This window comes from Mycoplasma sp. OR1901 (assembly GCF_013348745.1).
In the GTDB taxonomy this organism is placed as follows: Bacteria; Bacillota_I; Bacilli_A; order Mycoplasmatales; family Metamycoplasmataceae; genus Mycoplasmopsis.
In genome coordinates, this window is sequence record NZ_CP054666.1 from 173,014 (window position 1) to 230,684 (window position 57,671).

Here is a 57,671-nt window from a genome sequence, read left to right on the forward strand (position 1 = left end):
CAAAGAAAGAAGAACTACAACAGCGTTTAAATGTGGCTAAACAAAACCCGAACACAACCGCAGGCGTATTAATCGATATTTTTAATGATGCGAGAGCACAAGATAATTTCGAAGAATACAAAAAAGAAGCTATTGAAAAAGCTAAAAAGCTTGAAGATGAAGAGAAATCTAAAAAATTCATTAGTGACTTAGAAAATGCTAAAACATTGGATGAAGTTATTAAATTAAAAGAACAAGTAGATACTGCATATCAATTCCAATTAGACAAAAAGAAAGCTGAAACAGCTATCGAAAGAGTTAAACATGTAGTTAAAAAAGCTCAATTAACTGAGGAATTAAATGAAGCTACAACTTCAGAAGAATTAATAAAATTAACTTTTGAAGCTAATAAATATGCTGACTTTGAAATTGAAAATAATATTAAATATTTACAATTAAAAGATTTTGTTGAAAACAATATCACTAAGCAAGATAAAAAAGATGAGTTTAATGAGTTATTAGATAATGATTTAAAAGACCAACAAGGTCAAAATAATATTGATCAAGAGCAAATTAGATTAAATTTAGATGAAACAAGCAAGCAATTAGATCAATATATTACAAATAAAAAACAATTATTAAAAGCTATTAAAGATAGAATTTTAGGTAAATTAGCACTCATAAAAGATGAAGAAAAAAGCAATTCATTTGAAGATGAAAGAGTTTTACTTCAAGAAATTGAAGATGCTAAAGCATTAGAAGAAAGAGTAGATACATATATCGAATTTGAAAGAAATAAAGAAAATATTCTTGAAAAAATCGGTAATTTATTAGATAAAAAAGATTATATAGATCAACTTAATAATGCTCAAAATTTAGACGATTTAAAAAGAATTGAAGCTTTAGTAGATTCAGATTTAGCTCGTGAAGCTGAGGAATTAAGAATAGCTAAAGAAAATGCTATTGAAAAATTAACACATATTTTAGATTCTAATGAAAATAAAAATCCGTGAGCTAATAAGGTATCAGAGGCAAGAGATCCTAAAGTAGTTAATGAAGTTATTAAAGCGATAGAAGATTATTTAGATTCACTAAGAGAAAAAGCAAACGAAGCTATTAAAAAGGTTGTTGGCGACCAACAAAATCACTCTGAGTTGGTAGAACAATTATCACAAGCAAATTCAGAAAAATCTATTAGAGATATAACTTTAAGAGCTGAAGAGTTATTTTCTAACAAGTTTAATGACACTAATTCAACACTAGAAAACTTATCTAAAGATCATCCAATGTGAGAGAACCTTAACTCTGAAGTAAAAGCAGCGAAAAATATTGAAGAACTAAATTTAGTAAAAGCAAAAATAGAACATGCTATAACAGTTGATGAACATAAAAAACAAGCTAAAAAATTACTTGAACAAGTTCAAGATAAAGAAGTTTCGCCCGTTCTTTTAGAAAGAATAGAAAATTCTAATGACGTTAATGAATTAGTTCAAATAAAAGAAGATATTAAGCAACAAATTCAAAATGAAGCCGATGAAATAAAAGCTAATGTTGATAAATTAAAAGAACAAGTTGCAAAATTATTTACTCAAGAAAATATTGATAAATTTAATGAAATTATTGCTAATACAGAAATATCTTTAGAAGATTCTAGAAAAGCTGTTGAAGCAATTAATGAAGCATATATCATTGAACAAAATCAACTTAAAGACGCTAAAAAAGAAGCTTTTGAAGAACTTAAAAAATTATTAGATTCACCAGAAAAAACAGCTATAAGAGATCAAATTGAGAGTGCACAAAATATCCTTATTGACATGGCTGCAGCTAAACAAGCTATAAAAGATAGAATTGCAGTATTAAAAACTGAAGCAATCAACGCTACAAATAAGTTAAATAATAGAGATAACCGTATCAATCAAATTAATGATGCAATAACACAAGAAGAAATAGACGGATTTAAAAACGCATCTGTAAATGAATTTAATGCTATTAGAGATGAAATTATTAAATTAGCAAATAATACTTTAAATATTGATGAAAGCCTTGAAGATAAGACTAGAATATTACAAAAAATTAATGATGCAACGACTGAAAACTTATTATTAGCTCAAAGAGATGAAATTAATAACTTATTAGAACAATATAAAACAAAAGCTAAAACACAAGTTGAGCGTTTAATTGATGAAACAGTTAATAATGACTCTATTTTATCTGGTGATATTGATTCTTTAAATAATCAATCAGAAATTAAAAAACACATCGAGCAAGTAAATAACATAATTAATTCTAGATTAGCAACTGCTGAAGAAGTTTTAGCTAAATTAGTTGGAAACGATATTGAGCATACAGCAAAACAAAATAAATTAGATGATTTAAAAACTAGAAAAGATGTTGTAACAGAACAAGAAATTAATGAATTAATTAAATTAATAAATAAAATTTTCGATAATAAAAAAATAGAAACAAATACTAGATTACAACAAGTTACAAATGAACAAGAAAAACAAAAATTACTAGAAGAATTCAATAACGCAAATTCAATTGAAAAATTAAACGAATTAGATAGTAAAATTGCTGTTCAATTGAAAAAAGAAGAAATTTTACAAACATTACCTAAAAAAATTAAATTCATAGAACAACGTGAAGGTTTTGAAACTAGAATTAATGACTCTAATACTAATTCGCTTGAACAATTAGAACAAATTGAACAAGAAATTAACCAAAAAAGTGAATATAATAAAGCGCTTAAACAAAAAACAGATGATATTAAAGCTGAGCTTGAAAAGATTGACGTTGATACAACACTAAAAAACTCTTTAACAGAAGAACTGAATAACGCAAGAACAATCGAATCCGCTGAAGCTGTACAAGCTAAAATTAATGAAAGAATTAATAATCTACGTGATCAAGCATTAGAAGCAATTAAAGGTCTTGAAGGTAGCGATGAAAAACAACTAAAAGAATCTGAATTAGCAAATGCAAACTCGGAATCTTTAATAACAAAAATTATTAATGATTCTAACAAATTTTTAGAAGATAAAAGAAAAGCGCTTATAGAATTAAATAATTCAACTAATACAGAACTAAAAGACGATTTCCTTACAAAAATTAATGAAGCTAAAAATATATCTGATTTAAATGAATTGGAAAAACAAATTAATAATCAAAACTTAAGAGAAGAAACTCAAAAATGAATTGATAAGTTAAATCAAACTCCTGAAAAAGAAGGTTTCCAAACTGAGTTAAATGCTATACAAAATAATAGTGATGACGCTAATGAAAAATTAAGTGACTTATTAAATAGAGTTAAAGTTAAAGCTTCAAGTGAAGGTCATGAATTTGATGTTGCACTAGAAGAAGCAAAACAAGCTGTTGCACTATTATCAAATAATAATCCTAAAAAACAAGATTTATTGAATAGAATAAGCACTTTAGAAAATGTTGATCAATCGGGTAAAGTTGCTAGTGAAGCAATCGAGATAAAAGAAGAAGCTACAAGATTAGTTCAACTAAAAAAATCAGAAATTAAAGAATTAATTAAAAAACTTTTAAACCCCGTTGAAACAGACAATGAAAAAGCTCCATTACAATCAGAAAAATACAATAGTTTAATTAATAAAGTTGATGGACTTAAAAATGAAACAGATATTCAAAATGTTTATGATATCGATGCTAAAGAATACTTTAATACAACAAAGTCACAATATAAAAATAATGTTGAAAGATTGTTACCTGAAGTAGATGAATTAAGAAAACAAGAACAATTAAATAGATTAGAAGCAACAGAAAATATAAATGAGTTGAACGATACACTTAAAGCAGTTAATTTACAATTTTCTAATTTGGTAAAAAATGAAATACTCGATGTTGAAACAGAAGAAAAGAAAACTGAGTTTACTTCTACGTTAGAAAAAATTAATTCTAATGATGTTACAAATGATAATGGCGAAACTACTACAGATAATACAAAATGACAAACAAGATTATCAGAGCTTAAGAAATTATATGATTTAGTTATTGACCAAAAACAACAAGAAGCTGATAGGTTAAGATTATATAAAGAAACTTTATCTAATGATATTAAAACTACATTAATAGGTGAGGAGCAAGATTCTAATACACCTGAAAATGATAAAAATAATGTTACTAAGTTACTTGAAAAATTAAATAAAGCAAATACACTTGAAAAAGCTAAAGCTATTAGAACTGAATTAGATGAAATATTTAAAGCTAAAAAAGACATTGTAAAAGCAGTTATTGAACTAGCTAATGGTCATGATAATTACAATAACTTATTATCTGGAATAGAAAATGCAACTACCGAAGAGAGAATTAATCAACTTCAATCTGAAGCTCAAGAATACATTAATGAGGCTAAAAATAGTGCAAAATCATATATTGATCAAGTAGAAAATGATACAACCGATCCTAATTTATTATCAAGATGAGAAAAAGTAGGCAACACCGTTGCGGACTTTAAAAAACTTGAAACAGAAGCTAAAATAATTAAGAAAAAAGCAGAATTAAAGAAAAAAGTTGATTTCTTATGAAATGATAATAAATCTAATTTTGTTGAAAGAATGGATCAATTAATTGATAATACACAACAAACATTAGATTCATTAGCTCAAATTGAAGAAGAAATTAACAATGCTATTACAGAACAAAACAGAAGGTTAGAAGAAGCTAAAACACAAGCTAACGAAGTAATTAATAGACTAAGAGATGGTCATGATAACCCTACAGATGATAAAACTTCGAAATTACAAGCCGTTAAAGACGCAACGACACTCGAAATTATTGAGCAAATTAAGTCGGATGCACAAACTATTTTAAATGATAGAAAAAATATTGCTGATATATCATTAGCCAAAATTAATGTTACAGATTTACCTAATCAATTAGATGAACAAAATCCATTGAGAAAAATTGTTGATTTATTCCATGAATTAGAGCAATTAAACACACAAGATGCAACGGAAGCTACATATGATAGTATAAAATCAAGAGCTGATAAAGCTTTTGAAGATTACAAAGCAGAAGTTAGAAGTCAAATTACAAATAATATTTCAACCAAAGGTGAAGAATTATTAAATAGAATTAGTGGAGCGCAAACAATTGATGAATTACATCAATTAGTTAATGCTAATGAAGTTTATTTAAAAGCTGATGAAATAACAGAAAAATTAAAAGAACATGCTGAAAATGATGTTAAAAACAGATTTAACGAAGAGTTAAGAATAATTAAAGAAGGAATTGAACCAAGTACAGATAAAGTTGCTGAAAATGAAACCTTAAGTAAAAAACAAAAAGATTTAAATAGCCTTAGTGATTTATTAAATAGAATTAATGAAGCTGTAGATGACCAAAATGAGCAATTGAGAATTGAAGGTGATAAAGCTAGAAAAGTAATTGAATTAATTAACGGAAATGATCAAGCTGCCACATCTAAAAAAGATGATTTAAATACAAGGCTTGAAGAAGCTTTAAGAACTAAAAATGTTGAAGCTATAAAAGTAATTACCGGTGAAGCTCAAGAATTCATTAGAAATAAAATGAATGAAGCTCAAGAATTATTAAATAAATTAACACTAGGAAAATCTCCTAGAACATCAATTAATGGTGTAGAAGGTTTACAAGATAAATTTAATAAAGCAACCACTCAAACTGATTTTGAAAATATCAAAACAAAAGTGGAAGAAGCGCTAAATGGTTTCAAAGAAGAAGCAACAGCTGCCGTTGCTAAATTAGGTGATGAATTAAATTCTGAACTTGATGCTGCTAAACTTTCTCACACACAATTAGATTATGATAATTTAATTGAAAAAGTTAACAGAAAATTAAATGAATATAAAGAACGTGCAAGAAGAAAATTAGCTGAAGCTAATTTGGAAAATTCTAAAACTTTTGAAAATGATATTAATTCAGCAGAAACAAAAGCAAAAATTGAAGAAATTGAAGCAGAAATTCAAAAACAAAAGGAATTAGAAGCTGCAATAAGAGAAGCAAAACTAGAAATTAATAAATTAAATAACCCTTTAAAAGATCAACTTTTAAATTCTTTAAACGAAGAAAATATTACAAAAGAAGAAGTTAATAGAAAAAAAGAAGAAGCTATAAGTGCTTTAAATTCTAAAAAAGAAGCAGCAAAAGCTGCTGCAAGAAAATTTGATAATACACCTGATGATCAAAATAATAAATACAATATTTTATTAAATTCAGCAGTAAATGAATCTGATTTTGATTCAATTATTCAAAAAGCTACAAACGAATTTAATACTATTGCAAATAATGTAAATAGTGATATAGCATTATTAAAAGATGGTGATAATCCGGCTAATAAACCAACCGGAGATGCTCTTACTAAAGAAAATGTATCTGAAATTAATAAATTACATAATCAAGCTTTAGATTACGCAAGAATTTATGTCAATAAAGCTATTAATGAAGCTCCGGCAAATAAACAGGAAGCTTTACGTAATAAATTAAGTTCTGCAACAAGCGTTCAAGTAATGAACGATATTATGGAAGAAGCAAATGCGGCAAGAGATTTAGCAGCTGCAAAAGAAGAAGCCAAAAGAAATGCGAGAGCAAAATTAGATGGTCATGAAGATCTTGAAAATATAATCAATCAAATTGATGCGGCGGAAACCCCTGAACAACTATCTAATGTTTCTTCAAGAGTTCAACCACTTGTTGAAGCTGAAGCGAATAAATTAACAGTGGCACTTAGAAAATTAAATGATGACAACCAAGTTAAAACTGAAAATAAAACTAAAAACGAAACTAATAGTTCAGTAAAACAATTAAGAGATGCCTTTAAAGCTATAAATGATGAATTAGATAAAATACAAGCTCAAACATTGTCTGATATTGAAAAAATTCATTTATTAAGTCCTGAAGTCACAAATGAATCATTCTCAAACGAATGAAATAGAGATTATCAAAACACCAATCCTAAAGGTGTTAAAAACAAATTTGACGAGATAGTTCAAAATAGAACTGAAAGAGCTTTAAAAGAATTATCTGCAGAAGTTGAAACTCTTTTAGCTAATAAAAAAGAATTTGTTAAAAATAAAATAGAAGCACTTGAAAATTCTGTATTGAAGGAAAGATTAAAAAGTGATGTTGAACTTGATTCAAATAAAACATACGATAATTTAGCTAAATTATATAAAGATGTTTTAACTGGTAAAACCGAAGAACAAAGACAAGCTAAATTGTCTGAAGTTAAAGTATTAATTGAAAAACTAAAAAATTATGTTGATAACAAACATAAAGATAACTATTTAAACGAAATAGAAGAAAAAAGCTATGATCAATTAGAACAATTAAAAACTCAAGTTGAATATACACTTCAAGAAGAACTTGAAATAGCAAGAAGAAGAACTATTGAAGAGGTTAAAAAATTACCTTCACAAACAGCAAGCTATAATAGATCAAACTTAATTAGCGAAATAGAAAGTTCTAGAAATATCAATGATATTCTTACAAAAGAAACTGCAACTCAGGCAACTAACCAAAGATTAATTGATGAATTAAATGCAGAAATTGAGAAAATGCCCGAAAATGCAAGAACTCCTTTAACAATAGAAAAAGATGCTATTATAAGCCCTTCTGCTCAACATACTGATGATAATACAATAGGTGATAAATTACTTGCCTTAAAACAAAAAGCAGAAACTGTTGTAGCTAAATCTAACGAATTAAAAGCGATTATTGATACTCATTTCCCTGCAAGTAATAACGGTACTGAAACTGATGGTGGAACACACAAATATAGAGAATGATTAAAAGATTATAACTATAATAGTGACAAAGCTGATACAGTTGAAGAAATTGAACAAATTATAAATATTGCTAATGAGTTAAAAACAGCTTATGATAGTGCTCTTCAACTTTTTGAAACCGGAATTAAAAATAATCCAGAATCATTAGATTCAACTAAAGATATTTTTACAAAAGCGTTATGGCATATAACAGGAAACTTATCAAATAAACCTTCAGTATCTTCACTTACATTAGAATCAATTAAAAGTGCACTAAACGATTTAAATGATCAAATGATTAGAAATAGAGATATTGTTAATTATGTTGGTCAAGCCAAAGAGTTGTCACGTTCATTAGAAGAAGGGCAAAGAATACCAGCATGAAGTGAAGGTACTTTAAATGCTCATAAGCAATGACCTAGAACATCAGAAATTGAAATTGTTAAGTCTAAAATAGAAGCTATGAACGTTTTAAAATCTAAATTAGACCAAGTTAAAGAAAAATTAGATGAGCCATCTAATTTTGAAGGCGCAGATGCATTAAAAGAAGCTTTATTGACTAAATGAAGAACAACAAATACAATTGGAAGTGAAAACGATGGTAACAATGTAAATTCAGCTAATGGTTTATATAATAATATTTCAAATAGTTCAGACGGATTAATTACTCAAATTGCTAATGTTAAAGCTAAAATAGAAGAAGTTACGAATCTAGAAGAAAAACAAGGATTTAAAGATCGTTTAAACAGAGTAGAAACTAGAGAACAAATATCACAATTATTAAGCGATATTGAAAGAGAAAAATTAATTCAAGAATCTAAACCGTATATTAATAGACTATTAGAAGGTCAAAATAAAACAGATTACCAAAGTAAAATTAATAAAACTCAAACAATTGAAATAGTAAGAGAAAATTTAGATTTATTAAAAACTTACTTAACAAATAAACAAAACGATGCTAAAAGTTCTATAGCACGTTTAATGAGTAATGGTAATAATGGTAATTATTCTGAAAATTTAAATAAAGCAAACAATAATAACTCAACAGAAGCTCAATATAATGAAGTTAAAAGTTATGTTCAAAGTAAAATTGATGTTGATTATAATGCTTTACAAGAAGTTATTGGTCATTTTGATGGTGGTACTAGAAATGCCTTTACGGTTGATCAAAACACTGTTTCGCAACAAGTTGTAAGAGAAAAATTAAATAGTGCTAGAGCATTAAATGCTAAATATAATGAATTGAATCGTTTAATAGAAAATAAATTTAGAGGTAATTCACTAAATGAATTGAAACAAAGATATAAAACTGAACTTGATGCACAAAATAAAACATTAGAAAAATTATTAGATATCGAAAGAAGAATTAATGAGGAAATTAGTTCTAGAAAATCAGCAATTCAAAGTACAGATTTTTGAGATTGAAGAATAAACGAGAATAAAAAACGAGAATTTATTGATAGATGAAATTCAATGGTCAATAATGATGATGTTACTATTGAAGAATTAGAATCATTAGCAAATGAAATTAAAAACTATAATGAATTAAGAATATCAGCTGCAAGAAGAGATAATGAAGCACGTTATAAAAAATTTATTTTAGGGTCAAATGACGGTTTAAGACAAGCTAAAATTGACATTACTTTCTTTAGATTAGGTGAAATGTATAATAACAAAACATTATACGCAGTTGCAAAAAATAGTAACGGTGATAGAGTAGTTTCTAGAGGAAGAAATAATATTATAACAAGTGATGATTCTAGATATACATATAATGGTATGGGCTTTATTTTTGAACAAAACAATGTTAGACATACTGGTCAATATACAATTGAAAAAGTTGTTTATGGAAATTCTGGTTTATCTGAACAAGACGTTTTAAACGAAACAACAAATGTTGTTTTACGTAGTAGTACAAACGATGCTTTATTTGAAGGATTTGAAGTCATCCAAAAACCAAATGTTTTCGCAAGAAATATGTCAATTAGCAATAATAGAAGAAATAGATTATACAACTTAACATATGGTTTTGATGTTAATGGATTATTCTTAGAAGGAATTGGAAATATAGATAATAATTCTATTGAAATAAATATGTTCAGTGAAAGAATTTCACATAGAGCAAACATTAGAAATAGTTATAGAAATTCTTCGATAATTACTACATCATTACAAAATGGTAGTTTAAAATTTATTGTTGATACTAATGCTATGTATAATGATCGTGAATATATGATTGAAACTATAACTTTTACCGCAAATGGTAAAAAATATATCTATAATTCAGATGGATCGGTTAATAGCGAAAGTGAAATTATCGACTATCATGAACATAATTTTGCAAATAATAACATGAGAGTTTAACAAGAAGTTAGCAATTTAATTGCTAACTTTTTCTATTGTTATTGACCGTTTGAGTGATTAATTTTTCATAATAAAATAGCGATTTTATAAAACTAATTTATTATGAAAAATAAAATATATAGCTTATTTTGTCCGTTATTAACGTTTTTAACTATTAAATTAATATTTACTTATTAAAATTACATTTTTATTTTCAATTTATTTTTTGATTATTTTTTGATATAATAAAATGTACTAATCAACCATTTATAAGTAAATTTATTATTAATTTATTTAGTTGAGACACTACAAAGGAGTTAATTATGGCAAAAAACAAAAAGAAAGCACCGTTGATACTATCTGGTATAGCAGCTACAGGTACAGTAGTAACAGCAGTTGCAATTTTATGAACTTGAAGCAACAAAAATAATGATTACGAATTAAAATACAATACTTTAAAGAAATTAATTTCAGATTTAAGTATTAATAATAAAAAATTCACTTCTGAATTTTCAAAACTTGATCCTGATTTCAAAAATCAAAAACAATTTATAGATTTAAACGATCTAAAAGATAGAATTTTAGATGAATTAAAATTATCTATTACATTAAAGGAAAAATCATTAACAGATAATGGTTTTACAATTGATAGAAAAGAAGAATACAAGGAAAAAGAAAACGGATTTGAATTAAATAACTATAATAAATCATTAACAAATGCTGAAGAAATAATTGAAGCAATTTCAAAAGTGCAAGACCAAAACAAGAAAGACGAATTTAAGAATAAATTAACAGATGATTTAAAATCTGATTTTAATACTTCTTTAATTAAGACAAACGAGACTAAAAAAAGCGTTTTAGCTTATTTAGATAAACAGCAGGAAGAAATTAATAAATGAAAAAAACTTGATAAAGATTTAATAGATTCATTACTAGCAGTTTTACGTGCTAGATTTAATGAAAAATTAGGCTTAGCAGGTGATAATATCGCTTCTCTTAAAGAATTAAATGACGAATTAAAAGAATATAAAAGAGTAGCAGATTTAGCAAGTCAAATTGATGATATTTATACAAAAGGTAACGTTTTACGTGATATCGATTCAAGTAATTTAGACGAATTACCAGCTATTGAAGAAGAAATTAAAAAAATATTAGAAGAACAATCTAAATCAGAATTTGATAAATTAAGAGAACAAGTTATCGAATTAAATTCTTTAGTTAAAGATGAAAATAAACACAATGAATTTGAACAAGAAATCAATACCGCTACAGATGCGAAATCTATTGAACAATTATTAGCAACTAAAAAGAAAATTGAAGATTATTTAAAAGAACACGCTGGAGCTAATAGATTTGTAGAATTTAAAAAAGAAGCTTTAAGAAAAAAAGTTAATGATTCTAATTTAACCGATGAAGCTAAAGCTAATTTCTTGGATAAAATTGAAAAAGCTACAGAAATTGCAGAATTAAATAAAATCGAAAAGAATGTTAATAAAGCTATAGAATTACGTACTTCAATCCAAGAAGCTGAAAAATTAATTAATTTATTAAATAACCCTAAAAAAGATGAATTATTAGATAAATTATATGATTCTAAAACTACAGAGGAAGTTAAAGTACAAGCTGATGAAGCTGTAAAAATACTATCAGACAAAAAACAAGTAGCTAAAGATATAATCAAAAGACTAGAAGGTGATTTTGATACCAAAAATGATTTTACTTCTAAATTAGTTGAAGCTGTTAAAGAATCTGAATTTGATGCTATTACTACACAAGTAAAACAATATTTTAAAGACTTAGTAAAACAAGTTCAAAATGAAATCAATAAAATAGATCAAAACGATACTAAGAAAAATGAATTACAACAACGTTTAGATTCTATTAAAAACGATGATAAAACAACCGCTGGTGCTTTACTTGAAATTTTAAAAGAAGCTAGAGCTCAAGATAATTTTGAAGAAATGAAAAAAGAGGCTATTAAAACAGCTGAAAAACTTGAAGACGATGCGAAATCTAAAGAATTTAAAGATAAGTTAGAAAAAGCTAACACATTAGATGAAGTTATTAAATTAAAAGACCAAGTTGATACTGCATATCAATTCCAATTAGATAAAAAGAATGCTGAAGCAGCTATCAAAAGAGTTAAACACGCAGATAAAAAAACTCAATTAACTGAAAAATTAAACCAAGCTACAACATCAGATCAATTAGTTAAATTAGCTTCTGAAGCTAATAAATATGCTGATTTTGAAATTGCAAATAATGTTAAATACTTACAGTTAAAAGAATTTGTTAAAAATAATGTTACTAAACAAGATAAAATAAACGAATTTAACGGATTATTAGACGCTGCATTAAAAGACGAACAAAGTAATAATAATATAGATCAAGAACAAGTTAATTTAAAATTAGATGAAATAAGTAAACAATTAGATCAATATATTACTAATAAAAAACAATTATTAAAAGCTATTAAAGATAGAATTTTAGGTAAATTAGCACTTGTAAAAGATGAAGCAAAAAGAAATCAATTAGAAGATGAAAGAATTTTACTTAAAGAGATTGAAAATGCTAAAGAATTAGAAGCTAGAGTTGATGAATTAATCAAATTTGAAAGAAATAAAGAAAATATTCTTGAAAAAGTTGAAAATTTATTAGACAAAAAGGATTACATCGATCAACTTGATAAAGCGACAAGTTTAGAAGATTTAGAAAGAATAGACGCTTTAGTTGACGCTGACTTAACACGTGAAGCTGAAGAGTTAAGAGCAGCTAAAGACAATGCCATTGAAAAATTAACTCATATTTTAGATTCAAACGAAAATAAAAATAAATGAGCAAATAAAATATCAGAAGCAAAAGATCCTAAAGTAGTTAACGGAATTATAAAAGCTATGGATGACTTCTTAGCTGAATTAAAAGATAAAGCTAATAAAGTTATTGGGAAAATTGTAGGTGATGATGCAAATCACGCTAAATTAATAGAAGATTTATCACAAGCTGATTCTGAAGGAACTATTGAAGCTGTTATTGCAAAAGCAGAAGAATTATTCTCAAACAAATTTGATGATGTTAACTCATCATTAGAAAACTTAACTAAAGATCACCCAATGTGAGAAAACTTTAATTCTGAAGTTAAAGCTGCTACAAATATTCAAGAATTAAAAGAAGCTCAAGAAAAAATAGAACATGCTATAACAGTTGAAGAACATAAAAAACAAGCTAAAAAATTACTTGAACAAGTTCAAGATAAAGAAGTTTCACCTGTTCTTTTAGAAAGAATAAATAATTCAAACGATGTTAATGAATTAATCCAAATAAAAGAAGATATTAAGCAACAAATTAAAAATGAAGCTGATGAAATTAAAGCCAATGTTGATAAATTAAAAGAACAAGTTGCAAAATTATTTACTCAAGAAAATATTGATAAATTCAACGAAATTATTGCTAACGATGAAATATCTTTAGAAGATTCAAGATTAGCTGTTGAAGCAATTAATGAAGCATATATTATTGAACAAAATCAACTTAAAGATGCTAAAAAAGAAGCTTTAGATGAACTTAAAAAATTATTAGATTCACCTGAAAAAACAGCTATAAGAGATCAAATTGAGAATGCAACAAACATTATCAATGATATAGCTGCTGCTAAACAAGCTATAAAAGATAGAATTACCGCTTTAAAGACTGAAGCAATCAACGCAACAAATAAATTAAATAATAAAGATGAACGTATCACACAAATTAATAATGCAACAACTCAAGAAGAAATTGATGGATTTAAAGATACTTCTATAGCTGAATTTAATGCTATAAAAGATGAAGTTACCCAATTAGCAAATGATACTTTAAATATTGATGAAAGTATTCAAGAAAAAGAAGCTATTTTAGAAAAAATACAACAAGCTGATACTGAAAATAAATTATTAGCTATAAAAGAAGAAATTGCAACTAAATTAAATGAATACAAAACAAAAGCAAATGCAGAAATTGCACGTTTAAATAACGATACAGTTACAAATGATCCTGTTTTATCAAACGGTATTGATTCTTTAAAAAGCCAATCAGAAGTTAAAAAACATATTGAACAAGTTAAGAATTTAATTAACTCTAAATTAGATAAAGCGGAAGAAGATTTAGCTAAATTAGTTGGTAATGAAACTGAACATACCGCAAAAGAAAATAAACTAAATGATTTAAAAGCTAGAAAAGATGTTTTAACCGAATCAGAAATTGATGAATTAATAAAATTAATTAATAATATTTTTGATAGTGAAAAATCAGAAACTAATATAGAACTTCAAAAAGTAACAAATGATGAGCAAAAACAAAAATTACTTGAAGAATTTAAAAATGCAAACTCAATTGAAAAATTAAATGAATTAAATAATAAAATTGCTGTTCAATTGAAAAAAGAAGAAATCTTAAAAACATTACCTTCAAAAATCCAATTTGATGAACAACGTCAAGGTTTTGAGTCTAGAATTAATGATGTTAATACTGACTCTTTAGAAAAATTAGCTGCAATTGAAGAAGAAATTAAAGAAAAAAGTGAATATAATAAAACACTTAAACAAAAAACAGATGAAATTAAAGCTGAACTTGAAAAAATTGATGTTGATGCAGCTTTAAAAAATTCTTTAACTGAAGAATTGAACAACGCTAGAACAACACAAGATGCTGATGCAGTGCAAGCTAAAATTAACGAAAGAATTGCTGCACTTCGTAATGAAGCTTTAGAAGCAATCAAAGGTCTTGAAGGAAGCGATGAACAAGCTATTAAAACTTCAGAATTAGGTAATGCAAATTCAGAATCTTCAATAACAAAAATTATTAATGATTCTAAAGCTTTACTAGAAGCTAAGAGAACTAAAGTTAACGAATTGAATGATTCAACTAACACATTATTAAAAGAACAATTTGCTACAAGAATAACAGAAGCTAAAAATATTTCTACTTTAAAGGAAATAGAAAATGAAATAAATAATCAATCATTAAGAGAAAATACTCAAAAATGAATTGATAAATTAAATCCTTCTACAGAAAAAATAGACCTTAAAGAACAATTAGATAATATTCAAAATAATGCTGCTGATGCTAACGAAAAATTAAATGAATTATTAACACAAGTTAAAGAAAAAGCAAGCGAAGAAGGTCGTGAATTTGAAGTCGCTATAGAAGAAGCTAAACAGGCTGTTGCTTTATTATCAGAAAATAATAAAAAACAGGAACTGCTTGCTAAAATAGAAGCTTTAGAAAATGGTGATCAATCAGGTAAAGTTGCGGAAGAAGCTGCAAAAATAAGAGATGAAGCTAAACAAATAATCACAGATAAAAAAGCTTCAATTAAAGAAGCGATTAGATCACTTATTGAACCAACAATAACAGATAGCGAAGATGCACCACTTCAAACTGCTAAACTTGATAGTTTAATTAAAAAAGTTGATGGATTAACAAGCGAAACTGATATTCAAAATGTACTTGATCAAGACGCTACAGATTACTTTAATTCAACAAAAGAAGAATATAAAAATAATGTTGAAAGATTATTCCCTCAAGTACAATTAAAACAAGATCTTTTATCAGCTATTCAAAGAGCTTCAAATATAACTCAACTTAATAATGCTCTTAAAGATGCTAATCAAAAATTAAGTGACTTAATTAATACTGAAAAAGAAACAGTTGAGTCCGCAAGTAAAAAAGAAGAGTTCAAAACACAATTAGATAAAATTAATTCAAATGAAGTTACTGATGATGCTGGTCAAACAACTACAAGTAAAGTTAAATGACAAACAAGATTACCAGAACTTAAAAAGTTATATGATTCAATCAAGGAACAAAAAGAAGATGAATCTAATGAATTAAGTTCATATAAAGAAACTTTAGAAAATGATATTACTACTTCATTATTAGGTGAAAAACAACCATCTAATACACCAGATGATCAAAAAAATGACGTTACTAAATTACTTGAAAAATTAGAATCTGCAAACACTCTTGAAAAAGCTCAGGAAGTTAGAGCCGAATTAGATAAATTAATTAATGCTAAGAAGGCTGTTGCAAAAGCTGCAATCGGATTGACCCAAGGTCATGACAATCATGATAACTTATTAAGAGAAATCGAAAGTGCAACAACAGAAGAAAGAATTAATCAACTTCAAAAAGAAGCACAAAATTACGTTCAAGAAGCTAAAGATAGTGCAAAAGCACAAATTGATAAAGTTAAAAACGATACAACTTCTCCTACTTTAGCGGAAAGATTAGCTAAAGATACTAATACAATTGCTGACTTTAAAGAATTAGAATTAGAAGCTAAAATTCTTAATAAAAAAGCAGAATTACAAGAAAAAATTAGTGCTTTATGAGATAAAAATAAATCTGATTACGAAAATAGAATCAACGCTTTAACAGAAAATAGTCAGCAAACACTAGATCAATTACTTGCTTTAGAACAAGAAATTAACAATGCTACTACACAACAAAATAGAGAGTTAGCAGAAGCTAAAGCTTCAGCTAACGAAGTAATTAATAGATTAACAGATGGTCATGATAATGAAGAAGAAAATAAAACTTCTAAACTAAAAGTAGTAGAAGATGCTACAACACTTGAAGCAGTTGAAAAAGCTAAAAATGACGCATACGCTATTTTAGATGCTGATAAAGCTCTTGCTGATGCTGCATTAACAAAAATTAATGTTACTGATTTACCTAACACAATTGATAATCAAAACCCATTAAAAGAAATTGCTGATTTATATGAATCATTAAAACAAACTAACACAGTTGATGCAACAGAAGCAACATACGAAAATATAAAAGCAAAAGCTAATGAAGCGTTTAATAACTATAAAGCTAAAGTTCAAGAACAACTTACAAATAGTACAACATCTAAGAAAGATGATTTATTAGCTAAGGTAGCAACTGCTGATACAATTGATAAATTACACCAATTACTTAACGCTAATGAAGTTTATGCAAAAGTGGATGAAATAACTAAGAAATTAGAAGGTCATGCACAAAATGATGCTAAAACTGCATTTGAACAAAAACTTAACGAAATTAAAAATAATATTGAACCAAGTACAGATAAAGTTGCTGAAAATGAAACTTTAAGCAAAAAAGAAAAAGACTTAAATAAACTTGCTGAATTATTAAGTGAAGTTAATGAGGCTGTAGATAATCAAAACGAACAAATTCAAGAAGAAGAAACTAAAGCTAAAAAAGCTCTTGAGTTAATTAACGGAACAGATGCTGCCGCTACTGGTAAAAAACAAGAATGAAACACTAAACTTCAAGAAGCTCTAGAAAATAAAGATGTTGAAGCGATAAAAGAAATCACAAAACAAGCTAAAGAATTTATTAAAACAAAGAGTGACGAAGCATCAGAAGCGTTAAGTAAACTAAGACAAGATAAAGCTCCTATGTTAACAGTTGATGGAGTTGAAGGATTACAAGATAAGTATAATGCTGCAAAAACTCAAGCAGAATTTGAGGCAATTAAAGCAGAAGTTGAAAAAACTTTAAATGACCTTCAAACTAAAGCTACCGAAGCTGCTCAAAAACTTGGTGGAGAATTAGATACTGATCTTCAAACCGCTAAAACTGAAGGTACTCAACAAGCTTATGATGACTTTATTGAAAAAGCTAACGAAAAATTTGAAGAATATAAAAACGCAGCAAGAACAAAATTAGCTGAAGCTAACTTAGAAAATAGTAATAAATTCGAAGAACAAATAGATTCCGCAACAACAAAAGAACAAATTAAACAAATTGAAGATAAAATTGAAGAACAAAAAGAATTAGAAACAGCAATTAAAGCCGCTAAAATCGAAATTAATAAATTAAACAACCTGGAAAAAGAAAGACTTTTAGGCGAACTTAATCAAGAAAACATTACTAAGGATGCAGCTGATAGATTAAAACAAGAGGCAATAGATAAACTAGAAGCTAAAAAACAAGAAGCTATAAAAGTTATTGCTAAATTTAATAATGGAGAAGGTGCAAATAATAAATATCAAGCTTTATTAGATTCTGCATTAAACGAATCTGATTATGATACTATTATTACTAACGCTACAAACGAATTTAATAATATAGCAGATGAAGTTAATAGAGATATCGCATTATTAAAAGATGGTCAAGATCAAGGTGCTAAACCTAACCCAATAGCTCATGAAAAAGCAACTATCTCTGAAATTAGAGAACTACATAAACAAGCTGTCGATTACGCAAAAGTTTATGCTAATAAAGCGATTGATAAAGCGCCAGCTGATAAACAAGATAAATTACGTGAAATGCTTGAAAACGCTACAAGTGTCGAAGTTATTAATGATATTGTAGTTCAAGCAAATGCCGAAAAAGATTTAGCAACAGCTAAAACAGCTGCTGTAGAGGATGCACGTAATAAATTAAATGGTCATGAAGATTTACAAAAGATAATTGATGAAATTAATGCTGCACAAAGCGCAGAAGATTTAAGAACAGCTACAGAAAAAATTCAACCTATCGTTGCAGGTGAAGCTGCTAAGTTAAAAGTCGCTCTTAGAAAATTAAACGATAACAATAATGTTAAAACAGCAAATTCAAATAAAGATGAAACAAATAGTACAGTACAAGAATTAAGAGATGCTGTTCAAGCTATTAATAATGAATTACAAAGACTTCATAATGAATCATCAAATAATGTTGAAAAAATTCATTTAACAGATCCAGAAGTTGTTAATCAACCATTCTTTGAAGAATGAAATAGAGATTATCAAAATTCAGATCCAAAAGGTCTTAAAAATAAATTAGATGATTTAAACTAACCAAAGAACCCAAACAGATTTTGTAAACTTGAATCAAGAAGTACAAAACAAATTAAAAAATAAAAAAGCTGAAGTTTTAGCAAAAGTTAACGAACTAACTAATGAAGACTTAAAAACTAGATTGACTGGTATTTTAAATGATACTTCAAAACAAAATTACAATGAATTTGCAAAAGTTTATAAACAAGTTCTTGAAGGCAAAAAAGAAGAACAAAGAAAAGCTAAATTATCTGAAGTAAATGCGTTAATTGAACAACTTAGAAACCTTGTCCCAGGTAAAAATAAATCTGATTTTAATAATGGAATAGAAACCAAGTCTCTTGAAGAATTAGAAACAATCGAAAACAATGTTAGAGAAGCACTTGCAGAAGAACTTAGAATAAGTAGAGAAGCTGCTTTAGAAGAAGTTAAAAAACTACCTAAAACAGATGCAACATACAACAGAGAAGCACTTATTAGAGAAATAAATGAAACTGAAGACATTGACAATTTAAATAGAATTAAACAAGATGCAAAAAATACAATAAGTGGAATTATTGATTCTATAAATGTTGAAATTAACAAAATGCAAGAAGGTGCTAAAGGTTACTTAAAAGCAGAACGTGATAAAATTATAGCTGCAACATATAACAATGATACTAGTGAAACATATGGTGATGCGTTGGTAAAATTCAAAGAAGAAGTTGTTATTAAGACTATTGAAAAATATAATGAATTTAAAAATCAAATTGGTATCATTTTCCCTGATGATGATCACCAAGCATACCATGGTGCTCCAGTTTACGGTACAAGAAGATATCACCGTCTAATTAAGAATATGCTTAACTCTACCAAAGCTGAAAGCATTGAAAAAATTGATAATTTATTAAGGGAAATGCGAGAAACAAAAGATGTATATCAAAAAGTATTAAATTACTTTAACAACAATATTAAAAATAACAATAATGTTTCTTGAAATCCTTGAGATTTTGTATTAAGTGAAGAACTTTGAAACATCAGAAATGTTTTAGATAACTCAAGCAGTCTTGAAACTTTCGATGATATAAAAAGAAAAATTGATTATCCTAACGGTTTAATTAGACAATTCGAAAAAGTAAAAGACTTATTCGACATGAAAGCTGAAGTTGATTCAAAAATAAATGAACTTAGTCAAAATTCTCAAAAACAAAGTTTAAGAAATGAATTTAATTCAATAAACGTAAAACTTGGTAATTTAGCACAATTTTTCACAACAGCAGAAGGTAAAACACAACAATTTGAACAAATTAAAAATAAAGCAATATCATTAAAAGAATCTTTAGATAATACAAAACAAAAAATTAATTCTATTGATGAAAAAGCTACAAAGATAAAACAAAAATTAAACGAAGCATGAAACTTAACACAAGATGTTTCTGCAACAAGTGAAAGAAATTCGACCGAATCAATGAATAATGCTATCGAAAATAGCGAAAATGGATTAAGAAAATTAGTTAATGATGCAGTGACAGAAATTAATAAATTACAAAACCCTAAACAAGGTGAATTATTTACTAAATTATCTCAAATAGACTGAGCTTGAGATCAAAACCAAGCAACAGTTGATGCACTAAAAGCGTTAATATTACAAGCTCAACGTGAAAAAGCTAGAGAAGGTGCTGAAAACCTTTTAGCTAGATTAAAAGAGAATAATAGTTCTAAAGAAGATTGAACAACTAGAATAAATAATGATGCTCTTACACCATCTCAAATTAGCGATGCAGTTAATGAGGTAAGAAATTATTTAACAGGTAAACAAACTGAAGCTCAAAACGCAATGAAACGTTTAGATGATAATAGTTCAGATGTAAATCACAATACTAATTTAGAAAAGTCAAACAATAATACATTAAATGAAAGTGAATACGAAGAAGTTAAAAAATATGCAACTGATATAATGAATGAAGAAATTCGTTTATTAAACGTATCTACTTCACAATTTGATACAAGTACTAGAGAACAATTTAAAGTAAATGAAAGTCTAGTTAGCCAAAGTAAAGTGCGTGATAATCGTAGATTATCTGATGAATTATTAACTAAATATAATAGTGTTGCAAATTTAAGAGAAGCTAAATTGGCTGGTGCTAGATTCGCTGAATTAAGAAATAATTATAAAACAAGACAAGAAGAACCGTTTAAAACAATGGATAGATTATTAGGATTAGAAAGAGAAATTAATAACGAAATTAATTCAAGAAAAACTATTGCTGAAAATAAACTTAGAGATTGAAATATAAACCCTAATAAAAAACAAGAGTTCCAAGATAGATATAATGCAATGAATAATAATAATATTACTATTGAGCCATTACAACAATTAATTGATGATATGAATAACTATAATGAAGTAAGGTCATCATCGAGGACTAGAAGCCTAGACAAATTTGTAATAGGTAGAAATGAAGGTGCAAATCAAATAACAATTGATACTTACCTTTTAAAATTAGATGGAATTTATAGTAATAAAAAAATGTATGCTATTGCTATTGATGAACAACAACATAGAATTGTTTCAGATGCTACAATTAGTGCTCAAACCGATGATGACATACAAAGATCAGGGCCTAATCACCTTGCATTTAATTTCAGAAAAGAAAAAGCAACAGAAGCAGGTAACTATTCATTAGAAAGAATAGTTTATAGTTCGGAAGAATTGACTGATGAACAAGTTTTAGAAAATACAAATAATGTTATTTTACGTTTAAATGAAAATAATAGTAATTATCAAGCTTTTGTCGTTGAAGATAAAAGAATTAAAGCGTCAGCGAGAACTATGTCTGCTACTTATAGTGGTTATAACGCTTCCAATGGTGATAATTTTAGCATTCGCGGATTAAATATAAAGAACATAGGAAGAGTAAATAATAATTCTATAGTAATTAAATTAAGAGGTACTAGTCAACGTCGTCCAGATCATAGTCCTGCACTTAGATACGTACCTAGAAACACAACATTTACTACATCACTAGATCAAGCAACTGGAAATCTAATAATAAACGTTAGTTCTAAAGAATTACGTGGTTATAATTCTAATTCTTATAATTATGCGATTCATGAAATAGAATTTACTGCTGATGGTAAGAATTTTAAATATAGTATTTCTCGTGATCAATATAGTGGTAGAGAATACATAGATTATAGTCAACATAATTCAAGAGATTTAAATTTCACAACACGTAGATAATATGAAAAAAGTTAACAAAAAAGTTGTTAACTTTTTTATACTAAATTTGATTATTTGATAGATAAATTTGAATTAAATTTAAATAACTTTTATAGTAAAAACTCACTTGTGGCACGGGGTTTTTCACAAATTGTTTTTATTAAATAAATATATATAATATATAATGTATAAATACAAAAATTAATTAGGAGATAAAAATGTCTAAAAATAATAAACTGAAGTCAATTATAGCTGGTCCAGCTATAGCTGCAGTAGTCTCGTCAATAACGGCAATTACTGTAACATGAAATTGATCTAAAGATAGAAAAAATTACAATTATAAATATAATTTATTAAAGGAATTAATTGATAAATTGAATATTAATAAAGATTTATTTATTACCAAATTTAATAAAATTAGCCCAAATTATAGGAGGAAAGAACAGTTTCACGAATTAGATTTATTAAAAAATAAAGTTCTAGATGCTTTACGTTTATCTATTTCAGCAAAAGAAGAATCGTTAGAAAATACAACAATTAACGGCGAAAAATTCACTAGAAAAGATGAGTATCAAAATCATGATAATGGTTTTGATTTATTAGCATATAACGTGGGTCTTGATATTATTTCTCAAATCGATAGTTTGATAAATAAAATACAAAATGACGAAGATAAAAAAGAATTTAATGAAAAAATGTTATCTGTTTTAAAAGATAAATTTAATAAAATTCCTTCTGAAAGTGAAAAATTATTAGAAGAAATTTCTAATTATGTTAATTCACAACAAACTCAAATAGATAATTTAAAATCAGATAATTCAAGATTAATAAATTCTTTACCAGAAGTTATTAGAGATAAATTTACCGCTTTAGTAGAAGAAGCTGGTGATAATTTAGAATTATTAAATAAATTAAATACAGAATTAAAAGAATATAAAAGAGTTTCAGATCTTGCTTTAAGCATTCATAATTTACATAAAAAAGCTAATATTTTAAGTAATATTAAAGCAAGTAATTTTGAAGATTTACCTGCTATTGAAAAAAATATTTTAGAAATTCTTGAATATGAAAAGAAATCATCTTTTGATAAGTTAAAACAAGAAGTTGAAGAATTAAACGATCTAATTGAAGATTCACAAATACATGATGCTTTTGAGAGGAAAATTGCTGATGCAAGTGAAACAAAATCTATTCCTCTTTTATTAGAAACTAAAGAACAAATTGAAGAATATCTTAAAGACCATGCTGGTATTGTTGGTTATATAAAATTCAAGAAAGAACAACTTATTGACAAAATAAGAAATTCCGATTTAGATAACAATACACAAGATGTTTTAGTTGATCAAGTAAACCAAAGCAATGAAATAAAAGAGTTAGATAGAATAGAAAAAAATATAAACGATTTAATTGCTTTATTAAAGGCTAAAAAAGAAGCTATAGAGCTTGTTTCACAGTTAGAGAACCCTAAAAAAGATGAATTATTAGATAAACTAACTTCAACAACTGATTTAAAAGAAATTGACAAAATTTCAAAAGAAGTTATTGATATCATAGCAAATGAAAAAGAAAAAGTTAAAGCTAAATTAGAACAATTAAATGGTGACTACACTACTAAAAATGAATTTATAACAAGATTAACAGAATCTATTAATCAAGCTGATATCAAGCAAATAGGTAAAGATGTTGACGCTTACATTTCTAACTTATTAAAAGAAACAGAAACATCAATAGAAAAAATTCAAGATCCAAATAAAAAAGCTAGTCTTAAAACAGAATTCGATAAAATCAAAGAAAATCCATCAACAAATGCTGGGAATATTTTAGACTTACTTAAAAAAGCTAAAACACAGCTAAATTTTGAAGAAGCTAAAAAAGATGGTAATACTATTGCGGACTTAATTGAAGATAAAGAAATAGCTAATAAATTAAAAGAAGATTTAAATAATGCTAAAAACTTAGATGAAACACTTAAAATTAAAGCTGAATTAGATGAAATTTACAAAATACAATTAAGTAAAAAAGAAGCAGAAGAAGCTATAAAAAGAATTCAAAATCAAGTTAAAAAAGATGAACTAACTAATAGATTAAAAGAAGCTAAAACATATGATGATTTAATTAAATTAATCACAGATGCTAATAACTATTCTAAAATTGAAGAATCAAATAAATTAAAACATGATCAATTAAAAGACTTTGTTAACAATAAAATTGAAGATAATGACAAAAAACAAGAATTTTTAGACAAATTAGAAAAAGCCCTAAAAGATTCGAATAATAATCCTAATGTAGATCAAAATGAAGTTCGTGCTAAACTTAATGACGCAAGAACCTTAATTTATAATTACATTAAACAAGTAAATAATGAAAAACAATTACACAATTCTATTATCGATAGAATTGATTCTAAAATACCTTTAATCGAAGATGAAACAATTAGAAATAAATTCAAAGAAGAAAAGATTAAAGCTGATACATCTCAAAAAGCAAAAGAACTTGAAGAAAAAATTGATAAACAATTTGAGTTCGAGACAACAAAAAATGCAATTTTAGATAAAATTGATAAATTAATTGATAAAAAAGATTATCTTTCAAAAGTTGATGAAAGTAATAGTATTGATCAATTAAATGAAATAGAAAAATTAATAAACCAAGATCTATCTAGAGAAGATCAAGAATTATTAGATGCTAAAAAGAAAGCAATTGAAAAACTAGTTTATATTTCAGATTCTAATAATTTAAAAGGTGAATGAGCTAAAGAAATTAGTTTGGCAAAAACTCCTAGTGAAGTTCAAGCAGTTACAGAAAAAATAACTAAATTTATTGATGACCTTCGTAAAGAAGCTGAAGCATCTTTAGCTAAATTAGTTGGTGATGATGAAAAACATACTCACTTTGAAAACCGTTTAATCGGAGCTAAAAACGAAACTACTTTAGAAGATGTTAAATTAGGTACTGAAAAAGTTTTTTCAGATAAATTTAATGAAGTTCATGAAGAATTAAGAAAACTTTCTCAAAAAGATGATAAATGAGATAGTTTACTTGAACGAATTGAAGCAGCTAAAAATATAAAAGAATTAAATGATATTTATAACGAAATCAAAGTTGAATCTAATATATATAACAATAAAAATGATGCATTAGAATTATTAGATTCAGTTCAAGAAAAATCTAAAGTAAATGATTTTGCTGAAAAATTAGAAAATGCAAATACTCTTGAAGAAATTTCTAAAGTTAAAGAGCAAATACAAGCTCAAATTGAAATGGAAAAAGACGAGATTGCGAAGAACAAAGAGCAAATTCAAAAAATAGTTGAGACACTATACGAACAAGATAATATTGATAATTTCAACGAAATCATTTCAAATGATAATCTATCACTTGAAGATTCTAGAAATGCACTTAAAGCCGCTAAAGAAACTAAAGTTATTGAAGCCAATAAGCTTTTACATTTACAAAACGAAGCAAGAGAAAAACTTAATAATTTAAAAGATTCTGACGAAAAGACATCAATTCAAAGACAAATTGATTCAGCACAAAATCTAGAGCAAGTTCATGATGCTATTAAAAGAATAGACGATAGAATTCGAAGAGCTAGAGAAGAAGCTGTTGTTCATGCATCTAAATTAAATAATAATAAAAATTTAATAACTAGTTTACTTAACGCTAAAAATGAAGAAAAGATCGAAGAAATTAAAACTGAGGCTATTTCAAGATTCCAAGAATTAAAAAATAATTTAACTTCATTTTTAAATAGAACATTAAACGTTGATTCAAGTGCTCCGATTAGAGAATCATTCGTTGAAGAAATTAATAATGCTAAAAACGAAAGCGTTTTAATTACAATAACAGAAAAAATCATTGATGAATTTAATGATTATTTAAACGACACAAAAAAACAACTTGAACGTATAACAGAAGATACAATTTTAAGCAATGCAACTTTAATGAAAGATATTACAAAAGTTGATAATGAATTAACTTTAAAAGGATATCGTGATGAAGTTACTAATGTAATTAATTCTAAACTTAATGAAGCACAAGAGTCATTATTAAAATTAAATGGTGATAGTGAAAAACAAAACAAATATAAAGAAATATTTGATAATTTAAACTCTAAAAAAGAAACTTTAGTTGAATCAAGTGTTAATGAATTAATCAAAAATATAAATACTGTTTTCGAAATCGAACAAAATATTACTTCTAAAAAAATAGATAAAGTAAAAGACGAAGATAAACAAGAAGAATTTAGAACAGAATTTGAAAATGCTAATAGCATCGAAAAATTACATGAATTAAATAATAAAATCGAATTACAACTTAAAAAAGAAGAATTATTAAGTCTTTTAGATGATTCAAATACAGTTATGTTGAAAGATCAAAAATCTGAATTCATTAACGAAATTAACTCTGAAAATACTGATTCGCTTGAAAAAGTTGAAGATTTAAAACGTAGAATCGAAGAAAAAAGTACTTTCAACAAAGGATTAAAAGAAAAAATAAGTTTAACTAGAGATGATTTAGGGAAAATAGATGTAACTAATGAGTTAAACACTAAATTAAGTACAGATTTAGATAACGCATCTACTGTTGAAGAAGTTAACGATGTTATTTCTCAAATTAATAATAAATTGGAAGAATGAAAACAAAAAGCAGTTAAAGCATTAGAAAAACTTAATGGTAGTGCAGAAAAACTACAAAAAGAACAAGATATTAAGAACGCTAATAAAGAATCTAAATATCAATCAATAATATTAGATATTGAAAAGATATTGGATGACGAAAAAGAAAGCGTTAAAATGTTGTTAGAACCTATTAATGATGATGTTAAAGGATCATTTAACGATAGAATAAATGCTGCAAATAGCGTTTCTGAATTAATTAATATAAAAACAGAAATTAATAATCAAAGTAAACGTCAAATAATTGAAAAAGTTATTGATATTTTAACTGACTCTGAAGATAAAACAAATATTAAAAATGAATTAGATTCAATTCCTAATGATGCGGTTGATTCAAAAATTCGTTTAGATGAAATTGAAAAAAGAGTTGAAGAGTTAGCGAAGGCAGAAAATAAACAATTTAGAGTTGAAATCGAAAAAGCAAAACATGCTGTAAGTTTACTTTCTGAAAGTAACTTAGAAAAATCTAAATTACAACAAGAGATTGATAGATTAGAAAAAGCCGAACAAAGCCAACAAATTCCATCAAAAGCTACAGAGATTAAAGATAAAGCTGTTAAAATGATGGAAGATATCAAAAAAGAAATTAGAGAAGAAATTGCTAAAAAACTTCAACCGACAAAACCGAATGCCGATCAAGCTTCAAAAGAATCTCCGCAACACCTTGAAAAATATAACGACTTAGCTAACTTAGTTAATAACTTGGAAGTTGATACTGAAGATGAAGTACGTGATGTTTTAAACGTAAAAGTTAAAGAGTATTTAGATAAAGTAAGAAACGAGTACAAAGATTTAATTAACGAGAATTTCCCCGGAACTAGCGAAGATAAAATTACAATACATAACTCTTTAGATCAAGCAAATGATATTAATGCTTTAGTTGAAGGCCTTAAAAATGCAAATACAAAACTTGGTGAATTTATTACAAGTTTAATTAATACTGTTGAAGATGAAAGTTTAAAAGAAGAATATAAAGAAAAACTTGCAAAAATTCAATCAAATACAGTTGTTTTAGAAAATGGTGAATCAAAAGAAGATCTAACAAAATGACAGAGATTATTACCTGAACTTAAAGAATTATGTAAAGAAGTCGAATTACAACTTAAAAAAGAAAAAGATACTTTAAGAGATTTTAAAAACAATCTTGAAATTGAAATTAATAATAGACTAGTTGATAATACAAATGATGATTCTGAAAATTCTAAAGTTAGATTACAAGAAGCGTTAAAAAACGCAAATACTTTAAAAGATGCTCAAAAAATTAAAGAAAATCTTGATAAGAAAATTGAAGATATCAAAAAAGTTGCCGACGCAACAATTGATTTAATAGCTGGTGATGAAAATCATGACCGTCTTAAACAAGAATTAAAAGATGCGACAACTGAATCAAAAATAAATGATATTTCTAAAGAAGTGCAAAGATACTTAGATGAAGAAAAACAAAAAGCAAAAGACAGTGTTGATAAACTTCCAGAAAATAATGCAACTAAGGCAAAATTAAATGAAAAGTTAAATAATACGGACTCTTCAATTACCAAAGATAAGAAATTCTATGAAAACATAGAAAAAGAAGCTAAAATTGAACTTAAGAAAGTTCAATTAAAAGAAAAAGTCGAAGAACTTTGACCAGATAGAAAAGGTACATTGAATGATCAAATTGACGCAATTTCTACAGATGATTACGAAAAAGCGATCGAACAGTTAAAAGGTATTGAGTCTTCAATTGATGATTCTAAGAAAGAACAAGATAAAGAGTTAAGTAATTCTAAAATCGAAACTTGACCTATTATAAATAGATTAAAAGACAAAGAAGCTATTAGTGAAGAATTAAAGAATGCTAAAACATTGGATGATGTTACAAAAATTAAAGATAAAGCTAATAAGCAATTAGATGACAAAAAAGCTGAAGTAGATAAAATTCTTGAAAAGATTAATATTGAAGATGTTAATGGAACAATTGGTAGTGATGATCCAAGAAAACAAATAAAAGACTTATACGATACATCTAAACTTAGAGCGGATGAAAATGCTTTAGAAACTACATATGATGATATTATTGAAAAAGCTAAAGAAGCTTTTGAAAAATATAAAGATACTGTAAGAAATAACATTAATTCAAATAAATCAAGTAAAGGTGATGAATTAATTGAAAAAATTAATGACTCAGAGACAGATACAATCGATAAATTACATGAGTTAGAAAATGCTAATGAAGTACAAAAGAAAGTTGATTGGGTTAAAGAAGAATTAAATAAATTACGTACAAGCGATCAAAAAACTACTTGAGAAAATGAAATTAATGAGATTGAAAAAACTATCCAACCAAGTACAGATAAACCTGGTGAAAATGAAACAAAAAGTAAGAAAGATAAACAATTAGAAAAATTATCAGAAATACTTTCAAATATAAATGAAAAAATAGCTCAAGAATCACAAGAATTAAAATCCGAAAAAGAAGCAACACAAGAAGTTATTGACTTAATTAACTCTTCAAATACTGATGATGTAGACAAGAAAAATGATTTAGTTGATCAATTAAATAATGCAGTTATCCAAAATAACATTGAAAAAGTTAAAGAATTAAGAAACGAAGCAAGAGAGTATATAAATACAACAAACAGAAAACCTGTTGAAGATTTATTGAAAAAATTAACAGATAATACCGAACCTAAAGCAACTTTAGTAAAAGAATTTAACTCTGCAAATTCACAAACAGAATACAATAATGTAAAAACTAAAGTTGAAATAGCACTTGCGGAGCTTAGAAAACAATCTGAAGAAAAAGCTAAACAAGTAGGCGATGAATTAAATGATGAATTAAATACTGCTAAAACAACTGATACTCAAGCGGCATATGAAGAATTTAATAATAAAGTTGAAACTAAGCTTGAAGAATATAGAGATCAAGTTAGAAAAGAATTATTAAATTCAGGTATATCATCAACTGATTTAAAAAGAAATATTACCGAATTAATCAATAATAGTAATACTAAAGAATCAATTTTAGCTATTACTAATGAAATTGCCAGAGTTAAATCATTAGAAGATGCGCTAGTTGTGATTAATAAATTAAATGATAATGATAAAAAACATGAATTATTATCAACAGTTAATGGACAAAACGCAACTAAAGATGCTATAGATAATGCTAAACAACAAGCTGAAACAATATTAAATGATAAAAAGCAAAAAGCATTAGAAGCTATTAAAAAATTAGAAGGTTCAGAATTAAAAGTTACTAGAGAAGCTCAATTAAAAACTTCTGATACTGAAGCTACTTATGATAAAGTTATTGCTGACTCAACATTAGATTTTAATGATATAGCTAATAAAATTAATAATGATATTAGATTATTAAAAGATGGCGGAACTTCTACAAAACCTGAAGCTAATGCCGAAACAAAAGCTAATGTAAACGAGATGAAGGATCTTCAAAAACAAGCAATTCAATATGCTAAAGAATATACAACAGCAGAAATTAATAAAGTACCAGTTGAAAAACGTGTTGCATTATTTAATGAATTAGAAAAAGCAAAATCTGTTGCACAAGCTAATGAAGTGTATGATAAAGCCGTTTTAGAATTAAATACATTTAATGATTCTAAACGTAAAGCTGTTGAAGAAGCAACAAGAAGATTAGAAGGTTATGATAATAAAGATCAAATCATTAATGAAATACAATCAGCTACTGATATTGCAACATTACAACAAGCGAACAACAAAGTAAAAGAAATTTTAGATAGAAAATATCAAGAACTTGAGTTAGCCAGAATTAAATTAGAAAGTACAAACGGCGAAAGAGAAAAATATAAATCTCTAAATGATAAAACAAGTACTTTTAATGAAATGAATAATGCAACAGAAGCTTTAGTTGTGGAATTAGATAAAATCTTTAATAATACAACATCTAACATTGAAAACATTAATTTAAATGATACTAATGTTTCTAATATACCTTCAATTCAAGATTGAAAATTAGATTATGAAAATCCAAATTCAACTTCTCAAAACGATAAAGGTGTTAAACAAAAACTAGAACTTCTAAATGGTTCAAATAAAACTGAGGAAGCTCTTAAGAATTTAAATAAAGAAGTTGAAGCTAAGTTAAATTCTAGAAAAAGAGAAGTATTATCAAAAATTAATGAGCTTAATAGTTCTGATGAAAGAACAAGATTAACTAATACTTTAAACGATACTTCAAAACAAAATTACAATGAATTTGCAAAAGTATATAAAGAAGCTATCGAAAGAAAGAGTGAAGAACAAAGGCAAGCTAAATTGTCCGAAGTAAAAGCTTTAATAGCTAAACTTAAGAATCTAGTACCAAATAAACATCAATCAAACTTTAATCAAGGTATTGATTCTAAGAATATTATTGAATTAGAAAGAATCAAAAATGAAGTTCAAGCAACATTAGAACAAGAATTTAGATTAAGTAGAGAAGAAGCTTTAAAAGAAATTAAAAAAATTACCTTCTAAAGATTCTGCATACAATAGAAGTACTTGAAAATCAGAAGCCGAAAGAACAAATAGTATTGATAAATTAATTGAACTTAAAAACTCGGCAAAAGCAAAAAATGATGAAATTTTAAACTCTATTGATACATTAATTAATTCAATGCAACCAAATGCTAGAAATTATTTAAATAATCAAAAACGTGATATTTTATCAGGAGTTTATAATGAAAATCATACACTTGGTGATGAATTATTAAATTGGAAAAATACAGTTGTTCAACCAACAGTAAATAAATATAATGAATTAAAAACAAAAATTGATCAATTATTCCCTAACGCAACAAATACAACTAAATATAATCAAGCAATTAAATCTATGCTAAATAGTGATAAAGTTGAAAACTTACATAAAATGAATGATTTTATGATTCAACTAGACGATACCAAAAAAGTTTATGATAAAGTAAAAACATATCTTGATTCAATTAAAACAAATGCAAATATCGAAGGTGATTGAATTAATAGATTTACAAATGCATTATCTAACATAGGTAATAGTATTGATCCAGATCCTGCTCTTGGACAAATTACAAGTTTAGATTTTATTAAAAATAAAATTGATGGACCAAGAGGTCTATATGAGAAAATGGTTTCAAGAAAAGAATTCTATAATGCAAAAGCAGCAGCTTTAGCAGAAATCAATAAACTTACACAAGAGGGTCAAAAAGTTTCTTTAATGAGAGATTTCAACGCAACAAAAGATTTTAATGATGCTAATATAAACGATAAAAGAAGAGGTTTAGAACAAGTTAAACGTGATGCTCAAACATTAAAAATAAATGTAGACCACACAAGAGGAAAAGTTAATTCAATTGATGATAAAGCTGTAAAAATTAAAGCTAAAGTAATTGAACAATGAAATAGACTTGATAGTTTCAAACCAAATAGTAGTGGTATTTATACTTCAACTATGAATAGCGTAATTGAAAATAGTAATAATGGATTAAAAAATGTAATTAATAATGTTATTACGGAAATTAATAAATTAGATGCTTCAAACCCTAAAAAAGCTGAGTTATTAGACAGATTATCTAAAATAGATTGATCATGAGAAACAAACAATAAGACAATTAACGATTTAAATCAATTAACTAAACAAGCTAAACGTGAAAAAGCAAGAGAAGGTGTCCAAGTATTATTAGATAGAATTAAAAACGATAACCCTAATAAAGATACTTGAACAAACAAAATTAATAATGATAATCTTGAACCACATCAAATTATTGCTGCAATTAATGAAGTAAAAGAATATTTAAGAACTAAGGCTCAAGAGTCAAGAAGACAATTAGAACGTATTAATGTAACTAAGCAAGATGATAATCCAACAATAAATACTGAATTAAATAAAAAACATGAATATGAAGCTTTATTAAGTAAAGAAAATGTTACAGAAGCTGAATTAGATAGTATCAATTCATATGTTGATACATTAATCAATATTCATTACAAAAAAATGTGAAATGATGCTATTGGTAATGGTCAAAATGGTAAATTTATCATTGAAGGTAAAACAGTTAAATATTATAACCCTGAAACATCTAGTTCTAATAAATGAACAACAACATCAGTTGAAAATATTTTAACCAAAATTGTTAAACTTAATAGCATTAGAAAAAGAGTGGATGAATACAATACATTTATTTCAAAAATGAAAGATCATCCAAGGTATGCAGAGTTATCAAGAGAGTCAAATAAATATGAAAATAATATTGATTTACCACGTTATAAAGCGTTAATGAATGGAGTTACTTCACAATTAACAAATAAATATAACGAATTAAAAAATCAAATTGATAACTTACTTATTTCTTCAAATTCAGGTGCATCAGAACAAATAAGAAGACAATGAAGAGAAGAATTAAACAAACTTGATCAAGATAATTTAACATATAAAGATTTAAAGAAATTAGAAGATATGATTAACAACACTAACTTTATTGATGGTGCTTCTTCAATAAATAACAGTAATGAATTTTACATAAGACATAATGATGGACCAAGTTCAATCGATGCAAGCGTAAGTTTCTTTAAACTACCTAAACAAGATCAAGCAAATATGAACTTATATGCAGTAGCAGTTAACCAAGACGGTCAAAAAGTAGTCTCACAAGTGAGAAATGCTAGAAAAAATTCACACACTGCAGATTCTAGACTTGATTCGAAATCCCTTGCATTTACATTTAATAAAGCAAACGTAACTCATTTAGGTAAATATTCAATTTCAAAAATTGTTTATTCAACTAATGCTAACTTAACTAAAGATCAAGTAATAAATGATAATACTAATAAAATAGAAGTTCCTAGTGGTGTAAATACAAGTAACTATGTTGTATTTAGTGCTAGAGATAACAATGCGCGTGTAAGTGCAGGAAATGTTACTGTGACAAAAGGAAGCAACGGAAATAGAAATAGTTATATTGATATAAAAGGTATGACTTTAGATGAAGGGTGAAATATTCAAGGTCTTTGAGTAACTAGCGCTTCGATAGAAATTGAATATACAAATAAATCTAAAAAGATTGTTAATATTGATAGAACTAAACTTACCGTATTCCAAGAAAAGAATAATTTAAAATTTAGAATAAACGATATTCAAGAACATATAAATGGTACTACAACAAAAAGAATTTCTAGATATAGAGTAAAATCAATTACTTTCTACGTTAAAAATAATTTTAATGTTCGTGATACTAAGTTTTATGAATATAATGTAAATAAACAAAGTACTAGTTCAACTTACAAACCTATAGATTATTCAAATTACACAATAAATAATAACGGTTGAATTAAACCGTAGTAGAAAAAAACAAAACTTAATCAAAAGTTTTGTTTTTTTAGTTTTATTTTATATCACTTGAATTTTCTACAGGTGTATATTCCACAACTTTTTTAAATTTAAATTCTTCTGGTATTTCAAAATTATTAGGGAATAATCATGTAGGTTTTGATTTTCTTTCTATTAGTTTTTGACGGTATGAAGTTTTTTGTTTATTACCACCACCATAAATTAAGTCGTATTGTGGTAAATTATAATCACCAAATAGACCTTTATAATCGTATCCTTCAGATCTAAAAGCAGATGATAAACCTGTTTTAGCTGTGAAAAAACTTGCATGGTAAACTGAAACTAATTCATTATTTTTAGTTCTGATTGATGAACCTGATGCACCACCACCCGGAACATAGTTTCTAGGTAAGTATTCTAAACCGTATAATATATATTTTTTACCATCATTTGAAACGTATAAATTATCATATGGTTTTGGTTTTGCTCCAACTGTCGGAGTTGTTATAAATGCATCTGTAATACCTGGCTTATCTATAAAACTACGTCAAGCAACATTGTATGATAAGAAGTTTCCTCTATCTACTTGTTTTTGTGTTTTAGGATCAAATCCTTCTTCAGTTATTTTTTTACCATATAAATTACCATCAGCATTAGTTCATAAACTGTAACCATATGGAAGTGCTTCATATTCTTTGTATTCTTCATATTTTTCAACGAAGAAATCAAATCAATTATCTGATTTTGATTTAGGGTAACCTAAAATTATAAGTTGATCAATAGAGTCTATTTTATTACTGTTTTTAGTTGTTGAAATTGGGTTATTAATTTGATCATAATCTTTTAAATAAGAGTTTTGCTTAAATTTTGCTTTATCTTTAGCGTCTCAATTTGCATAACCATTAGTTATTCATTTTGCAAATTCAGAATGACTTTTACCATCTAAATATTGTTGGTCAAATTTACTAAAGTCAATTTCAATTATTGAGAAGTCTAAAAACTCTTCTACATTTTTATATTTACTTTTTTGAGAATCAATTAAATATTGTGAAGGTGTTGTGTCTAAGTAGTCTTTAGCATCATACACTCTATCAACTGCTTCTTTTTTAACAATTCCTGTTTTGTAATGATAATTACCTTCAACATTTAACATTTTTACTGCTTGGAAATTACCGGTTACATTTTCTTTGTTAATAACATTAATTGACATTCCAGAAAAACTTCCTGGAATAATTGCGTCAGCAACGTGTAAGTTAGTTCCAAAATAGAATTTAGTTGGATAACTTCCATCATTTGTAAGTTCATAATCCATAATTCACATTGTTCCTGAAACTACTGATTCACTGTCAACAAATCTATTTTGAATATCTCACATAGTTGAAGCTTTATTGATAAATCTTTTAGCATTTTCGAGCGTTTTCGGTTTTATTTGTTTATCATCTTCAATACGTTTAATAACTATTTTTTTATATTTATTAATATAGTTTGTATAATCTTGTTTTGCACGTTCTTCACTATTGTATTGAGTTCATAATTCATCGAAAATTTCAATTGCAATTTCTCTTAATAATTCTTCATTAGGAAGTAATCCTGAATCATCATTATCTCCATGTGCTTCTTTTATTCTTCTAATAAAGTCCTTTTTCTTTACATCATCTTGAACATATGCCGCAAACTCAACTAATCTTTCTGGGTTTTTAACATGTAATCTTAAACGTTTCTTTTCTTCTTCATCTTCGGTAGCAAGAATATTATTAATATTTACTTGATATGTAGAGTATGAAGTTTGTAAATAGTTTTTATTAGTTATTCTACGAGCAAGACCTGTATCTGTACCTATTGGTTTGTTTAAAGAATCAACTCATGAATCTTTTTTACCAATTTCTTGTTTTTCGTTTAAAGCTAAACCGAGCACCTTATTGCTACTATCATATTTAGGTAATGTATAACCTTTAAGTGCTGCTGAATTATAATTAATAAATCCTACACTTTTAGCTTTTTCATTAAAGTGCTCAACATTAGAGTCAGAATTACTTAATTCTGAACGCGAATTTGATATATCTCCAAAACTTCTTCTTAAGGCTTCTGTGTAAGGTGTATCATCATGATTAAATTTTTCAATTGGGGACATTTTTATATATTTAATAATTTCACTTTCTTCAGTGATTTGTCCAATTGGTTTTGATTGAATAATATGACCTTGATCTTGTGAATCGTTTAAGAAACCTGATAGAACTACTTTTTTAACATCAGATTCTTCATTTGTTAGTTTATTTTTAAGTATTAAATAAAATTCAAGACTATCATTGTTTCCGTTTACTCTTTTAATGTTAGTTATATTAACATCTAAAAATCATGCATAGTCCTCATTCGGGATAATTTTTCCGCTTGATTGATTTGTTAATATTTCCGAAATTTTAGATTGTTCTTTAGGTTTGTTTGAGTAACTAAAACTAAAATGTTCTGTTTCATTAAAATTATTTTTTAATTCTGCAAATTTAGATTTAGAAATATTAATATTTTCATCCGAAATTGGTTTTTGTGTTTCGGTTATTATTTCTTTTAATGTATTTAATAATTTCTTAGGTTCATTACTTTCTAATTTTGCTTTAAACTCTTGTTTTGAAGGTAGCTTACGTAATAATTCGTTTGCCTTTTCTTTAATTCGTTCTGGGCTTACTTCTTTTTCTAATTGTTCTTGTATATTTTTGATAATAGAATTAATTGTTGTAGCATCTTTAGCATCATTTATTTGTGAATCAAATGATTCGCCTGATAAGGAAGCTAATTCGCTTGCTAATTCTTTACTTTTATCCAACGGACTTGTAGTTGTTGGGGTTGTTTTATTTTTGCTATTTATATTTTGTGTTGTACCACAGGAAATAGCAGTTCCAAGTATTGTTAAACTGGATAAAGTTAAGATAATTTTTTTCATTTTTCTCTCCTTTTCTACCATGTTTTGTTTACTTAATATTTTTTAACATAGTATAAAAAATTCAAATGAATTATACAAAAAAGATAATAAAAGACAAATTTTTGGGGTTATTATTTCTAATATTATTTATTTAATATTTTATGGTTATAATATGGTTTATTTTTTTAATTTTTAATCCTAAATTCTTGATAAAAAAATCATTTTTATAGGTATTTTTTAGATTAAAAATTAACTTTTTAACAAATTTTAAAAGTGATAAAATTAAAATTAGATAGGAGTTATTATGAGTTTTCACAAAAGTATTTTAGAAAGATATAGTGTTAGAGAATATGATACAAATAAATCTTTAACAGAAAAAGAACAAAATTATATTATTGATGCTATAAAATATGCACCCACTTCATCTAATTGACATTCATCTAGTGCAATAGTAATTACAGATAAAGAAATATTAAATAGAATTGCGGAACTTTATCCAAGAGGAACACATATAAAAACTGCTCAAATGTTTATTATATTTTTATCAGATTTTAATAGAATGAATATAGCAATGAAAAGTCATCCGGAAATTAAATTTAATAATCATTCATCAGAAACATATACAGTTGGAGTTGGTGACGCTTTCATTCAAGCTACAAGTGCTCAAGATCAAGCAATTGATTTAGGGTTAGGTACATGTTTTGTTGGTTTTGTAAGACATGTTGCAAAAGAATTAATTGAGTTATTAAACATTGAAGGACAAGCGTTTCCGGTTATTGGTCTTACAATAGGACATAAATTTAGCAACGATATTATAATTAAACCAAAAATGAATCGCGTTTTTATGAATAAATATGATATTAATAGAATTCCAAATGATATCAATAAATATAATCCTGAATTAGTCGATTATATTAATAAAATATATCCAAATATTGAACCGTTAAATTATATTGATTCGTCTATGCAATCTGCCAAGAATTTTAAAATGCAAACCGAACTAATTGAGGAAATTTGAGGTCTAGAATTAGTTAAAAAGAACTAAAAAATGAAAGTAAAAATCTTTCATTTTTTTTATTCAAAAGTACTCGTTTTTTACCGAAAAAAAGTAGATTTTAAAACTGTAAAAATATTGTATTTTTAGCTAACTAAATTTAAATTTCAAACATTATTTTAATATAAAAAGATAAATTTGTAAGCTTTTAAGTCTAAATACAAGTACTTTTTGCTTATTTTGCATATATTAAATATTTCATATTCGCAAATATGAATTTGATATAATAAAGACAAAGTTAATAATAAGAAAATATATCATTTATAAATTTAAAAATGGAGTGTTTATGTCGAAAATCAAAAATAAAACGACTGTATTATTATCTGGTGTTGCAGCAGTTGCATCGGTAGCTACAGCGGTAGCAGTTTTATGAACTTGAAGTAGTAAAAACAACGAATACGAACTAAAGTATAAAATCTTAAGAGAATTAATTTCTAAATTAAGTATCGAAAAAGAAAAATTTAGTTCTGATTTTTCAAAACTTGAACCAAATTTTAGAAATAAAGACCAATTTGTTAAATTAAACAAAATTAAAAACGATATTTTAGACAAATTAAAAGAATCAATTTCTAAAAAAGAAAAATCATTATCAAATAATGATTCAAATTTAGTATTCAACAGAGAAGATGAATATAAAAATAATGACAACGGTTTTGAAATAAACGATTATAATAAGTCGTTAATTAATGCAGAAGAAATTAAAGAATTGATGACTCAAATTCAAGATCCGAACATAAAGGATGAATATTTAAAAAGAATTGTGAAAGATTTAAAATCTGATTTTAAATCTATTTTTAGTAACACTAACGCAACAAAACAAAGCTTATTAGATTATCTAAATAAACAAAATGAAGAAATTCAAAAATGAAAAAAACTTGATAAGGATTTAATTGATCAATTACCTTTAGCTTTACAAGAAAAATTTACTAACAAATTAAATGAAGCTGGTGATAATATTTTTGCGCTTAAAGAATTAAATAAAGAGTTACTAGAATATAAAAGATTGTCAGATTTAGCTGATAAAATCGATGATGTTTATACAAAGGGTAACATTTTACGTGATTTAAACTCAAGTAATTTAGATGAATTACCTGAAATTGAAGATAAAATAAACAAAATATTAGAAGAAGAATCTAAATCTGAGTTTCAAAAATTAAAAGAACAAGTAATTGACTTAAATTCATTAGTTAAAGATCAAAATGCTCATAATAATTTTGAACAAGAAATAAATGTAGCGTCTCAAACTGAATCAATCGATAAGTTATTAGAAACTAAAAAGAAAATTGAAGAATATTTAAAAGAAAATGCAGGCGCAGAAGGTTTTATTAAATATAAAAAAGAATCATTGACTGAAAAAATCAATAATTCTAATTTAGATCAAAATACCAAAAACAAGTATTTAGATAAAATCAAAAATGCAGAAGATATTCAAGAATTAAATAGTCTTGAGAAAAAAATTAATGAAGCTATCGATCTAAAAATGAATAAGGATGAAGCTGAAAAATTAATTAAATTATTGAATAGTCCTGAAAAAGAAAAATTATTAGATGAATTATATGATGCTAAAAATTCAAAACAAGTTGAAATCGTAGCTAATAAAGCAGCTAAAATTTTATCTAAGAAAAAACAAATCGCTAAAGATAAACTTAAAAAATTAGATGGTGATTTTGATACCAAAAATACATTTATTTCAAGATTAACTGAAGCTGTTAAAGAATCAGAATTTATTGATATCGCTGCACAAATTGATTTATATATTGAAGAATTAATTAATAAAACTCAAAATGAAATTAATAAAATTGATGAAAATCCTAAAAAAAGAGATGAGTTACAAAAACGTTTAGATAAAGCTAAAAATAATCCTAATACAAATGCTGGAATATTACTTGATATTTTAAATGAAGCAAAAGCACTAGATAACTTTGAAGAATATAGAAAAGAAGCTAAAGAAAAGGCACAAAAACTTAATGATAAGAATCAATCAAAGAAATTCATTGATGATTTAGATGGTGCTAAAACATTAGATGAAGTTATTAAATTAAAAGAGCAAGTTGATACAGCGTATCAATTTGAATTAGATAAAGCAAAAGCTATAGAAGCAATTAAAAGAGTTCAACATGAAGGTAAAAAAGCTGAATTTAATGTTGAATTAGGTAAAGCTACAACTTCTGAAGAATTATTAAAATTAACTTCTAAGGCTAATAAATATGCCGATTTTGAAACTGCGAATAAACTTAAATATTTACAATTAAAAGATTTTATTGAAAAAAATGTTAATGATCAAACTGAAAAAGAAAAATTTAATAGTAGATTAGAGAACGATTTAAAAGACGAACAAAAACAAAATAATATCAATCAAGAACAAGTTAATCAAAAATTAGATGAAACAAGTAAAGCATTAGATCGTTTTATTACTAACCAAAAACACTTGCTAGAAGCTATAAAAGAAAGAATATTAGGTAAATTAGCACTTGTTAAAGATCAAGAAAAAAGCGAAAAACTTGAAAATGAAAGAATCTTACTTGATAATGTTAAATCTGCTAAAGAGTTAGAAAAAGTAGTTGATGATTTACTAAATTTTGAAAGAACTAAAGATAATATTATTGAAAAAGTTGATAATTTATTAGATAAAAAAGATTACATAAAAGCACTTGAAGAAGCCACAAATTTAGATCAATTAAAAGCAATTGAACCTTTAGTTGACGCGGATTTAGATCGTGAAGCTAAAGAATTAAAAGATGCTAAAGATAACGCAAATGATAAATTAACAAAAATATTAGATTCAAATGAAAATAAAAATAATTGAGCAAATAGAGTATCTGAAGCTAAAGATCCTAAAGTTGTTAATGCAATTATTGAAGAAATTAATAAATATTTAAATGATTTAAAAGAAGAAGCTAGAGAAGCTATTAAAAAAGTTGCGGGTGATGACCAAAATTATTCTAATTTAGATACTAAATTATCTAATGCTGATTCTGAAGAATTACTTAAAGAAGTTAAGAGTAAAGCCGATGAATTATTTTCAAATAAATTTGAAAACACTAACACTTCATTAGAAAACTTATCAAAAGATCACCCGATGTGAAACCAATTCAATAATGAAGTTAAAGCTGCAAATAATATTCAAGAGTTAAATGATGCAAAACAAAAAATTGATCATGCTATAACAGTTGATCAACATAAAAAAGAAGCAAAAGAATCACTAAAAGAAGTTCAAGATAAAAAGATTTTCGATGAAATTCTATCAAAAATAGAAGGTGCAAACGATGTTGATACATTAGTTGCAATTAAAGATGAAATTAGTGAGCGTATTAAGAATGAAAAAGCGGAAATAAAAGCTAATATTGATGCTATAAAAGAAGAAATTCAAAAATTATTTACAAATGATAATATCCAAAAATTTAATGACATTGTAGCTAATGACCAAATATCACTAGATGATTCCAGAAAAGCATTAGAAGCTATTAAGGAAGCTTATAAAATTGAACAAGATCAACTTAAAGACGCTAAAAGAGAAGCTTTAAATGAACTTAATAAATTAGAAGAATCAACTCAAAAAAATGAAATAAGAGATCGAATTGAAAAAGCACAAAATATTATTAATGATATTACTAATGCAAAACAAGCTATAAAAGATAGAATTCAAACATTAAAAGATCAAGCCATTGCTGCTACAAATAAATTAAATGATAAGGGTGATCGTGTTACCGCAATTAATAACGCTCAAACACAAGCTGATATTGATAAACTTAAAAATCTTTCAATAACTGAATTTGATAATATTAAAAGTCAAGCAGAACAACTTGCGAATAATACTTTAAATATCGAAGAAAGCTCTGTTGAAAAAACAAATACATTAGAACGAATTAATGCTGCTAATAGTGAAAATGAGCTAAATAAAATAAAAGATCATATTAACGAATTATTAACTAATTACAAGCAAAAGGCAACTGATGAAGCTTCACGCCTAAAACCTGAAACAGTAAGTGAAAACAATGTTTTATCAACTGATATTAATCCGCTAACAAGCCAATCAGAAGTTAAACAGCGTATTGATGAAGTGAACAAAATAATTGAAGATAGGATTTCTAAAGCATATGAAGCTTTAGGTAAATTAGTTGGCAACGATCAAGAACATGCTGCAAAATTAGCTAAACTTCAAGAATTAGAAGCTAAAAAAGACGTTGTAACAGAAAAAGAAATTACAGATTTAACAGCATTAATGGATAGTATTTTTAATGATGAACATAAAGAAACTAACGTTGAACTTCAAAAAGTTACAGATCCAGATCAAAAAGTTAAATTACAAGAAGAATTAACTAAAGCTAATACAATTAAAAAATTAAGCGACTTGAAAAAGAAAATAGCTGTTCAATTGAAAAAAGAACAGATTTTAAAAGACTTAACTTCAAAAATTACTTTTGAAGACCAAGCTTCAGAATTCAGAAATAAAATCAATGAAGAAAATACTGATTCTTTAGATAAATTAGCAAAAATTGAAGAAGAAATAAATAAACAAAGTGAATATAATAAGACACTTAAACAAAAAACAGATGAAATTAATGCAAAACTCCAAAAAATTGATACTGATGAGAATTTAAGAAATTCATTAAAACAAGAATTGGATAATGCTAGAACTGATACTCAAGCAGAAGAAGTTCGTACAAAAATTAATCAAAAATTTGAAGAACTTCGTAATGAGGCTTTAGAAGCAATTAAAGGGCTTGAAGGTAGTGAAGAAAAATCAATTCAAAATAATGAATTGAGTAATGCCGACTTTGAATCTGACTTTATTAAAATTAAAACTAATGCAGAAAATGCATTACAAGATAAAAGAAATAAAGTTAATTCACTAAACGAATCAACTAATACAAGTGAAAAAGAAAAATTCAAGCAAAGAATTGCTGATGCTGAAAATATAGAAACATTAAAACAAATTGAAAAAGAAATTAATAATCAAGCTACAAAAGAGAAAATTCAAAGTATAATTAATGATTTAAATACTTCTACTGAGAAGGAAGGTTTTGTTTCAAGATTAGGAAATGTTGACGTTAGCTCTGACGATGCTAAAAATACCTTAGATACATTACTACAAGATGTTAAAGATAGAGCTAAGACGGAAGGTAATGACTTCAAATCTTCATTACAAGAAGCTAAAGATGCAGTTGCTTTATTAGCTGTAGATAATTCTGAAAAGAATAGATTAACAGCTGAAATAGATAGATTAGAACATACTGATAAGAATAATCAAGTGGCAGCTGATGCGTTAAAAGTCCGTGATGAAGCTTTTGAAATAATAAAAACTAAGAGAGCGGATGTTAAAAAGTTAATTGAAGGAATAATAAAACCTACAACAACAAATGGTGAAACTGCAACAAATCAAACCGAAAAATATGATGCTTTAATTGCAAAGGTTGATGCCGAAAGAACTGAAACTGATATTCAAAATGTTTATGAAATTGAAGCACAAGAATACTTAAAATCAATTAAAGATAAATATATTAATTCTATTAATTCATTATTCCCTGAAGAAACTGGTAAACAACAATTATTAGAAACTCTTAATGACACTAACAACCAAAATATTAATAGTTTTAATACCGCTTTAAAAGAAGCTAATGAAAAACTATCTACTATAATTGAAGACTTAAACTCAAAAGTGGAATCCACAGAGAAAAAACAACAATTCCAAGATAAATTAGATAAAATCAAATCAAACAATGTTGAAGCAGATAATGGTTCTACAACTGTTAATACTGATAGATGACAAACAAGGTTGCCTGATTTAAAAGAATTATATGACTTAGTTAAATCTCAAAAAGAACAAGAAGAAAATACGTTAAGGTTGTATAAAGAGCAACTAGAATCTAAGATTGATTCAAAATTATCTGGTGAGAAACAAGCGGAAGATTCAACTCCTAAAAACGAAAAAACAACACTCATCGAAGAGTTAAAATCTGCAAAAACACTTGAACAAGCTAAAAAAATCAGTGAAAAATTACATAATTCTATTGAAGAAAAAAGAAAAATTGCTAAAGCGTCAATAGATCTAGCACAAGGTCATGAAAACTATAATCACTTATCGACTGAAATTGGCAAAGAAGAAATCACTGAAGATAAAATTAAAGAATTACAAAGACAAGCTAGTGAATACGTTCAAGAAGCGAAAACAAATGCTAGAGTTGATATAGATAAAATTGAAGATACAAGTGCTAAAAATGATTTATTAACAAAATTAAATGAAACAAATAATACAGTTGCTAAAATTAAAGAATTAGAGTTAGAGGCTAAAATAATTAACAAAAAGGCTGATCTAAACAAAAAACTTAATAAATTATGAGAAGAAAATAAATCAAATTATCAACAAAGAATAAATGATTTATCAGCTAATGAACAATCAACACTTGACGGATTATTACAAATTGAACAAGAAATTGATAACGCTCAAAGAAAACAAGATTCTGATTTAGCTCAAGCTAAAGAAGAAGCAAATGAAGTAATTAATAGATTGAATAATGGTCATGAAAACAGTGCAAATAATAAAGATACTAAATTACAAGAAGTAGTTAATGCAACTGATCTTAAACAAGTAAATAAAGCTAAAGAAGACGCACAAGCTATTTTAACTACTGAGAAAAATGCAACAACTGAATCGCTAAAGAAAATAAATGTACAAGATTTACCACAAAACTTAGAAGACTCAAATTCATTAAAACCAATCGTTGATTTATATAATGAATTAAAAGCTTCTAACACTGATCTTGCTACAGAAGAAACTTACAAAACTATTCAAACAAAGGTCGATAAATCATTTAATGACTATAAAGAAGCAATTAGAAGACAAATTACTGAAAATGCATCATCTAAAAAAGATGACTTACTTAGAAAAATAGATGATGCACAAACTATTGATGACTTACATCAATTAGCTAATGCAAATGAAGTTTATAAAGAAGCGGATAAAATAACTAAAAAATTAGAAGAGCATGCTAACAATGATAATAAAACAACCTTCAGTAACGAACTTAAAAGCATTGTGGATAGTGTAGTACCAAGTACCGATAAGGTTAAAGAAGGTGAAAATTTAAGTAAAAAACAAACCGATTTAAATAAACTTAAAGAGTTATTAAATAGAGTTAATGAAGCGGTTGAAAGACAAAACGAAGAAATTGCACACGAAAAAGAAAAAGTAAACAACGCTTTAGAAGCAATAAATGGAACTGATTCTGCTTCCACAACCAAAAAAGAAGAATTACAAAGAGAATTAGAACAAGCTATTAAAGATAAAAATGTAAGTGCTATAACAGTGGTAAAAGATAAAGCAAAAGCATATCTTGACACTAAAAAACAAGATGCTTTAGATCTTTTAAACAAATTAACAGTGGGTAAAGCACCAAGAGCGACTGTTGGTGATCAAAAAGGTCTTCAAGAAAAATTTAACGAAGCAACAAGTCAAACAGATTATGAAAACGTTAAAAAAGAAATTGAAGCTAAACTTAACGAGTTAAAAACTAAAGCGGAAGAAGCTAATAGTAAAATTGGTAGTGAATTAAATGATAAATTAAATGAAGCTAAACGTGTTAATGATCAAAAACATTATGATGATTTAATTAATGAAGCAAATACAAAATTTGAGCAATATCAAAATCAAGCAAGAACAAAATTACGTGAAGCTAATTTAGTAGATCAAAAAACTTTTGCAAACGATATTAATACTGCTGAAAATAAAGCTAAACTTGATGAAATCCAAAGAAAAATTCAAGAACAAAAAGAATTAGAAATTGCGAAATCAGAAGCCGAAGTAGAAATAAATAAATTAAAAGATCCTAAAAAGACAGATCTTTTAAACCAACTTAATCAAGATGGTGTTCTAAAAGCAAAAGTTGACGAATTAAAACAACAAGCTATAGAACATCTTAATGAGAAAAAACGTATAGCTAAAGAAGCTGCGACTAGATTTAATAAAGTAGATAACGATCCAAATAATAAATACAACATTAAGTATGGTGAAGCAACAACAGAACAAGATTTTGAAACTATTACAAACAATGCTAATAATGAATTCGAAAATCTTGTTAGAAATACAAAATTAAACATTGAACGTTTAAGAAATGGCGACAATACACAACAAAAACCAACTGTTGCAGAAGTTAACACTAAGAAAAAAGCATCGGAAGTTGAAGCGTTACTTAAACAAGCGCTAAATTATGCGAGAGATTATGCCAAAAAAGAGATAGAAAAAATTCCTGAAGAAAAACGTGATGCATTAAAAAGAAAACTTGAAGCTGCAACAAGTGTTGATGTAATAAATGATATTACTGACCAAGCTAAAGCTATTAAGAGTTTTGAAGATGCTAAAAATAGAGCTAGAGAAAATGCTAATAGTAAGTTAGAAGGTCATGAAAGACTGCAAGATATTATTAGACAAATTAACGAAGCACAGAATGATCAACAATTAACAAACGCCACTTCACAAATTACTCCTCTTTTAGATACTGAAGCAAATAAACTTATAGCAGCTTTAAGAAGGCTAGAAGATACAAATGCTATTAAAACAAAACATAAAGATAAAAACGCAAATAACACTTCTGTTCAAGGGTTAAGAAATGCCGTTAAAGAAGTAGAAGCCGAATTAAAGAAAAAAGAAGATGCCGCAAAAGTTGATATAGAAAAAATTCATTTAACAAATCATCAAGTTCAAAACGAATCATTCGTTAGAGAATGAAATAGAGATTATCAAAATAATAATCCAAAAGGTGTTAAAAATAAATTTGATGAAATATCAGCCGATAAGTACGAAAGAGACTTTAAACAATTATCAAGTAAAGTTAATGTGCTTTTAGAATCTAAAAAAGATTTCGTTAAGGAAAAAATAGGCGCTTTAGAAGCTGGTGATTTAAAAAATAGATTAAACGGATTAATAAATGATCCTAATAATAAAACTTATAACAAATTAGCAGAAATTTATAAAGATGTTCTAACCGGAAAAACTGAAGCTCAAAGATTAGAAAAACTTAGAGAAGTTGAAAGATTAATAGGTAAATTAAAAAATTATGTACCAAATCAAAAAAGTGAAAATTATAACAACGGACTAAGCACTAAGAGTTATGCACAATTAGAAGAAGTGAAAAATAGAGCTCAATCAACATTACAAGAAGAATTAAGGATAGCTAGAGAAAGAGCTATTGAAGAAGTTAAAAAATTACCTTCAAAAGTAGTAAGTTATAATAGAGCTAGTTGACTTAATCAACTAAGAAATTCTCAAAACATAGATGATATTATTTCTATAGAAAATCAAGCTAGAACAAAAAATGAAAAAATAATTTCAGATTTAGAAGCAAAAATTAATCAAATGCCTGAGCATGCAAGAGGTGATTTAAATAGCCAAAAAACTAATATTATTAACGCTCAACGCCATGATGATAATAACACCAAAGGTGATAAACTTCTTTCATTACAATCAGTCGCCCAAAATACTGTAAATAAATCAAGAGAATTAGAAAGTGTTATTAATTCTACTTTCCCTGAGTCTGCAAATGGTAATTTAGAAAATGGTGGTACACAGAAGTATAGAGATTGATTGAGGGATTATAACTATAATAGTAATAAAGCTGACACAATCGATAAGATTAACCAAATTATTGCTAATACAAGAGAATTAAAACAAGTTTATAATGGATCTAAAACTCTTTTTGATGAGGGAATTATAAATAATGTTGAAGCAAGAGATGGTGCAAAAACTGATTTTAGAAGAGCGTTGTTTAATATATCAACAAATTCATCAGCTCCAAGTATTTCAAATATGACTTTTGATTCTATAAAAAATACTTTACAAAATTTAAATCAACAAATGATAAGAAATAGAGATATTTTTAATTATGTTGGCGAAGCTAAAAGAATTGCAAACACTTTATTAGAACATCAAAGAATTAATGATTGAAGTGAAAACACTTTAAACCGTCACAAATGACAACCTAATAATGCAGAAATCGAAATAGTTAAAAATAAAATAAATTCAATGAATGCATTAAAATCTAAATTAGATGAAATTAATGCAAAATTAGAAAATCCTTCTAATTTTAGTGGAGCAAATTCGTTGAAACAAGCATTAAAAGAACAATGAAATAGAACAAATTCGCTTGGTGAAGTAAATGATGATAATAATTCAGGAACAGCCAACGGTTTATTTAATAATATTTCAAATAACAGAGATGGTTTAATAAAATTAATTGCAAATGTTAAAGAAGAAATTAAAGGTTTAACAACTGCTAATAAAAAATCAGATTTCACTAGACGTTTAAATGAATTAACTACTAGAGCACAAATTGATACATTATTAAATGATATTCAAAAACAAAAATTAATTGAGGAAGCTAAACCATACATTAATAGGCTTTCAGACTCTAATAAACAAGCATATAATAGTCAAATTAATGAATCAAAATCAATTGAAACAATTAGACAAAAATTATTAGAGCTAAAAAATTATCTAACAAATGAGCAAAATAAAGCTATAAGATCTATTGCACGTCTAACAGAAAAAAGAGAAAATACTTATTTAACTCACAAAAGAACAGCTGAAAATAATTTAGCAAATGAAAATCAATATAGTGGAGTTACTCAATATGTTCAATCTGTAATTAGATCAAAAGATAATCAATTAAAAGAAATAACCAAACATTTTGATAATGCTACACGTAATCGTTATACTACAAATATAGATACTGACAATGAAAATTCATATGATGAAAAAATATCAGATTCTAGAAGATTGTTAGATAAATATAATGAAGTAAAAAGATTAATCACTAATAGATTCAATTCGAATTCAACATTAAATTTAAAAACTGAATATCAAAACTTATTAGAAGCCGATAATAAACAATTTGATAAATTATCTAAACTAAAACAAGATATTGATAATAAATATAATGAATTCAAAAATAATATTAAAAATAATAGAATATGAAATTCAACTATTAGTAGAAATAAGAAAGCAGATTTTGAAAGAAGATGAAATACTTTAAAAAGTAATAATAATACAACCTTTGATCAATTAATAACCCTTAAAGATGAAATTGATAATTACAATGAAATTGATCAATCTACTAAACGTAGAAATAGCAACACAAATTATCAAGAATTTATGTTAAATTCTAATGCAGGTATAAATTCGGCTACTGTTGATGTTAGGTTTTATAATATAGAAAAATTAAGAAATAAAAAATTATATGCAGTTGCAGTTGATAAAAACAATCATACCGTGGTTTCTAATGTAAGAAACGGTAATAGAAATACTGGTGATTCTCAAAACACACTTTCATTCGTTTTTGTTAAAAGCAAAGTAAAAAATCCTGGTGAATATACTATTAAAAAAATTGTTGTTAGTGATAGAGATTTAACAGATCAACAAGTTAAAGATCAAACAAGAAATTTAATAAATAGAAAAGAAGGAACAAACGATAATAATTACGAAGCGTTTACAGCTAGAAAAGATCTTTTAGTAAGTGCCGGAAGAAATATAAGAGTTAAAGAAGGATTTAATGGTCCGAATAGATATATAGAAATTTCAGGTTTCAAGTTAGAAGAGGGATGAAATACAACAGATTTATCAATACTTTCAACTAAATTAGAAATTGGTTTTAAAAATGGTAAAAATAACAATACAATTGAACGTGAAGTAAGTGGATTGGATAATTTAATTATTGTTAATAAGAATAATAATCTTACTTTTAAAGTGTATGTAAACGATCATATAAATAATAAAACAATTTGAAATTATTCTAAATATAGAATAAAATCAATTAAGTTCTACGTTAGAAATAATTACAACAAGCACGAAACAATAAATTATGAATATAATATTAATAAGAAAACATCTGATCCATACTATAAACCTCTAGACTATACAAATTACAGTATAAATAATGATGGATGAATTGAAATCGGTAGAAGATAAAGTTTTTATATTATTCAAAACACTGGGTAAATTATGTACTTAGTGTTTTTTGTGTTTATAATTTAATGAAGTTCAAAAGTAAAAGAATTACTATTTCGTTTTTTATTTATTTTTTGATTTTTTTATTAAAAAATCAAAATTTGAAAATTCACAATAAAACTCTGTAATAAAAGTTATATTTTAATTTCAAAGAATCTCCCCAGTTATTTTTATTTGTATTAAATAAAATGATTAACATTTATATAAAAAGCGGAAAACTAATACTTTTTAGTGAGAAAATTAATTATGATGAACATGATGTACAAAACATTATAGTTTATGGTTTAAATAGATAAGTTTATTTATAATATAAAATATATTAAAACAGTCGAAAAATGACTGTTTTTTTCTTTTTATTAATACGAAAATTATTTTTAGAATTTATCAATTAATATTTATACTTTTGACTAAAAATTTATGACTTAAAATAATAGTTTAAATATGAAATTAAAATAAATTATTTAAATAAAAAGTTAAATATGTGTATCTAATAACTATATATAAGTGTTTTTGTTTTTTACATAAAATAAATATTTAATACTCCAAAAATATGAATTTGATATAATAAAAAAACAAAGTTACGAATAAGTAAATATATCGTTTATCAATTAAAATGGAGCAGTTATGTCAAAAAATAAAAGTAAAACAACTATACTATTATCAAGTGTTGCAGCTGTAGCGTCAGTTGCTACAGCGGTAGCAATTTTATGAACTTGAAGTAGTAAAAATAATGATTATGAACAAAAATATAAAATTTTAAAAGAATTAATTTCTAAATTAAGTATCGAAAAAGAGCAATTTAGCTCTGATTTTTCAAAACTTGAACCTAGATTTAAAAATAAAGAACAATTTATTAGATTAAATAAAATTAAAAATAATATTTTAGATAAATTAAAGGAATCAATTTCTGAAAAAGAAAAATCACTATCAGAAAATGATTTAAATTTAGTTTTCGATAGAGAAAATGAGTATAAAAATAATGAAAATGGTTTCGAACTAAACGATTATAATAAATCGTTAATTAATGCACAAGAAATTAAAGGATTAATGACTCAAATTCAAGATCCGAATATAAAAGATGAATATTTAAAAAGAATTGTAAAAGATTTAAAATCTGATTTTAAATCTATTTTTAGTAATACCAATGCAACAAAACAGAGTTTATTAGATTACTTAAATAAACAAAATGAAGAGATTCAAAAATGAAAAAAACTTGATAAAGATTTAATTGATCAACTACCATTGGCTTTACAAGAAAAATTTACTAATAAATTAAATGAAGCTGGTGATAATATTTTTGCATTAAAAGAATTAAACAAAGAATTATTAGAGTACAAAAGATTGTCTGATTTAGCGGATAAAATTAATGACGTTTATACAAAAGGTAATATTTTACGTGATTTAAACTCAAGTAATTTAGACGAATTACCCGAAATTGAAGATAAAATTAATAAAATATTAGAAGAAGAATCTAAATCTGACTTCCAAAAATTAAAAGAACAAGTAATCGACTTAAATTCATTAGTTAAAGATTCTAAAGCACATAATGATTTTGAAGAAGAAATAAATGTAGCATCTGAAACAGAATCAATCGATAAGTTATTAGAGACTAAAAAGAAAATAGAAAAATATTTAAAAGAAAATGCTGGGGTAGAAGGATTTATTAAATTCAAAAAAGATTCTTTAATAGAAAAAGTAACAAATTCTAATTTAGATGAAAAGACAAAAAATAAGTTTATTGATAAAATCAACAACGCAGAAGATATTCAAGAGTTAAATAAACTTGAGAAAAAAATCGATGATGCTATTGAACTAAAAATGAACAAGGATGAAGCTAGAAAATTAATTAATTTACTAAACAATCCTAAAAAAGATGAATTATTAACTGAATTAGATGATGCAAAAAATATAGATCAAGTTAATACTGTAGCTAATAAAGCTGCAAAAATATTATCTGAACAAAAACAAAAAGCTAAAGATAAACTTAGCAAATTAGATGGTGATTTTGAAACAAAAAATAATTTTGCTTCTAGAATAGCTGAAGCGGTTAAAGAATCTGAATTTATTGAAATTGCTTCACAAATAGATTTATATATTCAAGATTTAATTAATAAAACTCAAAACGAAATTAATAAAATTGAAGAAAATCCAGAAAAAAGAGCAGACTTACAAAAACGTTTAGATGACGCCAAAAAAGATCCTAACACAAATGCAGGAATATTACTTGGTATTCTAAATGATGCGAGAGCTTTAGAAAACTTTGAAGAATATAGAAAAGAAGCTATTGCAAAAGCTAAAAAACTAACAAATAAAGAACAATCAGACAAATTTATTAATGATTTAAATAATGCTAAAACATTGGATGAAGTTATTAAACTAAAAGACCAAGTTGATACAGCATATCAATTTCAATTAGATAAAGAAAAAGCAATAGAGGCAATCAATAGAGTTAAACATACCGTTAAAAAAGCTGAATTTAATGCAGAGTTAGAAAAAGCTACAACATCAGCAGAATTAGTGTTATTAACTTCTGAAGCTAATAAATATGCAGATTTTGAAAATGCAAATCATTTAAAATATTTACAATTAAAAGATTTTGTTGAAAAAAATGTTAATGATAAAGCTAAAAAAGCTGAATTTAATACAAGATTAGATAACGATTTAAAAGATGCTAATAATCAAGATAATATCAGTCAAGAAGAAGTAAATCAAAAATTAGACGAAACAAATAAAGAGTTAGATAAATTTATTACTAACCAAAAACAATTGTTAGAAGCTATAAAAGAAAGAATTTTAGGTAAATTAGCTCTTGTTAAAGATCAAGATAAAAGTAGACAACTTGAAAATCAAAGAATACTTCTTGATACTGTTGATTCTGCAAAAGAACTAGAAAAAGTAGTTGATGATTTACTACATTTTGAAAGAACTAGAGATAACATTCTTAAAAAAGTTGATAATTTATTAGATAAAAAAGACTATCTTAAACAACTTGAAGATGCTACAAATGTAGATCAATTAAAAGATATCGAAACATTAGTTGATGCTGATTTAATGCGTGAAGCTAAAGAATTAAAAGATGCTAAAGATAATGCGATTGAGAAATTATCTAAAGTATTAGATTCAAACGAAAGTAAAAATGATTGAGCTAATAGAGTGTCAGAAACTAAAGATCCTAAAGTTGTGAATGCTGTTATTGATGAAATTAATCAATACTTAAACACTGTAAAAGAACAAGCTAAAGAAGCTCTTAAAAAAGTTGTTGGAGATGACGAGAAATATTCTGATCTAGATACTAAATTAGCTAATGCTGATTCTGAAGAATTATTTAAAGAAATTAAAACTAAAGCAGAAGAGTTCTTTTCAAATGAATTTGTTAACACAAGCACTTCATTAGAAAATTTATCAAAAGATCACCCAATGTGAAACCAATTTAATGATGAAGTTAAAGCTGCAAAAAATATTCAAGAGTTAAATGCTGCAAAAGAAAAAATTGACTACGCTATACTTGTTGATAAACATAAAAAAGAAGCTAAAGAAGCTCTTAAGAATGTTCAAGATAAAGAAATTTCTAAAGATATTTTATCGAGAATAGAAAGTGCTAACGATGTTGAAACATTAGTTGCTATTAAAAATGAAATTAGTGAACAAGTTAAAGCGGAAAAAGCTGAAATACAATCTAATGTTGATGCTATAAAAGAAGAAATTAAAAAATTATTTACAAATGATAATATCCAAAAATTCAATGATATCGTAGCAAATGACCAAATATCATTAGAAGATTCTAGAAAAGGTTTAGAAGCCGTTAAAGAAGCTTATAAAATAGAACAAGATCAACTTAAAGATGCTAAAAGAGAAGCTCTAATTAAACTTAATAAATTAGATGAATCTCCTGAGAAAACTTCAATAAGAGATCAAATTGAAAATGCACAAAACATCATTAATGATATTACTAATGCAAAACAAGCAATAAAAGATAGAATTAAAAAATTAAAAGACGAAGCTATCGCAGCTACAAATAAATTAAACAACAAAGAAGATCGTGTAACAGAAATTAATGACGCTCAAACACAAGTTGATATTGATAGACTTAAAAATCTTTCAATAAATGAATTTAATAATATTAAAAGCGAAGTGGAACAACTTGCAAATAACACTTTAGATATTGAAGAAAGTTCAACCGAAAAAACAAATACATTAGAACAAATTAGTGTTGCAAATAGTGAAAATGAGCTAAATAAATTAAAAGATCACATTAATGAATTATTAACTAATTACAAGCAAAAAGCAACTAACGAAGCTTCACGCCTAAAACAAGAAACAGTAAACGAAAATAATGTTTTATCAACTGATATCACACCATTAACAAGTCAATCACAAGTAAAACAACGTATTGACGAAGTAAGTAAAATAATTGAAGATAGATTTTCTAAAGCTCATGAAGCCTTAGATAAATTAGTTGGAAATGATCAAGAACACGATGCAAAATTAGCTAAACTTCAAGAATTAGAAGCCAAAAAAGACGTTGTAACAGAAAAAGAAATTACAGATTTAACATCATTAATGGAAAGTATTTTTAATGATGAACACAATGAAACCGATGTTGAACTTCAAAAAGTTACAAACCCAGAACAAAAAGCTAAATTAGAAGAAGAATTTACTAATTCTAATACTATTCAAAAATTAAAAGACTTGAAGAAAAAAATAGCTGTTCAATTAAAAAAAGAACAAATGTTAAATGACTTACCTTCAAAAATTACATTTGATGACCAATTAACAGAATTTAGAAATAAAATTAATGATGAAAACATTGATTCATTAGAAAAATTAGCAAAAATTGAAGAAGAAATAAATCAAAAAAGTGAATACAATAAGTCACTTAAAGAAAAGACAGATGAAATTAATGCTAAACTTGAAAAAATTAACGTTGATAATGAATTAAAAAATTCTTTAAAACAAGAATTAGATAATGCTAGAACTGATGCTCAAGCAGAAGAAGTTCGTACAAAAATTAACCAAAAATTCGATCAACTACGTCATGATGCTTTAGAAGCCATCAAAGGTCTTGAAGGTAGTGATGAAAAATCAATTCAAAATAATGAATTAAACAACGCTGACTTCGAATCAGAATTTATTAAAGTTATTACAGATGCACAAAAAGCATTACAAGACAAAAGAAATAAAGTTATTGCATTAAATGATTCAACTAATACAAATGAAAAAGAAAACTTTAGCACAAGAATCAATGAAGCTAAGGATATAGCAACATTAAACCAAATTGAAAAAGAAATTAATAACCAAGATTCAAGAGAAAAAATTCAAAATATAATTAATGATTTAAATGCATCAAATGAAAAAGATAATTTCCAAACAAGATTAAATAACATTAATAATAGTTCTGATGATTCTGAGCAAGCTTTAAATACATTATTAGAAGAAGTTAAAACAAAAGCTAAAGTGGAAGGTAATGATTTTAGATCTTCATTACAAGAAGCTAAGGATGCTGTGGCTTTATTAGCTGATAACAATACAGAAAAAGATAGATTAACAGCTGAAATAAAAAAATTAGAACAAGCTGAAAAATCTAAACAAATAGCATCAGAAGCTTTAAAAATACGTGATAAAGCTTTAGAAATATTAGCAGCCAAAAGAGTGGAAATTGAAAATTCAATTAAAAGCATAATAGAACCAACAATAAGTGCAAGCGAAACTGCAACAAACCAAACAGCAAAATTTAATGCTTTAATTGCAAAAGTTAAAACTGCAAGAACAGAAACAGACATTAACAATATTTTTGAAGTCGAAGCTAAAGAATACTTAAATTCAATTAGAGAAAAATACACAAATTCTATCAACTCATTATTCCCTGAAAGTCCAGAAAAACAACAATTATTAGAATCAATCAATGAAACTAACGCTGATAATATCAATAAACTTAATGATGCATTAAAAGAAGCTAATAAAAAATTATCTAGCTTAATCGAAGAAATAAACAAAAACATTGAATCTAGCGATAAAAAAGAAGAGTTTAAAAACAAATTAGCTGAAATAAATTCAAATAATGTTCAAGGTGAGAATGGTCAAGAAACTGTTAATAATGATAGATGACAAACAAGATTACCTGATCTTAAGTCTTTATATGACTTAGTTAAAAATCAAAGAACACAAGAAGAAAATGAATTAAGATCATACAAAGAGCAATTAGAAGCTAAGATTAACTCAAAATTATCAGGTGAAAAACAACAACCTGATGTAGCTAACAAAAACCAAAAAACAACACTTCTAGAAGAATTAAATGCTGCAGAAACTCTTGAAAAAGCTAAAGAAATAAGCGCAAAATTAGATAAATTAATTGAAGATAAAAGAACAGTCGCTAAGGCAGCAATAGAATTAACTGAAGGTCATGAAAATCATAACCACTTATTAAGTGAAATTAATGAAAAAGAAATTACTGAAGATAAAATTAATGAACTTCAAAGACAAGCAAGTCAATTTGTTCAAGAAGCTAGAACAAATGCTCAAACTGAAATAGATAAAATAAAAGATCTTGCAACTAAATCTGACTTATTAGAAAAATTAGGAAACCAAGCTAATACAGTTGCTAAAATTAAAGATTTAGAGTTACAAGCTAAAATAATTAACAAAAAAGATGAACTTGAAGAAAAACTTAATAAATTATGAGAAGAAAATAAATCTAACTATAAAGATAGAATAGATGCATTAACAACAAATAATCAAGCAACATTAGATGAATTGGTAAAAATTGAACAAGAAATCGATAATGCTCAAAACAAACAAGATAATGATTTAGAACAAGCAAAACAAGAAGCAAATGCAGTAATCAACAGGTTAAAAAATGGTCATGAAGATTCTACAGAAGATAAAACTAACAAACTAGAAAAAGTTGCTAACGCAACTAATCTTGAACAAATTAAAACAGCTAAAGATGCTGCCCAAGCACTTTTAGATGCCGATCAGACATTAGCAAATGAAGCTCTTGGAAAAATAAATGTTGAAGATTTACCTCAAACATTAGAAGAATCAAATCCTTTAAAAGCAATTGTTGATTTATACAATGAGTTACAAAGATCTAATACTAATTTAGCTAATGAAGAAACTTATGAAGATATTCAAACAAGAGCTAATAAAGCATTTAATGATTATAAAGAAGAAATTAGAAGACAAATTTTAGAGAATGGATCTTCTAAAAAAGATGATTTATTAAGAGAATTAGAACAAGCGCAAACTATTGATAAATTACATCAATTAGCTAATGCTAACGAAGTTTATAAAGAAGCAGATAAAATAACTGAAAAATTAAAAGAGCATGCTGATAACGCTGAAAGAACAAACTTTAATAATGAACTTGAAAACATTGTCAACCATGCTCAACCAAGTACAGATAAAGTTCAAGATGGTCAAACCGTAAGTAAAAAACAAACAGATTTAAATAATCTTAAAGATTTATTAAGAAGAGTTACTGAAGCGGTTGAAACACAAAACGAAGAAATTGAACGTGAACAAACTAGAGCAAATGAAGCTATTAATTTGATAGACGGTAATGATCAAGACGCAACAACTAAAAAACAAGAATTAAAACAAGAGTTGGAAAGAGCAATAGCAAATAAAGATGTAAGCGCTATAAAA

At 26.0% G+C, this 57,671-nt stretch carries 9 protein-coding genes (2 of these 9 only partly in view); 8 read left to right on the forward strand and 1 reads right to left on the reverse strand.

Features of this window, described 5'->3' with window-relative positions; all coding sequences use genetic code 4:
- From HTZ87_RS00770 to HTZ87_RS00790, 5 genes are all read left to right on the forward strand, one after another.
- Positions 1 to 10,112 carry the 3' portion of a hypothetical protein gene (locus HTZ87_RS00770; protein WP_174892669.1) on the forward strand. Its footprint begins 1,060 nt before the window's first position, so only the last 10,112 of its 11,172 coding nucleotides appear in the window; its start codon lies off the left edge, out of view; the stop codon is at positions 10,110 to 10,112.
- A gap of 302 nt (positions 10,113 to 10,414) precedes the next feature.
- On the forward strand, positions 10,415 to 18,898 hold the full coding sequence (locus tag HTZ87_RS00775; protein WP_174892670.1) for a hypothetical protein: 8,484 nt from the start codon (positions 10,415 to 10,417) through the stop codon (positions 18,896 to 18,898).
- Positions 18,899 to 18,926: 28 nt separating this feature from the next.
- On the forward strand, positions 18,927 to 22,100 hold the full coding sequence (locus HTZ87_RS00780) for a hypothetical protein (protein ID WP_174892671.1): 3,174 nt from the start codon (positions 18,927 to 18,929) through the stop codon (positions 22,098 to 22,100).
- A gap of 197 nt (positions 22,101 to 22,297) precedes the next feature.
- A complete protein-coding gene (locus HTZ87_RS00785; protein WP_174892672.1) occupies positions 22,298 to 31,237 on the forward strand; it encodes a hypothetical protein in 8,940 nt (2,979 codons plus the stop codon).
- Positions 31,238 to 31,376: 139 nt separating this feature from the next.
- Complete coding sequence (locus tag HTZ87_RS00790) at positions 31,377 to 34,073, forward strand: hypothetical protein (protein WP_174892673.1); 2,697 nt, start codon at positions 31,377 to 31,379, stop codon at positions 34,071 to 34,073.
- A 43-nt stretch (positions 34,074 to 34,116) separates the two neighbouring features.
- Here the strand turns inward: HTZ87_RS00790 and mip are convergent, their stop codons facing one another.
- The gene (gene mip / locus HTZ87_RS00795) at positions 34,117 to 36,996 is read right to left on the reverse strand and encodes an Ig-specific serine endopeptidase MIP (protein WP_174892674.1); all 2,880 of its coding nucleotides are present in this window, start codon (positions 36,994 to 36,996) and stop codon (positions 34,117 to 34,119) included.
- Between the two features lie 283 nt (positions 36,997 to 37,279).
- Between mip and HTZ87_RS00800 the strand changes: the two genes are divergently transcribed.
- The 3 genes from HTZ87_RS00800 to HTZ87_RS00810 form a co-directional block, all read left to right on the forward strand.
- Entirely contained in the window at positions 37,280 to 38,020 is a 741-nt protein-coding gene (locus HTZ87_RS00800; protein ID WP_174892675.1) for a nitroreductase family protein, read from the forward strand.
- Between the two features lie 295 nt (positions 38,021 to 38,315).
- Entirely contained in the window at positions 38,316 to 49,988 is an 11,673-nt protein-coding gene (locus tag HTZ87_RS00805) for a hypothetical protein (protein ID WP_174892676.1), read from the forward strand.
- 663 nt (positions 49,989 to 50,651) lie between these two features.
- Positions 50,652 to 57,671, forward strand: the 5' portion of a protein-coding gene (locus tag HTZ87_RS00810; RefSeq protein ID WP_174892677.1) for a hypothetical protein. Its footprint extends 4,623 nt past the window's final position; the window shows 7,020 of its 11,643 coding nt (coding positions 1-7,020); its start codon is at positions 50,652 to 50,654; its stop codon lies off the right edge, out of view.